The sequence below is a fragment of the Gammaproteobacteria bacterium genome (assembly GCA_029881255.1).
Taxonomy (GTDB): Bacteria; Pseudomonadota; Gammaproteobacteria; order S012-40; family S012-40; genus JAOUMY01.
In genome coordinates this window covers 1-44,062 of sequence record JAOUMY010000019.1, presented here as the reverse complement: position 1 = coordinate 44,062, position 44,062 = coordinate 1, and the positions used below count along the sequence as shown (strand labels likewise).

40 protein-coding genes are annotated in these 44,062 nt (G+C 46.6%); 22 read left to right on the top strand and 18 right to left on the bottom strand.

Annotated features, from left to right (window positions below; translation table 11 throughout):
- Nucleotides 1-200 (bottom strand): hypothetical protein (locus tag OEZ43_20910; GenBank protein MDH5548046.1); only part of this gene is annotated, 200 nt, incomplete at its 3' end.
- Nucleotides 201-401: 201 nt separating this feature from the next.
- On the opposite strand from OEZ43_20910, the gene OEZ43_20905 reads away from it, so the two are divergent.
- Entirely contained in the window at nt 402-1,082 is a 681-nt protein-coding gene (locus OEZ43_20905) for a hypothetical protein (GenBank protein ID MDH5548045.1), read from the top strand.
- 567 nt (nt 1,083-1,649) lie between these two features.
- On the opposite strand, the gene OEZ43_20900 is transcribed toward OEZ43_20905, so the two are convergent.
- Nucleotides 1,650-1,826: a hypothetical protein gene (locus tag OEZ43_20900; GenBank protein MDH5548044.1), complete on the bottom strand. Its 177-nt coding sequence runs from the start codon at nt 1,824-1,826 to the stop codon at nt 1,650-1,652.
- Nucleotides 1,827-2,400: 574 nt separating this feature from the next.
- Here OEZ43_20900 and OEZ43_20895 point away from each other — a divergent pair.
- Together OEZ43_20895 and OEZ43_20890 are read left to right on the top strand one after the other, a co-directional pair.
- Nucleotides 2,401-3,936 carry an alkaline phosphatase family protein gene (locus tag OEZ43_20895; protein MDH5548043.1) on the top strand — a complete coding sequence of 512 codons (1,536 nt, stop codon included), beginning with the start codon at nt 2,401-2,403 and terminating at the stop codon, nt 3,934-3,936.
- Between the two features lie 131 nt (nt 3,937-4,067).
- On the top strand, nt 4,068-4,985 hold the full coding sequence (locus OEZ43_20890; GenBank protein ID MDH5548042.1) for an endonuclease/exonuclease/phosphatase family protein: 918 nt from the start codon (nt 4,068-4,070) through the stop codon (nt 4,983-4,985).
- Between the two features lie 79 nt (nt 4,986-5,064).
- Here the strand turns inward: OEZ43_20890 and OEZ43_20885 are convergent, their stop codons facing one another.
- Nucleotides 5,065-5,376 carry a DUF3144 domain-containing protein gene (locus OEZ43_20885; GenBank protein MDH5548041.1) on the bottom strand — a complete coding sequence of 104 codons (312 nt, stop codon included), beginning with the start codon at nt 5,374-5,376 and terminating at the stop codon, nt 5,065-5,067.
- A gap of 71 nt (nt 5,377-5,447) precedes the next feature.
- Here OEZ43_20885 and corA point away from each other — a divergent pair, with 71 nt between their 5' ends.
- The 3 genes from corA (at nt 5,448) to OEZ43_20870 (ending at nt 8,637) form a co-directional block, all read left to right on the top strand.
- Nucleotides 5,448-6,524 (top strand): magnesium/cobalt transporter CorA, encoded by a 1,077-nt coding sequence (gene corA, locus OEZ43_20880; protein ID MDH5548040.1) that lies wholly within the window; start codon nt 5,448-5,450, stop codon nt 6,522-6,524.
- Nucleotides 6,525-6,936: 412 nt separating this feature from the next.
- Complete coding sequence (locus tag OEZ43_20875; GenBank protein ID MDH5548039.1) at nt 6,937-7,434, top strand: Hsp20/alpha crystallin family protein; 498 nt, start codon at nt 6,937-6,939, stop codon at nt 7,432-7,434.
- Between the two features lie 762 nt (nt 7,435-8,196).
- Nucleotides 8,197-8,637, top strand: a complete 441-nt coding sequence (locus tag OEZ43_20870; protein ID MDH5548038.1) for a host attachment protein — start codon at nt 8,197-8,199, stop codon at nt 8,635-8,637.
- A gap of 231 nt (nt 8,638-8,868) precedes the next feature.
- On the opposite strand, the gene OEZ43_20865 is transcribed toward OEZ43_20870, so the two are convergent.
- Complete coding sequence (locus tag OEZ43_20865) at nt 8,869-9,504, bottom strand: hypothetical protein (GenBank protein MDH5548037.1); 636 nt, start codon at nt 9,502-9,504, stop codon at nt 8,869-8,871.
- A gap of 425 nt (nt 9,505-9,929) precedes the next feature.
- On the bottom strand, nt 9,930-10,598 hold the full coding sequence (locus tag OEZ43_20860; GenBank protein ID MDH5548036.1) for a TVP38/TMEM64 family protein: 669 nt from the start codon (nt 10,596-10,598) through the stop codon (nt 9,930-9,932).
- A gap of 125 nt (nt 10,599-10,723) precedes the next feature.
- Between OEZ43_20860 and OEZ43_20855 the strand changes: the two genes are divergently transcribed.
- From OEZ43_20855 to OEZ43_20845, 3 genes are all read left to right on the top strand, one after another.
- Entirely contained in the window at nt 10,724-10,846 is a 123-nt protein-coding gene (locus tag OEZ43_20855) for a hypothetical protein (GenBank protein ID MDH5548035.1), read from the top strand.
- Nucleotides 10,847-11,293: 447 nt separating this feature from the next.
- Entirely contained in the window at nt 11,294-12,253 is a 960-nt protein-coding gene (locus tag OEZ43_20850; protein MDH5548034.1) for a hypothetical protein, read from the top strand.
- A gap of 50 nt (nt 12,254-12,303) precedes the next feature.
- A complete protein-coding gene (locus tag OEZ43_20845; GenBank protein MDH5548033.1) occupies nt 12,304-13,398 on the top strand; it encodes a hypothetical protein in 1,095 nt (364 codons plus the stop codon).
- Between the two features lie 144 nt (nt 13,399-13,542).
- On the opposite strand, the gene OEZ43_20840 is transcribed toward OEZ43_20845, so the two are convergent.
- Genes OEZ43_20840 through OEZ43_20820 form a run of 5 tightly spaced genes read right to left on the bottom strand, consistent with a single transcriptional unit; the run spans nt 13,543 to nt 18,165 of the window.
- Nucleotides 13,543-14,100 carry a hypothetical protein gene (locus OEZ43_20840; GenBank protein MDH5548032.1) on the bottom strand — a complete coding sequence of 186 codons (558 nt, stop codon included), beginning with the start codon at nt 14,098-14,100 and terminating at the stop codon, nt 13,543-13,545.
- On the bottom strand, nt 13,997-15,292 hold the full coding sequence (locus OEZ43_20835; protein MDH5548031.1) for a hypothetical protein: 1,296 nt from the start codon (nt 15,290-15,292) through the stop codon (nt 13,997-13,999). The genes OEZ43_20840 and OEZ43_20835 overlap by 104 nt, the downstream gene beginning before the upstream one ends.
- A 17-nt stretch (nt 15,293-15,309) precedes the next feature.
- Nucleotides 15,310-16,893, bottom strand: coding sequence for a caspase family protein (locus OEZ43_20830; protein ID MDH5548030.1), 1,584 nt, complete (start codon nt 16,891-16,893; stop codon nt 15,310-15,312).
- A complete protein-coding gene (locus tag OEZ43_20825; protein MDH5548029.1) occupies nt 16,890-17,675 on the bottom strand; it encodes a hypothetical protein in 786 nt (261 codons plus the stop codon). Before OEZ43_20825 ends, OEZ43_20830 begins: the two co-directional genes overlap by 4 nt.
- Nucleotides 17,668-18,165 (bottom strand): sigma-70 family RNA polymerase sigma factor, encoded by a 498-nt coding sequence (locus OEZ43_20820; GenBank protein ID MDH5548028.1) that lies wholly within the window; start codon nt 18,163-18,165, stop codon nt 17,668-17,670. Before OEZ43_20820 ends, OEZ43_20825 begins: the two co-directional genes overlap by 8 nt.
- Here OEZ43_20820 and OEZ43_20815 point away from each other — a divergent pair.
- From OEZ43_20815 to OEZ43_20805, 3 genes are all read left to right on the top strand, one after another.
- Nucleotides 18,165-18,557, top strand: a complete 393-nt coding sequence (locus OEZ43_20815; GenBank protein MDH5548027.1) for a hypothetical protein — start codon at nt 18,165-18,167, stop codon at nt 18,555-18,557. The two genes, OEZ43_20820 and OEZ43_20815, sit on opposite strands and share 1 nt — an antisense overlap.
- Nucleotides 18,558-18,610: 53 nt before the next feature.
- Nucleotides 18,611-20,797 carry an EAL domain-containing protein gene (locus tag OEZ43_20810; protein MDH5548026.1) on the top strand — a complete coding sequence of 729 codons (2,187 nt, stop codon included), beginning with the start codon at nt 18,611-18,613 and terminating at the stop codon, nt 20,795-20,797.
- A gap of 122 nt (nt 20,798-20,919) precedes the next feature.
- Nucleotides 20,920-21,357, top strand: coding sequence for a CBS domain-containing protein (locus tag OEZ43_20805; GenBank protein ID MDH5548025.1), 438 nt, complete (start codon nt 20,920-20,922; stop codon nt 21,355-21,357).
- A gap of 202 nt (nt 21,358-21,559) precedes the next feature.
- Here the strand turns inward: OEZ43_20805 and OEZ43_20800 are convergent, their stop codons facing one another.
- Nucleotides 21,560-22,435 (bottom strand): PDZ domain-containing protein, encoded by an 876-nt coding sequence (locus tag OEZ43_20800; GenBank protein MDH5548024.1) that lies wholly within the window; start codon nt 22,433-22,435, stop codon nt 21,560-21,562.
- 31 nt (nt 22,436-22,466) lie between these two features.
- Nucleotides 22,467-22,727 (bottom strand): hypothetical protein, encoded by a 261-nt coding sequence (locus OEZ43_20795; protein MDH5548023.1) that lies wholly within the window; start codon nt 22,725-22,727, stop codon nt 22,467-22,469.
- Between the two features lie 308 nt (nt 22,728-23,035).
- Between OEZ43_20795 and OEZ43_20790 the strand changes: the two genes are divergently transcribed.
- The 5 genes from OEZ43_20790 to OEZ43_20770 all read left to right on the top strand — a co-directional run bounded on the left by OEZ43_20790 (nt 23,036) and on the right by OEZ43_20770 (nt 30,518).
- The gene (locus tag OEZ43_20790) at nt 23,036-26,149 is read left to right on the top strand and encodes an efflux RND transporter permease subunit (protein ID MDH5548022.1); all 3,114 of its coding nucleotides are present in this window, start codon (nt 23,036-23,038) and stop codon (nt 26,147-26,149) included.
- 4 nt (nt 26,150-26,153) lie between these two features.
- Entirely contained in the window at nt 26,154-27,563 is a 1,410-nt protein-coding gene (locus OEZ43_20785) for a TolC family protein (protein MDH5548021.1), read from the top strand.
- Between the two features lie 5 nt (nt 27,564-27,568).
- Nucleotides 27,569-28,135 carry a hypothetical protein gene (locus tag OEZ43_20780; protein MDH5548020.1) on the top strand — a complete coding sequence of 189 codons (567 nt, stop codon included), beginning with the start codon at nt 27,569-27,571 and terminating at the stop codon, nt 28,133-28,135.
- A gap of 102 nt (nt 28,136-28,237) precedes the next feature.
- Nucleotides 28,238-29,059, top strand: coding sequence for a 23S rRNA pseudouridine(2604) synthase RluF (gene rluF, locus OEZ43_20775; GenBank protein ID MDH5548019.1), 822 nt, complete (start codon nt 28,238-28,240; stop codon nt 29,057-29,059).
- 124 nt (nt 29,060-29,183) lie between these two features.
- Nucleotides 29,184-30,518, top strand: coding sequence for a DEAD/DEAH box helicase (locus tag OEZ43_20770; GenBank protein ID MDH5548018.1), 1,335 nt, complete (start codon nt 29,184-29,186; stop codon nt 30,516-30,518).
- On the opposite strand, the gene OEZ43_20765 is transcribed toward OEZ43_20770, so the two are convergent.
- On the bottom strand, nt 30,515-32,107 hold the full coding sequence (locus OEZ43_20765; GenBank protein ID MDH5548017.1) for an ABC-F family ATPase: 1,593 nt from the start codon (nt 32,105-32,107) through the stop codon (nt 30,515-30,517). The two genes, OEZ43_20770 and OEZ43_20765, sit on opposite strands and share 4 nt — an antisense overlap.
- A gap of 137 nt (nt 32,108-32,244) precedes the next feature.
- Nucleotides 32,245-32,784 carry a DUF2058 domain-containing protein gene (locus tag OEZ43_20760; GenBank protein ID MDH5548016.1) on the bottom strand — a complete coding sequence of 180 codons (540 nt, stop codon included), beginning with the start codon at nt 32,782-32,784 and terminating at the stop codon, nt 32,245-32,247.
- Between the two features lie 373 nt (nt 32,785-33,157).
- Here OEZ43_20760 and OEZ43_20755 point away from each other — a divergent pair, with 373 nt between their 5' ends.
- Entirely contained in the window at nt 33,158-34,882 is a 1,725-nt protein-coding gene (locus tag OEZ43_20755; GenBank protein MDH5548015.1) for a hybrid sensor histidine kinase/response regulator, read from the top strand.
- On the opposite strand, the gene OEZ43_20750 is transcribed toward OEZ43_20755, so the two are convergent.
- The gene (locus OEZ43_20750; GenBank protein ID MDH5548014.1) at nt 34,879-35,574 is read right to left on the bottom strand and encodes a response regulator transcription factor; all 696 of its coding nucleotides are present in this window, start codon (nt 35,572-35,574) and stop codon (nt 34,879-34,881) included. The genes OEZ43_20755 and OEZ43_20750 overlap by 4 nt on opposite strands.
- Before the next feature lie 228 nt (nt 35,575-35,802).
- Here OEZ43_20750 and OEZ43_20745 point away from each other — a divergent pair, with 228 nt between their 5' ends.
- The 4 genes from OEZ43_20745 to OEZ43_20730 all read left to right on the top strand — a co-directional run bounded on the left by OEZ43_20745 (nt 35,803) and on the right by OEZ43_20730 (nt 41,699).
- Nucleotides 35,803-39,348, top strand: a complete 3,546-nt coding sequence (locus tag OEZ43_20745; protein MDH5548013.1) for a VCBS repeat-containing protein — start codon at nt 35,803-35,805, stop codon at nt 39,346-39,348.
- 244 nt (nt 39,349-39,592) lie between these two features.
- The gene (locus OEZ43_20740; GenBank protein ID MDH5548012.1) at nt 39,593-40,282 is read left to right on the top strand and encodes a hypothetical protein; all 690 of its coding nucleotides are present in this window, start codon (nt 39,593-39,595) and stop codon (nt 40,280-40,282) included.
- Nucleotides 40,282-40,719 (top strand): hypothetical protein, encoded by a 438-nt coding sequence (locus OEZ43_20735; GenBank protein ID MDH5548011.1) that lies wholly within the window; start codon nt 40,282-40,284, stop codon nt 40,717-40,719. Before OEZ43_20740 ends, OEZ43_20735 begins: the two co-directional genes overlap by 1 nt.
- Before the next feature lie 347 nt (nt 40,720-41,066).
- Nucleotides 41,067-41,699, top strand: coding sequence for an Ig-like domain-containing protein (locus tag OEZ43_20730; protein ID MDH5548010.1), 633 nt, complete (start codon nt 41,067-41,069; stop codon nt 41,697-41,699).
- Nucleotides 41,700-41,703: 4 nt separating this feature from the next.
- Here OEZ43_20730 and OEZ43_20725 read toward each other — a convergent pair whose 3' ends face one another.
- The 3 genes from OEZ43_20725 to OEZ43_20715 are packed head-to-tail and all read right to left on the bottom strand — an operon-like array spanning nt 41,704 to nt 43,975.
- Nucleotides 41,704-43,314, bottom strand: a complete 1,611-nt coding sequence (locus OEZ43_20725) for an IS66 family transposase (GenBank protein MDH5548009.1) — start codon at nt 43,312-43,314, stop codon at nt 41,704-41,706.
- Between the two features lie 26 nt (nt 43,315-43,340).
- The gene (tnpB, locus tag OEZ43_20720) at nt 43,341-43,688 is read right to left on the bottom strand and encodes an IS66 family insertion sequence element accessory protein TnpB (GenBank protein MDH5548008.1); all 348 of its coding nucleotides are present in this window, start codon (nt 43,686-43,688) and stop codon (nt 43,341-43,343) included.
- Nucleotides 43,688-43,975, bottom strand: coding sequence for an IS66 family insertion sequence element accessory protein TnpB (locus OEZ43_20715; protein ID MDH5548007.1), 288 nt, complete (start codon nt 43,973-43,975; stop codon nt 43,688-43,690). The genes tnpB and OEZ43_20715 overlap by 1 nt, the downstream gene beginning before the upstream one ends.
- Nucleotides 43,976-44,062 lie beyond the last annotated feature (87 nt).

Sequence of the window (44,062 nt, the reverse complement as noted above, 5' to 3'; positions counted from 1 at the left end):
CCCATGTAGGAGGCTTCATAACACAGCTTGAATTGACACTCTGGAAAGTGTTGAGAAAGTTTATTAAGTTGACCGACCAAGCCTTTCAATGTCGGACGGCATTTGAAAGCAACGACTTCTCCGGTCTGTTTGTTCATCGCCGATCCATGAAACTGTGTGTCATCGACATCAAGCCCAACGTGGATTATAGTGTTTTTCATAGACGTTTCCTTTCATTAACTTATTGATCTCAGTGGTCTAGATTACCACTTTGAGGTATCCATCTAGGATGGTAGCCCTCGTTTCGTTTGAAGGGGGGCGTCTATATCTTCTATTCCTTGTAATCCGATCAAGGTGAGATTATGTTAATTTCGTATAGTGTTGCCTTTTAATCTTATAACAATGAACAATAAGCGACCTATATGTGTTTTTCCGCAACAGCAAGCTTTACCACTGGCGCAGTACTTTTGCCGTTGGGTATTTATTGTGTCAGGGACACTTTTGTCTGGAATAGAAAATTAGTTCCTTTTAGTCTTATCCCCTTTTTTTTCGCCATTCAGCAAATTATTGAGGGTTTCGTATGGCAATCTTTCGAAATGAATGTGGACGTAAAGACAGCTGCATATGGATTTCTATTTTTTTCGCATTTATTCTGGCTATTCTGGGTTCCACTTTCAACCTGGGCAATAGAAATAGAAAACACTAAAAAACGATATCTGTTTTTCTATACCTTGGCTGGTTTATGTTTTGGTCTCTCTTTATATGTCCCGTTTCATATTCAGAGCAACTGGTTTTCTGTCTTCATTATTAACCATTCAATTCATTACGAAACCACTCTGATTTATGATAATTATATTTCCCGTCAAGTTGTGCAGATTCTGTATATGCTATTTTCTATTTTGCCATTTTTGTTTTCTTCACTAAAAATAGTTCAACTATTTGGTCTCTTAATATTTATGTCAGTATTTATTGCAGGATACTATTTTGATTATGCATTTATTTCTGTTTGGTGTTATTTTTCCGCAATACTTTCAATCTATATCTATTATATTTTAAACCAATGCAAAAAATCGGAGTTAAATAAAGCTATTATTTCACAATAAGAGTCGGTTTCTTAAAAACGCAACCTATGATTGAAATTAAAATCGGCATGCTTCTCTGTGTGAGTATCTGCAAAAATATTTACAAATTACCCAGTTGATGTTTTTTTAAAACCTAGCAAAAAGAAGATTAGCTACTAAAACCCCTGACTTGAAAGGATGTGAGAGATAATACCAGTTGCTGGTCATATCTAGAATACTGTGGTTGCGGTCTGTTTTTCAGAATAGCATATTATTTTATACGATAACTATCCTGCCATGGACAGGGTAATCGAAATTCCGGACAATTACTCGGTCCAGCATTGGCAACGACACTAACCAGTTTTGCACTGCTAACTGTGTTATTTGTTGTTCGGCAATTGGCGAATATGCGTTTATCATAATTATTACTAATATTCGGATGAAAAAATTGAAATAATCGACATCGTTTTGTTTTAGTGATTCATGATTCTTGCGCAGACTAATCAATTCCGTAGTATCTTTCAAGAGTACATTATACCCCGGCTATTATTGGCAATACCAGTTGCCTATATTAGTAATTTACTGGCGCCAGTCACCGTGATCCAGACCTTAACAATCGCCAAACTCTTCACCCGCAAGGGTCATAGGCATACCTACCGAGGCAAGTAGCAGGCGATTACTGCTACGTATCTGTTCACGGGTAGTACGGTGTGCCTGTCGATTTTCAGCACTATGAGAGCCGATGTAATCGTAGGCTCCACCTATTACACAGACATCTGAGCTCATTCGTCCTGTTAAGTGCAGAGTGTCTAAAGGACGAGTAACAGTTATTTCACAGTATGAGTTACGAGCTAAATTTTCCTCTGTTTTAAGTCTCATATGAAAAAAATCCATCCAGGATTTGCTTTAGTCGCTATATTACCAAGTCATAAAAACAATACATGAGGATTAGTCTCTAGGTAGAAATACGTTATAAGCTTTTATCCAGCCACGAAGTAAAAGTGGTTTTGACGTACTGCCTTCGACGTAGGATACTATTAACTATAATGTACAGTTTTTTTAAATCTCCTGATTTTTAAAAAAATGAATAAAATTTTTCTATTCCATCTTTAATCGCAGCGTTAAAAGTGGTTGTGCATCTAATACAAAGGTGATGACAATTTATATTTCAAACTGGACCCATTGCTATTTAAAGTTCGTTATTTTTGTTGCGTTTTTTCTCAATTCACTTTTTGCGTACGGGCAAGAAACCAACAAGAACACTGAAACGGACAGGAGTGATAGCACCCGCGCCATAAAGATAATTGGTACGACTCAGACTCCAGAAATAACAAACAATGGTCGTCGAGTATTATTGTTAATGATTGATGGACTGGCAGTGCAGGCATTTGAGTCAGCACTAAACGCTGGTAAATTGCCTAACATTCAAAACCTTATAAAAACACGACCGACAAGCTCCATGCGCGCCATTTCCACCTTTCCTTCCGCAACCTCCCCTTCGGTACCAGAATTTCTGTCGGGGCGTTTTTCGGAAATCGACAATTTACCGGTTCCCGCTGCTGTACATGCTTTTGATCGGGAGCAACACCGGGTGATTCGCTACGTGACCGATCCTGATTCATGGAACTGGCCGATTACATCTCTGTTCGATGCAACGCGTGGATTGTCGGCTATCACGGTATTTGAAGGCAGGTGGGATGGTCCAACGACAATACTGACACAATTCAATATTGCAAAGCAGGCCGTGCTGGAACTTTTTGGCGCCAAAGGACTTTCCGATGGAGATAGAGGACCGGTAGAGGGTTTTTTTAAAGCGGTACGCAGTACTACCCCTCCATCAGTTTCATTTGTCGTATTGAACGAGTTTGATATGGCGGCACACTTTTACGGGCCGAATTCAGTCGAAGCACGAGAAGCATTGGTTGCATCTGATAGATTAATTGGCGAAATTATTCAAACGCTTTCCGAGACTGTAGGTAACAATAAAAAGTCACAACTAGACGAGACTGTCATTGTTCTCTTCGGGGACCATGGGCTGACACCATCTGGCAGGTTTGTTGATCTCGTCAATTTTTTCAAAACCAGAGAGTTCAAGGCCGTTGATGTATCAACCGTACCTCATGTTATGTTTCGAGAGCGATTAGGAAAACTCTGGACGGAGTGGCCTGACGTAATTCTGGTGTCTGGCGGTTCTAACATCACGCAAGTGTATTTACGTCACGCCAAGGGAAACTGGCGTAAAAATACAATGACACCGATTATCAATAATTCGACGGAAAATAACGGCCTCTCAACTCTTGAGATTATGGCACGTGCAATTTCAACTATCGAAGGTGTCGACCAGGTTATCTGGATGAATGGTGATCAGGAGACTCGAGTGTTAACGCAAAACAATGTCACCGCACGTATTTTTTCAAAAAATGACGGCAGTAAACGCTTTGCCTATGTGCTGGAGGATGAAGCCCAGTATGATCCCTTTGCCTATCTGGACTTACCGGAAATACAGAATTTGATATGTCGATCAAGCAACATCTCAGATGCCTGTTTCTTTACCCGCACACAGTGGTTTGATACTACTATGCATTCCCGCTACCCCGGTGCAGTTGCTCTATTGTCGAAGGCCTTTCACCCAAACAGATTTACCGGCGACTTGATGGTGACACTCAAACCCGGTTACTCCTTCATTCGTAATCAAAGAGGTGACCATGGGAATCTATTGCATAGTGCAATCCTGACCCCGCTGATTCTCAATGGTCCTGGAATAACGCCATGTACAGAAAGTCACCAACCGAAACTGGTAGACCTGTACCCCACCGTATCTGTTTTACTTGGTGCAGAACCAGATGACCCGGCTTTTCATTCGTTAGACGGTCGAGTTCTTGACTGTGTAAAGTGAGCTTCCATGACGTAAAAACGCGGGGGGAACTAAATCTGACAGAGGTACTCAGAAAGTTTGTAATTCAATTAATCATATTCTGTCGACGCAAACAGATAACTGTTTGATTCTTCAAAGAGTACGCTGCTGTTTTGAAACTGCCCATTATCATAATTCCCATTATCACATTATTGCTGTTATTTGTGGCAAGCGCTGTCTATTTAACGGTTAATCCCAATATTGTAGAAAAGCAGTTATTCCCTCGACAAATGAATACCCACGTAACACTGCCTGTACCTCAGGACACCTTGCGGCTATTGACCTGGAATGTTGCGCATGGCCGGGGCACTGCATTTAACCAGATTTTTGTGCGGGAAAAAACATTTCACTCAAATTTGGACGCAATCAGCAAGGTATTAAGAAACAGCCAGGCTGACATTGTCGCATTGCAGGAACTGGATAGTGCCTCGCTGTGGAGCGGCGGGTTCGATCACTCTGATAAAATTGCACAGGATGCTGGTTATAACTGGAAAGCGCACGCGGAACACGCGAGTAGCTGGTTGTTCAACTTCGGTACAGCTGTCTTATCACGATTACCGATTATCTCGACCTTCTCACACCGTTTTGCACCTTCACCTCCAACCCTTCGAAAAGGATTTGTTGTGAGTCAGGTGTCGTGGCCACATACAGACCATCCTTCAAATACGTCTCTTATTGATATTGTGTCTGTACATCTCGATTTTTTGCAGGATGAGATACGCGCAAACCAGATTGCCGAATTGGCAGAGAACATGGCAAAGAGCAAAAATCCGATGATTATACTTGGCGACTTCAACAGCGAGTGGGATACGCCGGAATCCTCGGTTCAGGCAATTGCTGAACGTCTAAACCTGATCGTATACAAGCCTGATGCGGCACTTCTGGAAACACATCATTCACGACGCATAGACTGGATACTTCTGTCACCGGAAATGGAATTCGTAAATTATGCTGTTCTTCCTGATGTTGTATCAGATCACCTGGCCGTATTGGCCGAAATTCGGTTTAAGCCACGAGAATCTTCTATCTAAAAGATAAAACAAAATCCGCAACGCGATTCAAAGCTCGTCCCTTCAGCTTCTAACGAAGAAACCCCGGTTCGAGTTCTGGTCAGTTGAGTGTCTTACCTTTACTTGTTCGATTCAGATAAGCGTTAAAATGTTCTGCATAATCCGCAAAGTGCTCAGTTAGCATCTTCTGATATTCTGACTGTAAATAAATCATGGCGCGTGACTGGTAACTGGCGAATTCCTTTGCATCCGGAGCACTGCTCGCCACTACGTAGGTATTGAAACGCGCAGCGGCATAAAGAAAAGCCGCACTGACACGACCGAGGTCTTCTTCCGTGCAATGCTGATTGGCGAGTGCAATAAACGTATCCGCCAGATCCAGAAATGCCTTATCTTTTGTGTTGTCGTTCATCTTGATTTCCCGTTTGCAATATTTCAGTCCCGGACAAATAATAAAACAATTCGTCATCAGAGTAGCACTGAATGGAATATTTCGAAAAAACCTATCATCCCCCGGGTACCGCGCCCGGGACACTGATCAGTCACGATCAGGCAAAGGCCGGCGTAGCTCGAATCCATTTGATCGACTACACATCGGATCATTTTGAGGAAAAACTGCTGGAAGTTCCAGCGCAGTGTCACCCCTATCTGGAAAGTAATACGGTCACGTGGATTCATCTGCAGGGCGCCGTACATGCAGACACGATTCGAAATATAGGCAATGTATTCGAGCTGCATCCCCTGGCAATGGAAGATGTCCTCAACAGCGGACAACGTCCGAAGATTGAAGCCTATGAAGATCTGCTATTTGTCATCATGGCGATGCCATTGGTGATTATAGATAAAATAGCCATTCAGCAGGTTTCACTGTTTCTTGGTTCAAACTTTGTCATCAGTTTTCACGAAGGCGAAGATGATCCTTTTGAATTGCTGCGCCAGCGCATGCGAAAGCCAGGGAACAGGATTCAGCAACAGGGTGCGGATTTTTTGCTGTATTGCATTCTTGATTTGATTATTGATCATGGTTTTCCTTTACTCGAGAAATATGGCGAGGAAATTCAGGACGTCGAGGATACATTGCTGGCTGCCGCGGGAAAGCCCTCTACGCTCAATGAAATTCATCGGGTCAGGCGAGAACTGATGCTGTTGCGTCGCAGCCTGTGGCCACAGCGAGAAGTCATTAGTGGGCTGCTGCATGGTGAAAGCAAACTGATTCAAGCTGGCTCCTTCATATATCTGCGAGACTGTTATGACCATACTATTCAGATCATGGATTTAATCGAAAACTACCGGGACATGGCGTCCAGTATGATTGATGTCTATCTGTCATCCGTCAGCTACCGCCTGAACGAAATCATGCGTGTATTGACGGTAATTGCCACCATATTCATGCCACTGAGCTTTCTCGCCAGCCTGTATGGTATGAACTTCACTCATCCCACCAGCCCCTGGGCGATGCCCGAATTGCACTGGTACTACGGCTATCCGCTGATACTCGGAGGCATGATACTGGCCGTTGTTGGTATGCTCGTATATTTCAGGCGCAGGCATTGGCTATAGAAATGCTCGCATTACACAGGCATTCAGCCTGTTTACTGCCTTGCTTTATGGATTGTCTTTTACCGGAACCCAGAACGGAAAGCCGCCGATCGGATATTCTTTAGCAACTTCCGACATTGGTATCCAGATTACAAAAGGCATACAGAATTGGATAGACATTCGACAACGAGGAATCGACAAAAAGTCGATTGCATGCCGATTCCTATTGTCTCGCCATTTGTTTGGAATGCGCTCGAACACTAAATGGCCTATGTTGATGTATTGTCTTCATCGGATACTAAAAAGCACCGTATTGTTTTCCCTTCATATCCCTTCATACACGCTTGTTCCCGACGAATTCACTTCGTTTTTATTTTGCTGGAAATGAACTAGAATAAAAATATGGATAGGGAAATACTGAGGAGGACGACCCATGACGGAAACAACTGTTAAATCTGAAAACAGAGACATTACAGAAAGCAGAGCTGCCGGTGATGTTTCACCTTTTTACACATTTGAACGATATATGAAAAACCTATTTAATGGTGGAATAAGGCCTTTTTCTTTGGATTGGCCAACATTTGCCGAAATGGAAGATCTCTTCGATATTCGCGCGCCAAAGGTTGATATTATCGATCAAGAAAAGCAGATTGTGATAAAGGCTGAAATCCCCGGTGTCGATAGGAAGGACCTCGACATCAGCTTAAGTGAAAATTCAATCACCATTAAAGGGGCAACACGTAGCGAGACTAAGCAAGAAAAAGACAACTTTCTTCACCGTGAGATACGACAAGGCTCTTTTTCTCGTACACTGTCTCTACCCTGCGCTGTAGATGCAGAGGGAGCTACTGCACGGTTTGTAGACGGTTTGCTGGAATTAACCTTGCCCAAGGACAGTCAAACCAAAGCACGAAAAATTGTTGTCGACTGAAACTTGCCTGCCTGAACTATCCCCGATCTTGTAAATTGAACGGGGATAGTTCTGCGTAACACTGTAGTCCCCCCGAAAAATCAAATAGGCTATATCTATTCCAATAACGGAAAAGAGTTTTCTATAACAATATCTTCTATCCTGATGCTTTATGTTACTATTCACTCCAATCGAGATGGCCCCTAGTTACCTTTCTGCTTTTATAAAACTATTGTCTCGGCACTTCTGCCGTAGCTTCATCAGATGTACTCGGCGTGCAAAATTGCTGGGGGTGCCGCTACTTCAACTTACTCCCTGGTTTGAGTGGGGGGATTACACACACAAGATAGTGCATTAAAATTCTAAGCAGTCATAGCATGAAGACGAAAAACGCAATTAGATAAATCCTAACAGAAACCTTAACTCGACTTGTGTGAGAGTCATCGAAAAAATAAGACTTTTGAACCTCTATCAGAAAATTAAGCACGAGCATTCTATACACAATTTTGATGAATATTCGAATATCCACAGATTGTTTGATAGACATGCAGTAAAATGCCGTCAAAATGTGGAACGAAAATAGGCGGTATGCGCGATCTTCACCGAGTCGGTCTCTATTGGAAATCCTGAATGTCTATTTCCAGCAAAATGGAAGTGATATAGAATGACGTTGAGGGTATTTCAATATCATCCTTTGAGTATAGGGGAGACTCAGTAGCAGCAACAAGCTGCAGAGTTTCAAATTGTTTTAGTAGGTTATCTATGCACTAAAAGGAGTATAGAATGTCTTCTTTGATTGTTGTTGCTGACAGTACTCTGGCCAGGATATTTTCAAGCGAATCCGCCAGTTCTCCTTTACAAGAAATTGAAACCATGGCGCATCCGGAAGGTCGCTTACACGACCGTGATATCACCAGTGATTTGCCCGGCAAGGTAAAAGGTTCGGACGGATCAGGCGGACATGCCTTTCAGGCGGAGACCGATCCTAAGAAACATGAATTGTCTGAATTTGCACGTCGAGTCGCTGGTTATCTGAACAGTCTCACAAAGACGAATAAATTGGAGCATCTGCTAATTGTTGCAGCGCCGGCATTGTTGGGTGAGTTGCGCCCACAATTGACGAAAGAAACCACTAAAAAAATTGTTTTCGAACTTAATAAATCGCTGACGCATTCTACGCCAGAAGAAATTCGAGAACATTTACCGGAATACCTTACGCATTGAAGACTAGTTTTTCGAGAGTTATCTGCAATCAGTATCATAAAGTCGCCTTATTTTTTACACCCTACATGGCATGAAGGAAGCGCGTACTTTATATATGACATATCGTTAAATAAATCTGTTAAATTTAGGAGACACTAAATCCTCGCCTTGTCATTTTAAGCTTGAGATGGAAAGCAGACGACAGACCCCGTAGGGTCTGTCATAAGAAGAAAGGTGTTTACTATATCGTGCTTAGCTCAATTTTCGACCTCTTGAATAACCTAATCCAAGCAGTCCTATCCCCATGAGTAAAAATGTTGAAGAGATCGGAACGCTACCGTCTGCTACGGAAGTGGTGGCAAAGAAATCGTAGCGGTCGCCGGCACTGTCACGTCCCAGTATCCAGCTATAGGTGTTAAAGGTGTAAATTCCGCCACTGATTGGTGTGCTTAAATCAGATTCCAGAACTCTTTCCGTTTCGATTTGAAAACCACTTAGACTCGCACCGGGACCAATCAAATCAGGATCCGAATCCCAAACAAATGCGATCGTACCTACGCGTGGTGTCCATCCGCTCGGACTACTCATGCTGGCGAAATCGGAATAAATATCCGTATAGGGTGACTGTATACTAAAAACCTCCACTGTTAAGTCTGTCGACAAATTCTCCAATGAATACTCGTACAAGCCTGTTGTCAAACCGCGTTCGGCAGCGCTCGTATAGGTTTCAGTGACTCTGAACATTGGCGTTGCAGAGGTGCTTTCCGTTGACGATCCAGGTGCGGCGTAGGTGCTAAAATCACTCACGGTGATAACCACGGCGCTTGCGGCGACAGGAATAGCGAGGATTATGGCAAAGACAACACGAACAATGCTTTTTACAAACATAGATACTTCCTCCAAAGATAGTGACTTAAACACGTTAACTCAAAAGCTAAGTGCACTTTCATAGATAGAGCAATAAATTCGCCAATTGAGAAAAACACTATTTATCTGTTAGTTACATATGTTTGGTAAAATTGCAGTTTGGTATTCGTAAATAAAGTCGACAACGTAATCAGACGGCGCAGGTAGATTCAGTTTGCAGATCCTTCTATATTACGACTGTCCACTTCCGATCTAAATCTCCAATCAAAGAAGAGTTAATTTGCGGGCGTAACCGCAGCAAAGCAGTCAGAATTGATGTAGACATTGATTGTCCGTTTTTCACCGCTCCTCTTTCATCACACTCCAGCCACAAAGCCAAATCCTGATTAAAACACTCTCTATTTCAACGAAAACATTTTTGAATATTTTTTCTTTTACAATCGCGACTACGGTATTTCCTCCCTATTCACTTTCTTTCGCCTCACTCGCTGATAAAGCATCGGAATCAGAAAAAACACGCCAAGCCCTAAAAGCGCATAGAGCATCTTATCAAGATTAGTTGTCGATAACTCGGAACCGAAGTGTCCCAATAGAAAACTGGCGGGTGCGATCCCGGCTAGCGTTGCGAGGGCGAAGCGCCAGAAGTGGAGATGCGTCAGGCCTGCCATATAGCTGATGATGTCGAAAGATAGAAACGGCAGTAGTCTTGAGATAAATACCGTTCCCATGAGCATGTTTTGCGATCCTACCCAGGTTTCTTTTAACTTGCCGCCAAACCAACGTTGCAATACGTTGTATCCCAGTAATCGCGCAATAGAAAATGCGACGATGGCGCCGAGTTCTGAGCCAATCAAAATATAAATACTGCCCCAGGTATGTCCATATATCGCACCCGATGCAAGGGCAATAGGCGCGCTGGGCAAGGGGCTCATCACTATGGCCAATGCCATTAACCCAATAATGACAAAAGGCCCTGCCGTATCGAGCGAGCGCACATAGTCGCTCAGACCTTCAACACTGCTGAGAAAATCCCAATAGCTATGACGCTCAAGGTAGTAATACAGTACGAGCCCGAGGAGAATGATCGAAACAATGGTGTAGTGTCTGGTACTCACGGTATGGGTTTCTAATGGTGTTTGCTGAATTTACCGGACGCAGTTTTGTCGTCATTGTTACTACGCGTGTTGATACGTAGTATAGTAGCGTCTTTAACACTTTATTGCAGTAAAGGCGTAACACTATGATGCATGATACGGACGGCGGCTGGCACTGGGGTTTCGGTTTTGGGCATTGGAGCCTGGGCATTCTTTTCTGGGTGTTAGTCATTGTCGTTATTTTGATGGCCATTAATAAATTGCGATAACGGAAAATTGCTGGTATCTGAATCCACTTATTGTATGACGCGTTTCAGGGATAATTTTTAGGCCTCAAGTGTTGCGGCCGACTACGTTGCTCCCGCTACGACTCTTGTTCGAGTGAGAGGAAAGTATAGCTTTGTCATCAAAATTCAATGCCACATAGCCCATAACGTCAGAGTCATTCCCTACTCTTTTCCAAGAACCAGAATGTATGCCCGATACAGGTTTTGTATCAATCCCAAACGCTACCATAATTTCCACCGAGTTATTATCTATAGCCATGACACACGCAGCGCTCTGCTAACAAATCAGTGCACAAACGCACTAATAAAACGTCAACAATACACCTCTTAACTTTTCTATTAACGATATCTTTTCGTCAGTGCATCTGGTCGACAACACATGCCAGATACCGGGATTTTTCAATATGACTCTATAAAGGGACTTACACTATGCGAAATTTTTTCAATTCCCGAAGCCTGATGTTTGGAATGATGGCTTTGTCCAGCGCATCCGCGTTTGCGCACAGCGCTGCCGATAGCGAGGTTGATAGCCTGCAATCACTGGTGGCCAACTCTGATGCCATTGTCTATGGCTCGGTGGTAGACATTGCATACCGCAACTCTGAACCAACTGAAAACTCACCGCAGGGTCAGCCTCATACCTTTGTTACATACAAACTAAGCGGTGTATTGAGAGGACGTATCGATAGCCGCACGCTGACCTTGCGAATTCCTGGCGGTACAGATGGTCGAGGAGGTGTTTCCATCGTCAGTGACGCGCCTATGTTTGCCTATGGTCAGTCAGACGTGTTGTTTGTTTCTGCTAAAAATGTTGATGGTTGTCCGCTGGTGAATTGTGTTGATGGTCGTTTTCGCGTCGCCGATGGTTTTGTCTATAACGGTTGGGGAGTGCCCCTGGTTTCAGCCGACAAGACACTGGAATTCGGCGGCAAGCCACGCTTCGATCTTAACGTAATGGACATTCCTGGCCAGTCATTCGACGCCTTGTTACAGAACCCGGATGTACAACGACTGCTGAAAGAAAAAAACATTTCCACGGAAGAGCAGATGATGGCGTTACGTGAGCAATATGAGAAAGAGGCCCCTGCAAGTTACCAGGTCAAGCTGATGGTGGAAGGCGCGCATGTCAATGATGACTACACCGGTTATGACAAAGCATCGCCCATGATGAAATATGGCGATCCACTTTTCATCGACAACTTCCTCGCCCTGATACAGGAACAGAATAGTGTTTTACCTGCGCCAACAGCGCTTGTTTACTCTGCTGATCCAAAGGTGCGTTTCAAGATAGCGGATCCACGCGTAACGGCAATCGGCAGTTCCGAGGAAGAAGTAAAAAACATCTTGAATGACGAGGAACTGCGAGATCAATTGCAAACATTTAACTAGGCCTACTCGCCCATCGAAACGCATACAGACATTTAATAAGGAAAGACATCATGAAACGACCTTTAATATTTAGCGCACTGCTCGCGTTAATGGTTCCCGCCACGGCATTCTCGGCTTCGTGGTTGGAGTGTAACGGCGACAGTAATAAGAAGCTTCGCTGGAGCGGTACCTCGAAGACCGCTCGAGTCAATACCATTAGTTTTTCGGGCGCGAACTTAACCGCCGCCTTCAGAGGACTTGATGCGGTAAATCGCAATCCATCGCCATTTTCGATTAGCAAGTCAACGGAAACCGGAACCGTAGGTTTCAAGAATGGACAAAACGAAGTGTATGCCACCAGCATCTCGCCGCCTGCACGCGCCAGAATGGACAATCATTGCTACTGGTTCTTAGGCTGGCACTATGGAATCGACGAAGTCGATATTGAGCTCGACAGTACTGGCCGTAACTGGACGTCATCAACTGCCAAGTCCAGCAATTTTACCTACACCGGTAATGCACGCCCGATTGATGCGGTCATCACTCACGAGGCAGGACACTTTATTGGTTTGATGCATGTCAACTGGGAGTACAACGTCATGGGTGACAACTGGCGTCATCATCACACCAATGGCGGTACTGCTAGAACCTATTTGGGTGAAGATGCATCTCATGGCGCGCGCGTACTTTACGGTACACAGGGATCAAGTTTTAACGATGTGTCCGTAGCGCACTGGCGTCGTACTGGTGCCGATGGTGAATACTCCACCCACGGCCGAGTACGAGTACGCAACAACGCAAATACCGCGACGCTTACCGGTATCACGATCAACGGCGAGCCAGGTTATCGCGTCACACGCGGCACAACCGTACGCCCCGAGTTCACGATTGAAAACAACGGTAAGTCAACACAAAACAATGTGACCTTCGGTATTTACGTCTCCAGCAACGACTTTATCAGCTATTCGGATAGACGTATTGGTGGCGGAACATTCGGATCGATACACCCCGCCGATGTTGCGACCCTCACCATACCGGTCAATATTCCGAATGATCTGAACGCTGGGCAGAACTACTGGTTAGGCATAATCATTGACGAAGATAATGATATTGCGGAAGTCGATGGCGACAACAACCGCGCCTATATTCCGATTCGCATACAGTGATTCGTGTTTACCCTTGTAACAAAACGCGGCTAATAGCCGCGTTTTGTTTTGCCCGTTCTCGGGCGGCAACTTGGAACTGTCTTTACCACCACCGACCCAAAAGTGTTGACGCCGAATTTTTCGCTTATAGCATTGAGGCCAGGCTTACCTTTGTCCAAATTCCCAGCCGTAGCCGAAGCTAAATATCATCCAATTGGGAGACACCGCGAGCCTGGTGGTAAATAGGCTGTTGCTATACATAGGCTTGACCATTTTCATTTCCAGCCCGGGCGAAAACTCAAATCTATAGTCCTCAATAAAATCTCCGGCAGACACCAGTTTTTCAAGCAGACCTGCTGACATCCCTAAATACGTGTGGGCATGGTCGGAACGGTGTACGTTATACCACAGTGTCCCTCTAAGCGCCGTGTTCCCATAGACCTCCCATGATGTTTGCTCTAGGTAATATGGAAAGCCCAAAGTCTCCTTATTACCATCCTGGCCTGTCCAAACGTACGCTGCCCCTTCGACACTCCAGTTTTTGCTAACATTGAGCGCCGCGTTTACACCAAATGCCTGCTCAGGAAAATCAAAATTTTCGACACCTGCTACACCTGTCTCAATGCCAATGCTCGCCGAGTGAGCGGGTTGGATAATAAGTGCTGCGACTATTGACCAAATAGTTGAATAGATCAGCTTTCTTTTCTTCAATGGTTTTCTCACCGCCATCTCCTCGAGTAATAATTCTATAATGCGCGTCTTGTTTTTCGTCATCTTCAGTAAACCAGATACCGTCTCTTCCCGGTGAACGTACTGTTTTGGTCGTCTGTTCCTCACCATGAGACATCGACTGATAAGTCGTCTCTTCATATCCATTGATTGATAATTCGTCCGTTACGGCCACAGTATCCAGCTCTGTATAGTCAGGAAAATAGTACGTGACACTGGTGACGGTATAACTCATATCTTCATGCGTCTGTTTGCTCTGCGTTTCCAGGGATTCTACAAAGCGTTTGTCGTCGATGTCTCGCGTAATTTGAAACCTTATCAACTCTCCTTCTTCATCAAAGATGGCCTCGCTATTATTCACCGAGTCATTCTCGTAAAACTTTCTTCCGATTGAAAAACCACCGGTCTCCGTATCGGCAAGTATGGCGGACATTCGATATCGAATGATATCGTCAGTCGTAAAATTGATGTCGTCGTCCCCAGCATCGCCATATTCGATAATCTCATACGCATATCCATCGCGTTCTTCACTCCAATGTGTGGCATTGGAAAAAACCATCTTGTCTTTGACCAGGCTATCATCAGCAGTAAACCAGGTTTTGTCGGCACCGCTGGAGTTATATGCTTCATATTGTTTCAAGTTGGGATTGCTCTCACTCGTTCGCGATACTGCAATTTCCCGTATTGACTCTGTTCCGAGAACGAGTGTTTTCCCACCATAATAGCTGTGCGCAAAGTCTTCTATCGCTACAAAATGTGTGACTCGGTATTCCACATCATTTATCACTGTCGTAATCAACAGTAATACCTGCGCTTGACCCAGTAACGAACCGGGATATTCAATGTAATCATCTTCGGTAAACCAGCGTTTGTCCGGCCCAATGTAATTAAACATTATGTCACCACTCGCCGAAACGTGGTCACCATAACTGGTGGTAATATTCGAGAAATTACTACTTTTAATACGATAGTTCATCGTTCTATCGTCTTCTGTTAAAAATGTATTGTCTTTTCCAGAGGCCCTGGACGCATCGTAGTATGTCGCTTCCAAAACCGTATTGTTTTTAGCGGAAGTATCTATAAAATAAAGAGTCCCATGAGTTGTAAAGTCGATGGTTTGTTGCAAGTTTCCACAGGCCATTATCAAGGTGCTTGCAACTGCGAAGTACACTATTCGACGAAACATATCAGTTCTATCCTCTACTATTGGAATTGATAGAGAAGTCGCGCGACTACCGGCATTCCTTCCGCATTCGAGTCGAGATTGTCGCTCGTATAATCCGGCTTGAAATGCGTTGTCAGTTCAAAGCCAAATCGCTTATCTTGAAAACGAATACCCAGGGGTATCTTCAAATTGAAATTCGAGTTGTATTTTTGGTATGAGGCCTGTGCACTCGGCACTTCCCATTCGTCATCCCAGAATTTATAAAGCACGTCATAGTAGGTACCAACGCCAAAATAAATTCGAAATTTGTTCTGGTAAAAGCTGACAAAGTCGTATTGAAAATCCAGCGATGCACCAAGAAACATACCTTTGCTCGCCAGGCCATATAAATCGAGTACAAGACGCGCATCGGGATGATATTGCCAGTGCACTGCGGCGTTGAATCCAAGATATAGCAGTTTATAGTGGTAATTCTGCCGGTCGACCTCCGACCACATAGACATAGGACGGCTATGTGAGCCAAAGGCAACGTAGACCTTGCCTGGGTATTCGTCTTTCGACAAGATTCCACCTTTGGCGACAACGTTAGCGCGTTCGAATTCCTGCATGTCTTCTTTCGCCAGATGTCGCGTCTGCCGCAAGCCAAGCGAGACTTTTGTGCCGAACAATTCCTCTTGATCCGCCACCAGTATTCGATAAACCGCCGGCTCGAGACCGATACTCAATGCCTTTCCTGCTTGTTTGCTCAATTCAACCACCAACCTGTCCTCGGCGTCTCTTATAAAGACCCGGCCGCGTACATCATCCCCTAAATTCAATACCGACATTGACTCTCTAAGATCGGTTAACACAAGATCCCCCGCGCCAGCCAACTGCATGTCATAGGCAGCATGTTGGGCACCGGCTCTTGACGACTCCGTCCGTGCCAGTGTTTCCTGATAGGCAAATTGGTATGCTTCATTTAGCGTGACTTTTTTATCTTCACTGACATCTCCTGCACCACGCATGGCAGAAACGAGATAGTGTGTGAAGAACGATCCCTGTATTTTCTCAGATTCCTGGGCAGCTTCATTTTCTGAGCTGGAGGCGAGAAATACCTGGCCTTTGACATTATTCGAGGTGTCAAACATAAAGGGTGCTGCACGATCGCCGCCTTTGGTTCGCATAAAGGCATCGGCTTCACAGGAATCGAGTATCGCGATTTTCACGTCGGATGATATGGCCGCGATTTTTTCTCTGAGTGCTTTAAACGTATATTGTCCGTCTTTTATCAGCAGTCCCTGGTCGTCGGAATGGCCGGAGTAATAGAAGATGACCTCTTTTCGCCTGGCCTGAGATTCACTCAGGCGACTGGAAAGGACATTAAACGCATGATCAAGCGATTGCACATCAGGATTTGGTAGAAGAATACGATTGGCCTCCCCCAGCGCGCCCAGTTCCTTAAACACATTACTCACTGAGCGTGCATCATCGACGGCATATTTCAACTTAACACGTTTCTCACCACCGTCATTGGCGCCAACAAATAGTCCGAAACGTTGCAGTTCCGCCACCTCGTTTGTCGCCAGCGTGGCGGTCGAAAACATACCCAGCACTATTCCAAGGATGAATTTTATTTTCATGGTTGCACTTTCTTGCGTATCGTTATTGTCTGAAGATGAATGTCATCGTCGAGTTCAAGGCTAAGCTGCTCAGCGTTTCCACTTTGTGCCTGATGTTGGCCTTGTTGCCATATCCTCTCCCACGCCACTGGCGATCGAGAACTGACAAAATAAAAGCGTTCGAATTCCGGTGCGTCGTCCAGGCGATAGGCATGATCCAGATGGACTTCTCCCTGTGGCTTGAGCTCACCTGTGTCTCCAATGTGTTCCGGGAAGTGCAACGTCATGCCGCCATTACCATCTACCGAAAATATCGCGCCATATCGATCTCCGGCTGCCACGTATGAGAGTTGAATCAAATCTCTTTGGAATGCGCTGTCGTTTGGAAGGAGTTCTTCTATTTCAGTTCCGCGTTTCCGATAGACGTGTAGTTGCTGGCTAACTCCCTTTAGGCGAATTATGTCATCCAGATCACCAAAATCTCCGACTTCTACCCGGTTTTCCTTTGGAAACGCGATCAGTAGGCTGACAACAACAATACAAATCGTTGCGAAGCTTGCCAGGGAAGCCAACTTCTGCCGTTGCTGTATTTTTGATTCATGTTCCAATACATTGGAAAACTGTTCGTATGGAAACCGTGTAGCGAATTCAAGCTGTTCCTTTTTTAAAGACTCGAGCTGGCTGCGCACTTCCGCATTTTCTGAAATAAGCGTCTCAACATAATGTTTTTTTTCCGCAGGAAGTTCTCCTAATAAAAACTGCTGCAGTAGCAGTTTCGGAATCATTTTATCGGTTTCAGACATCGTCACTACCTTTGAAATGTTTTAACTGTTGTCGCAATGTATGCAGACGTTTCTTGACCGCAGGAACAGAAAGCCTAACCTCGGCAGAAATTTCCTCAAGACTAAATCCCTCAACCCAATACATGATGGCCATTACCCGCGTCGACTCCTGTTTATCGCGAAACAAGAAACGGATAACGCTGGAGTTATTGACCTCATTGGCGGGATCATCCGCCAGGGCGATTTGCTCTACCAGGTTGTCAGCTTCGTAGTCGAACCCATACTCCAGATGTTTGCCATCGCGTAATTTGTTCAGACTGATATTTGTCGCAATCCGGTATAACAGCGATGATGGCGCCGCTAAGTCCAATCTGTCTCTATTCTTTAATACCCGCACGAATACATCCTGCATGGCATCCTTGGCCATCACCTCATTTTTGAGTATGTCCAAACAACATCGGTACACCATGGCGCCGTAGCGTTCATAAATTTCTTGTATTCTGGTGTTCAATGAATTCCCCCCTCGCCTATGTAACCCAGCAGACCTGCCAGCGGGATACCGATAAAACAAAATTTTTTGGTATATATATCAGGGAAATTATATTTTTTCCTCTCTTGCTGCTTGCTTTAAACCACCCATGCCGGAAGCGGGTTCCGTTTACGCGCGTCAACTGGAAAGAAAACGCGCTTGACCGTCGCGTCCACAGGACGCCATTTGAACACCTGCTGGAAATACCAGTACAGCCGTTCTGGCATAGTCTATTTGGGAAGAAATTCAGAGAGATAGAATCGGGATTCCATAAAGGCGTGTGGATTTTTGGATGCATTTTAGAAATACTGAAGAAAATATTGGCTTTTAGAAGAGGTCGATATACTAAGGTTTTTTGTGTATTTGTCGAATAATCTACAGCGCAATCTTGTTATATAAGAACCGGCACCTTTAGGCCTAATCCCGTATGCAGAAGTTAACCCACATAAACGAGCGTGGTTATTCGCTGAATAGTATTCCGGCGGATATCAAAAATGCTCCATTTGTAGACAAAGAATATAGCAGCAAGTACTTCGGTATTCGGCCGCGAGTAGCCTTGTTGACATTGATTTTGTTGGTAACCATTGGCTTGGTGACCTGGGAAGTGGTCAGTCGCAGCCAGCAACTGGTGATCGAATACCAGGCTGTAGAACTGGTAGAAGTTGTCGCGCAATTGGCAACGACAGCACGTTCGGTATATAACGCGAAAGTCATTAATAAACTAAAACAAGACGGCTTTGGCGCCCATCAAGACTATAAAGATCACAAAGGGTTTGTTCCCCTACCCGCGCAATTCCTGAAAGAAGTCGGTCTGGCCAGCAGCCAAAATATCGAGGGGCTATACCGCTATCGGCCGGTAAGTAAATGGAATCTGGAAGAGACTCAGGGCCTGGACAATGACTTCCTGCGTTGGGCATGGCCCCAATTGGAAGCGCAAGATCAGGCCAATCCCGCTGGACCAATCACCTGGAAACCGGTATGGCGCGTTGAGGAGTTGAACGGTGTTACTACTCTACGTTATTTGCGAGCAGACCCCGCCTCCAGTTCGTCTTGCGTCGGTTGCCACAACGCAATAGAAATGCGTGAAGATATGATCGCGCGACGTAAGGAGAACGGTGTTGCTACCGGAAAGCAATGGCGTTTACACCAATTATTGGGCGCAATCGAGGTTGACGTACCGCTGAACAAGGTTGAAGCCCTGGCACAGGATCAACGCTATATCACGTCTGCAATGATTATCGGTGTCATCCTGTTGGGGTCATTTGTTATCGCCTTTTTCGTACTCATCGATGTGACAAAAGCGCGCAGTATGGCCAAGCAACTTTCCTGGCAAGCCTTTCACGACGTGTTAACCGGTCTGGTGAATCGGCCGGCGTTTGAATATCGTCTCAATGAAGCGATTAAACGTGCGAAGGTCGATCAAAGCCATCATGGTTTGTTATTGATCGATTTGGATCAGTTCAAGATAGTCAATGACACCTGCGGTCATATGGCCGGTGATCAGTTGTTAAAAGAAGTCGCCGCGTTGATAAAACCTTTGGTACGCGATCATGATACTTTGGCCAGGTTTGGGGGCGATGAGTTCGGTGTGCTGTTAGACAATTGCCCTGAAGACAAGGCGCACGAGATCGCAGAGAAAATTCTCGATGCGCTGCGAGATTATCGCTTTACCTGGCAGAATAAAATTTTTGAAATCGGTGCCAGTATTGGACTGGTTTGTGTCACTCAGACGTCGCAGGATTCCGCATCTCTGTTGAGCGCGGCGGATTTAGCCTGTTATGCAGCAAAAGATGAAGGCAGAAATCAAATTTACGCCCTCAGTTTGACTGACCTGGAGCTTTCCAAACGTCGCGCTGAAATGGAATGGCCCTCAAAAATCAACCGTGCCCTGGAACAAAAACGGATTAGCCTGGTTGTACAGGATGCGATTTCTGAATGTGACGGCATAAAACCGAAGTACTACAAAGAAATATTGCTACGCATGGTGGATGAATCCGGCTTACCCGTACCAACCGGCTTCGTGATTAGCGTTGCTGAGCGATTCAATGTGATCGGGAATCTGGATCGTTGGGTGGTCACGTCAGTTTTCCAGGCCATCGTTGCCGGCAATTTAGAGGCCGATCAGGACCACGTTATTGCGATTAATTTATCGGGTCAGTCCTTTAACGATAGAGGTTTTCTTGAGTTTGTGAAGTCTCAGTTTGAAACCTATCCGGACATTAACCCGCAGCATATTTGTTTCGAAATTACCGAAACTGCGGTAGTACAGAATCTAAGCAAAACAATTGAATTTATCGATTCACTCAAAACTCTGGGTTGCCAATTCGCCCTCGACGATTTCGGTTCCGGCTCCAGTTCGTTTGAATATTTGAAAACCCTGCCGGTGGACTATCTCAAAATCGATGGCAGTTTTGTTCGCGACATACTTACAGATAAGTTCGATAATGCCATGGTCGAGTCTATTGCCAAGATCGGCAATGTCACGGGCCTGTTAACCATTGCCGAGTGGGTCGAGAACGATGCTATTGCCGAACATGTCAAAGCGCTAGGAATTCACTATTTACAAGGGTTTGGGGTTCATAAGCCTGAGCCATTTGATATCCCCTCCGAGTAAATTCGTTGCCTCCCAGTATTGCCTCACACGCACAACCTGTGTAATTTAGTCTGAAAGCCTGTCTGTGCGTGGCCGGTATCCTGCCATAGGCGCAACAAGTATTCCAATCAGCGGAGGGGACTATGAGCACGGTAAAAGACATACTAAAAGAAAAGCGCAGTTTGTGGCATTTACAACCCGATCAAACCGTTATGGACGCGGTCGAGTTGTTAATAGGTAAGAATGTCGGCGCTTTGGTCGTGATCGAAGACAACAAGCTTGCAGGCATTATCTCGGAACGGGATTTTACGCGAAAAATTATCGTAAAACGTCTCGACCCTGAAACCACACTGATTAAAGACATAATGACCCGTGATGTGCGCTATGTGACACCGGATCAGAGTGTCGACACCTGTCTCGCATTGATAAACAAACACAGAGTTCGTCACTTACCTGTTATCGAGAATGACAAGGTCATCGGCATGATATCTATCGGTGACGTGGTCAAACACGTTGTCGAAGATAAACAAACGGAAATAAACCACCTTGAACAAGTCATATCCTGGGGTGAAAATTATTAGCGGCGAATAATCTGGGGAGCGACGCATTGCGTGACACCTGTTTTAGCCTGCCGTTGTTACAGGTGTTCCCTCACCAGACAAATACATTATAACGGCACTAGCATAATAGCTGTGGTTAGTTTGCTTTCGATTTGTGCGCAACACTCATACCCCGAAAAAGACTGTGCAAACCTCGTAACAAACCATAACGCTTCAAATTCTGTTAATAGATCTGAAATTTAAGTTCCTGTTTTACGCCGTTGCGATCAATGTGTATCTTGAGCCCCTCATCTTGCGTCAGTGCCTGATAGGCATAGGCGATATCCCATAGACCTGTCACTTTTTTGTCCTGTATAGAGAGGATGCGATCGCCAGGCTGAAGTCCACACTTATCATACAGACTGCCGGGCACGACGCTGTTTATGGTCATGACATTTTGTTTGAAATCGTAAGCAATATGTCGAAATGGTTTTTCCGAGGACACCTGGTCCTGAATTGCTGCCAGACTCATCACATAATGGCTCTCGTCTATGGTGTCTATGCCATAGGAGCTGACGCCCAAGGGAAACTCGACTGCCGCCAACTGTCGTCCGGCGATATAGTCGAGGAGTTTGTTGATGTACTCCGGCGATTGGCGATCAGGATATTTGGCGAGTTTTCTGGTGATGAACGCCAGATTTTGATCCAGCACTTGTTCTTGTGCATCGCTCGCATCGGCAGAGAGATGGTATTCGAATTCCCTTCCCATTGCCGTAACCAGGATACTTTTTGATCTAATTTTTGCGAGACGCACGCCAGGCAATATTTCCTGGGCCTCGGTATAGACCCGTTCATTTAAACCGTCGATGGAAACATAGGCGAGGCGTCGTTGGGACTCAAGCAACAAACCCTTGAGTCTCAGGTTCGGAATAGCATTGCTGGCCAGGTTTTCGTTTACTGTCGTCGCGTCGCTTAGTATGGCCTTCGCCGGCATAGTAGACGCGTGCGCCGTAACATCACTTTCTGACGAGTGATCACTACCGGTGTTTAGCGCGCCGACAGCGACAACAATCGCAACCACGCCAAGCACTCCAGCAAGCGTAAAAACAAGCGTTTTCACATACCAGCCCTACCCTATTCGCAGACAAGCATTATGGCCAGGGATTAGAACCTTCCGAAAGGCCGCGGTCTTCACATGATTGACCACTGTGAAAATACCACTTAGCGCCGTTGACTTGTTGACTATTGTTGGCCTCGCATTCCGCTTTATCCCAGCCGCTATAACAATACACTCTCAAGCCAAACGAATACTCCACGGGCTCACTTTGGCATGCGCCGACGCCACTTTCACAACCCATGATAGAAAAAAACAAGAGGGAAATTGCTAACACAGAACGAGTGTGCCATTTCATAGTAAAGCCTCCACTCAGAGATAGAACTACACTTAGAGTGTAATACAAGCCGTAGGAGAAAGCGACCATAAGGAGGTGCGGAAAATGCGGCTATTTTTAAGCACCTACAACAGCACGCTCATCAAAATTTCGGTGCTATTCTGACAAGATAAACCGTCGTATCGAATTTGATGTTGGTAAAAAACACAAGCGTATCGCGCACAAAAATCATAGCCGTAAAGCGACGAACGGCATAATATATGAACCCGTTTCACCCTACCGCTGTCCATGGTGTAGACGGGTCCACGCGCTCGGGATTTTAGAAGTTTATGATGACACGCTTTATCGAATTTTTTGTTGATCGCCATTTGCTGACCAATATGGCATTTATCGCGGCCATAGTCGGCGGTCTGCTCGCCTGGCAGGAGATCAAGAAAGAAGAACGACCGGACTACACCTCGGATTTTGTCCGTATCTCTGCCAGCTATCCCGGCGCTACCGCAGAAGAAGTCGAACACTTTGTCACCCGTGAACTCGAAGACGAACTCAAGGGCGTCGATGGGGTTGCGCAGATCACCAGTTCGGTCAGTCGCGGCGCGACCACGGTGAGCGTGGAACTGGAGCGTGATCTCTCCAATAAGGACGAGGTCATTACCGAAATCCGCAACGCCGCCCTCAATACGCAATTGCCTCCCGAGGTGCGGGACAAGCCCCAGGTTCGCGTCTGGAAAAGCTCAAAGAAGGCGATCATCGACATTGCCCTGATCGATACCGGCACGCATCTGCTCAACAACGAGCAACGGGAGAACCTGCAGAAACTGGCGACAGCGTTAGAGCTGCAGCTAATCAATCTGCGCGAGATCAATAGCGTCTCCCGTTCCGGCTATCTGCAACAGGAACTGCAAATCAATGTAGACCCGCAGAAACTGGTGCGTTACCAAATCCCTTTGAGTCAGGTGAGTAATGAGATTTCGCGCAATCACATCCGTCAACCGGCGGGTAGTATCGATATCAAAGATGAACCCAATGTCACCATCAATTCCCAACTGGATACGGTGGACAAACTCAACCAGCTTTATGTACAGGCCGGCTTTCAGGGCAAGGCGATAGCGCTATCAGACATCGCCCAGGTGCGTTCGGATTTCAAACGTGAGAAGGAATTGATCAAGGTCAATGGTCACGAGGCCATTATGTTTAACGTGGTCAAGAACGGCACCTACGGCATACTGGAGTCACTGGATGCGGTACAGAGAGTCGTTGCTGAATTCACCGCCAACAATTTGCGTAATAGCTCAGTTCAACTGGTGATACTCGACGACGAGTCTTACGATGTGCGCAACCGTCTTTCCATCATCGCCACCAATGGCGCGATCGGGTTTCTGCTGATTCTCTTTACGCTGTTTATATTTCTCAACATACGCGCCGGTATCTGGGTGGCAGTGGGCATTCCGTTTACCGTGTGTCTTACCCTGATCTGGGCCTGGGCGATGGGATACACCATTAACAATATCACGCTTGCGGCAGTGATCATTGTGATGGGGATAGTCGTCGACGACGCAATCGTGGTGGCAGAAAATGTGTCACGTTATCGCGCTATGGGGCTCAGCCCGAGAGAGGCGTCGATACGCGGCACCGGTCAGGTGTTTATGCCGGTACTCGCCAGCATCGTCACCACCTGCGTCGCCTTTGTACCGCTATTCTATTTTTCGGGTCACTTTGGCAGCTTCGTCAGTTTTATACCGCCCATCGTTTTTCTGATGCTGTTTGCCAGCCTGCTGGAGGCGCTGGTGATTCTACCCGGCCATCTTTACCTGCGCTTTCCCGGCAGCCGTCATCACGAACAACACACACCTAAGAAGCACTGGTTCGATAGCGTGGAACAGCTCTATGGAACCTTATTGATACCGATGTTGCGTTTTCGTTACGTCATCATCATCTTGTTCGGGGTGTTATTGTTTTTTATCTGGAAACTGGCAGAAGAAAATCTGAAATTCGTGATGTTCCCCAACACCGAAACCCGTGAAATTGTGTTGCAGGGTACGGCGGGCAAAAACGCGGATCGCTATGAGACCGCAGATATCAGCAAAAAAATTGAAGAGTTAATCGTTCCCTACGTTGGCAAGGAAGTGGTCGGACTACGTACAGAAATCGCGCGCAGTCGACGCGGCGGCGCGGCGGTGGAAAACAAGTTTCGCATGATCGTCGAAATCGTTCCCAAAGAAGAACGTACGCGTTCTGCCGATGATCTGGTTGCGTTATGGCAACCGGAAGCGGAAAAAGTCCCTGGCCTGAAAAAACTCGTGGTACAGAAGAGCCGCTATGGGCAGTCTTCCGGTAGTGCCGTCGAAGTGCTGATTCTTGAAAGCAACGATGAGTTGCGTAATACCGCTGCAAAACACATGCTCGCCGCCATGCAAGCCCATCCGGATCTGGCCAATGCCGAGATTGATGAGCCACTGACCTTGCCTGAGTACAAAATCGATATCCAACGCAACAAGGTTAAACGTCTGGGAATTAACCCATCAGACATCGCCTCGACGTTTCGCGCCTCGCTGGAAGGCAATATCCTCTATGAATTACCCAAGGGCACGGAACACATTGATGTGCGTCTGTCGGTCATGCAAGAGCACAAGCGCGATATTGACAGCATACTCGACATCCCGGTGGAAAATCGTAGCAATTATCTCGCGCCACTGCGTGATCTCGTCGAAATTAATCAGACGAAATCCCCTACGACGATTTCACGCCGGGATTCGCGTCGCGTGGTGACAGTACTCGCAGATCTAAAACCCGACACTACGCGTACCCCGCTGGAAATCGCCAAAGATCTGGAGAATGGCGTGTTTAAGGAAATCATCAGCGCGCAACCAACGACCACGCTCACCTTCGATGGCGAAGTCAAAGACACCCGTGAATCGCGCAATGATTTTCGCAACGCCATTATCATGGTGGTCTTTCTGATCTTTGCCATACTGGCGATACTGTTTAACTCGGTCAGTCGTCCCTTGCTGATTATGCTGGCGATTCCTTTCGGCATGGTCGGCGTGGTAGTCGCCTTTATTGCGCATGGACAGACACTGTTCGGTTTCTTCGCCGCAGTCGGTTCACTCGGCATGATAGGCGTGGTTATCAACGATGCGATTATCATGTTGTCCAAGCTCGAACAGGAGTTCGATAAACACCCGGCGTCCACGCTTTATGAGCGAGTAGCGCGCATCGCGCAAACCCGTCTCAAGGCGGTTATTTTGACGACGCTGACCACGGTCGCCGGGGTACTGCCTACGGCCTACGGTTTCGCCGGTTACGATGCGATGCTCGCTGAAATGATGTTGGCGCTGGCATGGGGTCTGGTGTTCGGCACCGTGATTACATTAATACTGGTGCCCTGCCTGTACGCGGCAATCCTGCGCTTTACCCGCCCGGTCAATCTGGGGACACGATAAGAAAATGAAAAAGCGAAACACGACAATATTACTGACTTCACTTTGCTGTATGTTTGGCATGTCTGCTTTTGCGGCGGCTGAAGAAAATACACCGGTGCTCACGCTTGCTACATTTATCAGTGAGGCAACCAAAAACGATACCCGCTTTGAAGAAATCCTGATCGACAAGTTGCCGCTGCAATATCGTCGCGATGCGCTGCTGCCGACAAAAGATCTCCTAGTTTCACTCAAACAGGAGTTTCACCTGTTTCTGAATCCGCTCGACGTGGGCGGACGTACGACAGTTTCGCTGGCGCAATTATTCCCTGACTCGGGCACACAGCTTTCCACTGCGTATAACAAACCGGCGACCACTTCCGGTAATCACAACGCCAGTCTGCAGTTTCTTATCTCCCAGCCAATTGCGGAAAATGCCTATGGCCGCAACTACAAATTACAGGACCAACTTATTGGCGTTGCCAATGACATTGTTCGCTACCAAATCGTCGAGGCCTACGAAGACTACCTCGCCTCACTGACCACAGTCTGGTACAACTGGTTTTCCGCCTGGGAGAATCTCAAGGTCAGTCGTACGTCTTATCAGTCCAATGAAAAACTGCTGGAAAATATCCTCGAACGTAAGCGCCAGAAAATTGCTTTGCCCATCGATGTCAACAAGATGAAACTTTCCCTGATACGCAAGCAGGAAAACATCGTGGTATTGCAGGAGATCTTCGACAATCTATCGAATCTGATATTCAGCGCCATGCGTTTACCGCCTGGACAGCGTTTCATTCCAGCAACAATGGAAATCAATAACCAGACTATCGTCTTTGAAGAGGCCTATCAACGCTTCGTCAACGACAGTCGTACCTATCACGCCCTGGAGCTACTGGAAAAGAAAAGCTCTCTCGCGGTCGACAAGGCCGCCGATGACCTTTTACCCTCTACCAATCTATTATTGGGTTACCAGATGGATGCAGAATATTGGGGAATTAAGCCACAACAGAACAGTTTCTTTGCCGGAATATCGCTAGACTGGCCAGTCAAAAACAGCGTCGATAAGGCCAAGCTTTCTATTGCGCGTGCAGAAAAGAAAAAGACAGTGCTTTCCAAACAAAACAAATATGAGGAACTGCACACCAACCTGAAGAATATTCATCTACAGATTCAGCGGGAACAGGAATTGATGACTATCGCCGAACAAAAAATCAAACTGGCCGAGTCCATACTCAAAGACGAAACTGAAAACTATTCTTTCGGCAAGGTCAGTCTCAACGACTATATCGACGCGGTGAATGACGTAGACGAAAACCGTTTCAGCCGTACCGACCACAGTGTAAAACTCAATAAATTATTGATCGAGTGGCACCGCCTGACAGATACCTTGCTGGACAAGACCGAAGGGCTGGACAGTAAGACGCTTCTCGAATAGCCACCGTGTGTGAAAATAAACTACCGGGCAATCGACTTCAACGTATGCAAAGTCGACTACAGAATGCCAGCGCGCAAAAAATCACGCCCTATGGTAAAGGCGTGGCCTATATCGAAGCCGCACGGGCACCTGACTCCAGACGCATCGATTTAAACGACTGGTATCAATCCGAGTTAAGAACGGTTGTCGTTAGCGAATACACAGAGCAACAATACCAAAAAGGTGAAAGCCGATACTTGAACGGCATCGGTGCAGGCCAGGGTAAAGACCGCGCCTGCGTGAGTTGTCATGTCTATCAATCCAATGCAGCCGGTACCGCACCGTCTCATCAAATCGGACGTATTACCGGACTTTCTGACGAAGACGCGTTAAAGTGGATAACCACAGGAAGTGTTGGAGAAGGTGTTGCCGGTGCTCGTATTGCGGATGATGAAACCCTGTTTAGACATGCCTGGAATTTTAGTGACGAAGTAGAAAGAATCGGCACCGTTGCCTATCTGCGCTCCCTGCAAACCAAAGACGTCGCTGAGTTGACTCGAATCAAATTTGAAGAGTCTATGGCGGCTGAATAAAGTCCAGTTACGACAATCTCTCCCCCGGGTTGAGCAACTTTCAACCCGGGGATTCTAAGGCTTTACACCACTGTGAATTGGCGAAAGTGGGCCTTCCATGCGATACTCCCGCCTATGCGACTGAACAAATACATTAGCGAAACCGGCATCTGCTCACGCCGCGAGGCCGACAGCTGGATCTCCAGCGGTCGTGTATTTGTGAACGGTAAACGCGCCGAGCTCGGGACTCAGGTCGAGGACGGTGACGAGGTACGCGTCTATAATCGTGTGATCAAGCCGCGCGAACAAAAACATGTCTACATCTGTTTGAACAAGCCGGTTGGTATCACCTGTACCACCGAGCGACACATCAAGGGCAATATCATTGACTTTGTTGGCCATGAGGCACGCATTTTTCCCATCGGTCGTTTGGATAAAGACTCCGATGGTTTGATTCTACTCACCAGTGACGGTGATATCGTTAATGTGATTTTACGCTCTGAAAACAACCATGAAAAAGAATATATCGTCGGCGTTGATAAGCCGATCACCGATAAATTTTTGAGCGGCATGGCTGGTGGTGTGCAGATTCTCGGCGAGCGCACCAAGCCGTGTAAGGTAAACAAAATAGATAAATTTACCTTCCGCATCATACTCACCCAGGGTTTGAATCGGCAGATACGTCGCATGTGCGAAGTGTTTGGCTATGATGTTAAACGCCTGCAACGCATACGCATCATGAACGTCAAACTGGGCAATCTTAAACTCGGTCACTGGCGCAATCTCACACCTAAGGAACTCAGTGAACTTTTACCCACGGGTAAACCTAAGACCACAGCCAAGCCCACGGCTAGACCCACGGCTAAGCCCGCGACACGCGCAAAAAAAGAAGGGAAACCGAAGCCACGTGCGACGGGTGGCAAGAGTCGCAAACGATTTGTCTGAGCGTAAATAGACATGTCATTGTCTATCTGCCAATTCCCGGACAAGGAATGAATGAAAGACGCTAGCCGTCACATGTTACAATCCCTCGCATCCGAACTTACTCAGCGCGATAAACGATACCCTGATGACAACTTTCTCCGAACTCAAACTCGCCAAGCCAATCATCGACGCCTTGCACGATAAGGGCTACAACATTCCGACACCGATACAGGTGCAGGCGATACCGGCCATCATCAAGGGTCGTGATGTAATGGCCGCAGCACAAACCGGCAGCGGAAAGACCGCAGGTTTCACGCTACCCGTACTGCATCGATTAACACAGGGTAAGGCTGTAGACAGCAATTGCGTGCGCGTGTTGATACTCGTACCCACCCGAGAACTGGCAGCTCAGGTCGAGGAAAGCGTGCAACAATATGGAAAGAATCTGGCACTTCGGTATGCAGTGGTTTTTGGTGGCGTAAAGATTAATCCGCAGATGAAGCGTCTACGCGCGGGTGTCGATATTCTCGTCGCAACACCTGGGCGCTTAATGGATTTGCACAATCAGAACGCGGTTCGCTTCAATCAGGTCGAAACCCTGATACTGGATGAAGCCGATCGCATGCTGGACATGGGCTTTATCAACGACATTCGCAAGATACTCGCGCTGCTGCCCAAGACACGTCAAAACCTGATGTTCTCAGCAACGTTTTCCGATGAGATTCGACAACTTGCCAGAGGCATATTGAGCAACCCCGTTGAAATCGATGTCAGTCCGCGCAACTCCACCACTCACAGCGTCAAGCAGTTAATGCATCCGGTGGACAAGAAGAAAAAGACCGCATTGCTTAAACACCTCATATCGGAAAACAAATGGCAGCAGGTACTGGTGTTTACACGCACCAAACGTGGTGCAAATCAACTTTGTACGCAGCTTGAGCGTAGTGATATCAAGGCCGCAGCAATACATGGCGACAAAAGCCAGGGTTCACGCACGCGCGCGCTGGATGAATTCAAGAAGGGTATCGCCAGCGTACTGATCGCAACAGATCTCGCCGCACGCGGTATCGACATCACCGACTTGCCACACGTTGTGAATTTTGATCTCCCCGATAGCGCAGAAAACTACGTACACCGTATTGGACGTACCGGACGCGCCGGTAAAAAAGGTGAAGCGATTTCGCTGGTGTGTGCCGACGAAATCGATCAGCTTAGCGATATCGAAAGCCTGATCGGCAAGAAAATCCCACGGGAATATGTCGGCGGTTTCGAACCGGTACACGAAGTACCGGTACGTGAACTAAAGGCCTTGAAAAAGAAACGTCCAAAGAAACCAAAAAATAAAGACGGGAGTCAGGCGACTAAGGGCGCGCCCAAACAGACACCTAAAAGCGCGCCTAAAAAAGCACCTAAAGGTGCGCCACACAAATCACGAACACAGAAAAAACCGAGACCGAATAGAAAAAAAGGTCAGTCTTAGTTGACTCCCTGCTCCCGCAGATACTCTTCATAACTTCCACTGAAGTTTTTAATACCTGTTGGCGACAATTCAATAATACGTGTCGCCAGAGACGAAACAAATTCTCTATCATGGCTGACAAAAATCAAAGTGCCGGGATAGTTCTCCAGGGCAAGGTTTAGCGACTCGATGGATTCCATATCGAGGTGATTGGTGGGTTCGTCCATGACCAGGATATTGGGCAATTGCAGCATGAGCTTACCGAAGATCATACGGCCCTGTTCACCACCGGAGATCTTAGTGACTGACTTTTTGATTTCGTCCTGCGAGAACAACATGCGCCCGAGTATGGCGCGGATGGCTTGTTCATCATCGTTGGGCTTCTTCCACTGACTCATCCAGTCGAAGAGCGTCATGTCTTTGCTAAAGTCTGCGGAATGATCCTGGGCGTAATAGCCGATTTTTGCATTCTCGGACCATTTTATGGTGCCTTTGTCCGGCTCGAAGTCATTAACCAGTGTGCGCAACAAAGTGGTTTTACCGATACCGTTTGGCCCGATCACGGCAATACGCTCGCCGACTTCGGCCAAAAGATTCAAACCCTGGAATAAAGGCTTGTCACCATATCCCTTGGCCAGGTCCTGCACCTCAAGTGCAATACGATAGAGTTTTTTGTCCTGATCAAAACGGATAAACGGGTTTTGGCGACTCGAAGGCTTGACCTCTTCGAGTTGAATCTTGTCGATTTGTTTGGCGCGCGAGGTCGCCTGCTTGGCCTTGGATGCGTTGGCCGAAAAACGGCTAACGAAACTTTGCAACTCGGCAATCTGTGCCTTTTTCTTCGCGTTTTCAGACAACAGTTGTTCACGTGCCTGAGTCGAGGCAGTCATGTAATCGTCGTAGTTACCTGGATAGACGCGCAGTTCACCGAAATCGAGATCCGCCATGTGGGTGCAAACACTGTTTAGGAAGTGACGATCGTGGGAGATGATAATCATGGTGCTATTGCGTTCGTTAAGCACTTTTTCCAACCAGCGGATGGTGTTGATGTCCAGGTTGTTGGTCGGTTCGTCGAGCAACATGATGTCTGGGTCTGCAAACAAGGCCTGCGCCAGCAATACGCGTAACTTCCAACCAGGGGCGACCGCGCTCATCAAACCGTAGTGTTGCTCCAATGGAATTTCCAAACCGAGTAGGAGTTCACCCGCACGCGCCTCAGCGGTGTAACCATCCATCTCCGCAAACGCGACCTCCAGGTCGGCCACCTTCATCCCGTCCTCTTCGCTCATCTCTGGTAAGGAATAGATGCGGTCGCGTTCTTTCTTGATTTCCCACAATTGGGCGTGACCCATGATTACCGTATCGACGACGGAATAGTTCTCAAAGGCGAACTGATCCTGACGTAATTTACCCACGCGCTCATTCATGTCTACCGACACATTGCCCGCGCTCGGGTCGAGGTCACCCCCCAGAATCTTCATAAACGTGGACTTACCACAACCGTTGGCGCCGATCAGTCCGTAACGATTACCGTTACCGAACTTGACAGAAATGTTTTCAAACAAGGGCTTAGCCCCAAACTGCATGGTGATGTTGGCTGTGGTGATCACGGGTATTTCCGGGGTGTTGAGTCAAAAGGGCGCGCATTATGCCACATCGCGGCCTGGGACTCACGCAACAAAGTTTGAATTTGCTGGGGCTGGACGTGTTTATATACAGGACAAGAAGCGAGAACCTATCCGCTGTTTTACCACATCAGATCATCTGGAATCTTATAGTCCGCGTAAGCATCGTCTTCGTCCATCGTCGCGGTCTTTTCAGTGGTAACAACATAGCTCTCGTCGCGCTGTTTGATCTTGTCCGCAACCGGTGTTGGTACGAGCTCATATTTTTCGTCCAGGCGCACGATGGCCAGACGACCGGATGACAGATTCTTGTGTACTTGCTCAGACACATACAGGCGCTTGACCAGATTGGCATCGCTGAAGTTATAGACGATGTCGCCATCCCGGTCTTTGACGCAATTGGTTTCGATCAGCTGCCTGATCTGGGCGACGATGGCCTTACGCTCGGCCTCTTCCTTGCGCTGTTGATTGAGCAGACGATCACGTTCGACTTTTTCGGCATGGGCCTTTTGCGCCAGCAGCTTGGCTTCGTCGAGTTCCGGGGCAGCACCCTTTTTCGTTTTTTGCTTCTTGCTTTTATATTGATTTTGTTTGGCTTTTTGCGCCTTCTTTTTATCGACCAGGCCGCTCTTTTGGAGTTGATCAAACAGTGAATTAGACATGGGTTTGCTCCCGTACAAATAGATTCCAAACGCTCTGGGGACGATAGGATACCGGGTTTTTGGTAGATGTCACGTGTTCATACTATGTTGATATCGGGTGTTAATAAGTCGTTGAGGAGCAAGAGGCGGAGTATGTGCGCTCCCTATGAATTCCCGCATTCCCTGAGAATTCAGCGTTTTTCTATTTAGACACTCGTTTTATCGACCACGAAATGAATGTTAAACAGACGCCACAAACCGGTGGCTAATGGACACTATTAAAAAATAATCTTTATTACCGATAAAGATAGGTTTGAGCTTATATTCACGAAGAAAATCCGGTATTTTATGTGCACTCTGTATTTTGCGACCCGCCCCGCATCAAGCACAAGCGATGAACGAACAGACGATCAAAGACGTATATCTTAAAGACCGATTGGATCTTGCCTTCCGCAATATGCGACAGGGGCACTTTGCCCTGTTGTTTCTTTGGATAATATTTACCCTGGGATACTTTGAAGATGTTAATCGTTTAGAGTTTCTTGTTTGGTCAGCGTGTTTCATTTTCTATATATTCTTTAGCTGGTTTGTAGTCTTAAACGCTCGTCGGCACACAAGCGCCAGCGAAGTCCAGCTCCGCAGACGCTATATCCTGCACAACCTCCTGCTTGGTATAGGTTGGAGCAGCTCTGCGCTCATCGCACGTGACGCTGCAAATGATTATCTCGTGATGTTAATCACGCTAGGACCTATATTTGGTTCCGTGGTTGCAGTAGGCGTGTTACGTGAGTTGATGTATGCCTGGTGCATACCTCAAATTGTTGTTCTGGTGATATCTATCTATATATCCGAAGAGTTGGGGCTCTTGTTAATATTCGCGCTATTTGCCTCGGTGCTTGGCGCAGTGCTGTTTTTTGCTGCCAACATGGACAGAATGTTTGGACAGATCATCAGATATCGCCGCGAAAATGAATTGCTACTTCAAGCCCTCGAGAAAGAATATACCCAGACTGAACGATTAAGCGAGGAAAAATCACGCTTTATTGCTACTGCCAGTCACGACCTGCGACAACCACTACATGCCATGGCCTTGCTACTCGAAAGTGCCGACCCCAAACAGTCGCCAGACATGTTGAAAGAACTGATATCCAAGCTCAAACGCGCTATAAATAATGTGAACCAACTCGTTAGTAGCCTGCTGGATTTGTCTCGACTGGACGCGGGGACAATAGAGCCAACGACGAGAGTATTTGCCTTGCAGGACTTGTTTGACGAACTATACGACGAGTTTCGCGTTCAGGTAAGCGAAAAAGACCTGTTTCTACGTTTTGTAAAAACCCGATTTTATGTAGATACGGACTACTTGTTACTTCAACGGATTTTACGCAATCTGATAAGTAACGCCGTCCGTTATACAAAACAAGGCGGCATACTCGTCGGATGCCGCCGTCGAGGAGAGCAGGTTGTTGTTCACGTTATTGACAGCGGACCTGGCATAGAAAACGGCGATATGATAAAGATTTTCAAGGAGTACCACCGCAATCCCCAGGAACAGCAGACCACGCCTGAAGGACTTGGATTGGGACTGTCCATTGTAAAACGTCTCGCAAACCTCTTGGCGCTAAGATTAGAGATAGAATCACAACCTGGTAGAGGCAGCGATTTTTCGATATACCTGCAAAAGGCAACGGCGCAAGACAAAGCCACAATCCCCCACACAGCGCGCCATGGCATCTTTGAGTCACGCACCGTATTGGTAATTGATGACGATAACGATGTAATTGAAGCAATGATAGATATCTTGCATAAGTGGGGATGCGAGCCAATTGCCGTCACTACTGTGGAAGAGGCAGAAAGTGCTTACGCGGCTAACAACCGCGTACCCGAAATTATTCTGGCTGATTACTATCTCGCAAACAACATAAACGGCCTGCAGGCAATCGAAAGACTGGAAAAGCTATACCAACAACATATTCCGGCGGTTCTAATCACCGCCGATCCCCTCGCAGCATCGGCGCAAATGGGGAGCGAACGACGCATACCACTTCTAAGCAAACCCGTTAATCCTGGAAAATTACGCGTGGTTATTCAGCATCTGTTTCGTAACAAACAGATCTAGGTCTCACGTCGGATGAGACCGAGACGTTCCGCCGCTTTGACGCAATCGGTCCTATTGCTCGCATCCATTGCCTTGTAGGCTGCCGAAAGATGTGCCTTGACCGTGTGAACGGTAAGTTTCATGCGCGTGGCAATTTCTTTATTGGAAAGTCCGTTTGAAGCAAGTTGTAAGACCTCAATCTGTTTTGGCGTTAAGTCATAACGTATTCTATCTTGCTCAAATGTCGTTTTTTTATCCTGGTGCTCAAGTTCTTCTAACTGTACACGCACCGATGGCTGCAAATACTCCTCACCGTTGAGTGCTGCCTGCATGGCTTGAATAAATTGCTCACTCGAAGCAGATTTTGAAATAAACCCGGAAGCCCCCAAATTTAATGCGCGCTGTATCCGTCTTGGGTGTTCGACTGCGGATACAATGATGACCGGTGTCCAGACTTCCTGGCGGCGTAACTCGCGCAGAAAAGACTCCCCTGTCATTGTACCCGGCATCTCAAGATCCAGAAGGACAATATCACAGTCCGTATTCGCTGTTATCCATGCCAATGCACTTTCGCCATCCTGACAATGCGTAATACGATGGTTAGGAGACTGATGTTCGATTGTAAATTTCAGCCCGTTTGCAAATAATTGATGGTCATCAACAATGAGGATGAGTAAGGTTTCAAAGTTGTTAGAAGAAAAGAATTTCGACATAGTCTTATAAAGTTACGATCTTTTTATACGATCGTATATTAGCCATATGGCTAATATACCGCTCCTCCCTGCACCGCTACTATATGCTCAGATTGGTATTGTCACAATAATTTTAGCCCGAATATGCAGGAGGTTTCCCCCATGAAATCAAGTTATCGGCCGCTTCTACTCTGGATCATATTGTCTGTTGCTGGGTGCAGTTCAACAGAGATTGGGACACAGTTTCACGTGAGCGGTACCCTTGTAGGAATGAGTGACGATCAGTCGATGACATTGTCCTTGAATGACAATAACCAAATTACCTTGACCCAAAATGGATTGTTTGAATTTAGTCTCAATCTGTCGGACAACGCCGATTATTCCGTAGCTGTTCTCACACCTCCGCAAGGACAAAGTTGCACGGTCAACAATGCGAAGGGGAAAATTTCCAAAGCGCACATAGACAACATTCAAGTTGTATGTCTGAACGAGGGTGAATATAGCATCAGCGTAGACATCATGGGACTTGACGGACAACTTGGAATTGCACTCTCAGCGCACCCGAGTGGCGAGGAAACCGACCCAGGCGCAACCATCACTGACAATTTAACCCTGGATATCGATGGTATCTACAGCTTTAGCAGATCTGTACCGACTTCTTACGACTATCGTGTCGACATAAGTACTGCTCCTGAAAAACTGGTTTGTAGTGTGTCTGCTCCCAGCGGTGTAATCGCGGGGGAAAACATCCTCGTACCGATACAGTGCGCGCCAAAAGATGACCTGGATGGCGACGGTCTATCCAATGACGAAGAATTGAACGTCTACCACACCTCACCAAAAATTGCCGACACTGATGGCGATGGTTATAGCGATTACGAGGAGGTCATCACACGCGGCTTTAACACTGCACAAAACTTCAAATTCAATCCGCGTATTGCGGATCTACCCAAATTGAAGCTGGCGATTACATCCGAACCGATAGTGACGTTAAGCGTAACGAAAAGTGGAAGCAGCGAAACACACAACCTGAAAAACACCACTACGGGTACAGTAGAATCAAGTGAACGCTCTTACACTGGCGGTTTCGCCGTAGAACTGACGGGGAGTACTAAAGAAGGTTTTAGTACGACTGTCAGCACAGATCATCACTGGACGAAGAGTAATACAAAGGAAACATATGATACCGTTGAACAAACAACAGGCAGTGTAACACTAGAGGGTTGGGAAAAAACCGGAGGCAGTCTGAGCAGTACCGTAAAAGTCAGCAATGAAGGCAATAGAGCCTTCACTCTAACCTACTTGTTGTTGAATGCATCCATGACAAACGCATCGGGTCAACGAGTACCTATCGGATCTCTGAGCCTGGAAGGTGTATCGAGTTTTCCAAACGACTCATTGGAACCACTCGCCTCTACCGGCGACCTGATTTTTTCGAATAGTGCACTGTTTCCCAATGTAGCGGAAGAACTTCTACTAAAGTCCAAATCTATTTCTCTAGAGATATCTTCTTATGACATTGCTGACAAAGAAGGCGTTTCTATGGCGTATATACAGGAGCAGGCTCAGGCACAAGGTGCGCAGATTATCATTGACTACGCCAATCACAAACTACCTCTCGATCTGATTGTCGCGACCAACTTTAACCCTGACGTTCCTGGAGCAACATTGGCCACACTACTTAGTGATATCCTGAAGCTAGATGTGATCTTATCTAACTACGGCTCGGTAAAATCGCTAAATGGTGTAAGCGACGGAGACAAAGCCAATGCTAAATGGGTAATCATTCACGATGCCTATGACGGCGTATCGAGCAGCGCCAAACTCTACGACGCGACTCAGAGTGCGTACAAGCTAGAAGACATTATGGTAAGAGCCGGTGACAAAATAGCACTTGTGTATCTCGAAGATGACGACGGTGATGGCCTAGGAATTCGTCAGGAGCTCGCGCTCGGCACCGACCCGACTTTGTCAGATACCGATGGTGACGGTCTTAGTGACTATGATGAAATATACAAGCCATGGGTGGTAACGGCTATCAATGCACTCTATCCTCAACGCTATCCGGCCCAAATTTACTCTGACCCAACAATCGCGGATATTGACGGTGACGGAGACAATGACAGCTTGGAAAAGAGCAAGGGTAATGATCCTTACAACAATGACACCGATGGCGATGGCACCAATGATCATATTGATACTAATGCGGGTGGCGGAAATAGTTATGCTTTTTTCCTAAATGAGATCTCTCAAAAAGGAGCAAGCGAATTTAGCGTGAGTGGATTCGTGGTACCCGATCCAGGCGCGGGAATCTGTACTATTAGCATGGATTGGGGAGACAGTTCACCCATATCACAAAAGGTCGTGGTATGTACGGATCAATTGGATCAAGGGCAGTCATTTGATTTCTCGCACACCTATAACAATGCGACGACATCGTACACTGCAACACTTACCTCGACCGATTCTAATAGTGCAACATTGGGTAGAACCTTTGTTACCACAACAACCCAACAATTTAGTTTTGACGAGTACGACTTTAACAAAGGTTGGCGAGAAGCCACCTATTTTAGAGAGGTTCAGGATATCGACCGGGACGGAAGAGCCGATATTGTAGGTATAGGCGCCAGTGGCGTTTGGGTATCCAAGGGGACCGAAAACGGGTTTTCTGCGCCAGAGAAGTGGTCAACGGAATGGGTTTTACCATCGGGGAATACCAACGACACCATACCTAAACATCTTATCGACATAGATGCCGATGGTGATCTCGATCTTGTTGGTTTTTATCCGGCAAATGTTTATGTTTCAATCAACGATGGAACACAATTCCGCAAAGCTACAAACTGGTATGACGGGCTTGGCAAGAATAGTGGCTGGGATATTAACAAACACCTACGTATGTTTGGCGATGTCGATGGTAACGGATATATTGACATCGTGGCATTTGGTAGTGATTCAGTCATTGTAGTGCTGAGCAATGGTGCAAAAGACGACAACGGAGACATGCTAAAAATTAGCGATACCAGTCAGACGAAAACACGCATGTTTGACGCAAAACAATTTGCCTATAACGGCGGCTGGAAAGTTTATCGTCATCCGCGCTGGGTGACTGATTTGAACCGTGACGGAAAAGCTGACATCCTGGCCATAGGCGAAACAGAGGCCTGGGCACTATTGGGACTTGGTGACGGTAATTTCGGCGAGCCAGTGTCGATTATGAGCGGTGAAGATTTCCAGATCATGGCAGGAAATGGCAGTTGGACCGATGATCGCAACTATCCGCGTATGCTCGCAGATATAGACAGTGATGGAGACCAGGACATCGTTGGATTTGGCGTAAACGCAGTATATACCATCAAGAATACATCAACTGTCAACGGCCCTATTAGTTTTGCTAACCAAACGTCAGTCGTGAATGACTTTAGCTATAATCCCGGTTGGCGCGATACATTTAAGCTCGATGGCTGGAACAATCACCATAAGCACGTCAGGACGTTTGCCGATGTCAATGGCGACGGTCGACTGGATATCGTGGGCTTCGGAAACAAAGGTGTTTATGCGTCATTGAATACTGGCGACGGACAATTTGCTAAAGCAACAACTTGGAATAGTGGTGATTTCGATCTTAGTGGTTCTACAGGTTGCAATTATGAGTGGTACCATAACGATACTTCGAATTATCAACGTTATTTTTTCACCCGTCGCGCCGCTGATGTCAACGGTGACGGAGCTGCCGATCTGGTAGGTTTTGGTCGCTGCGCCACGAAAGTAGTATTCACATCAACAATGAATTAGCCAATAATCATTTCGTCTTAGATACTCAACCGCCTTACCTGTCCCAAGCGGCCAGTTAAGGCGGTTGAGTTACTGTTGAGGTTAGACGATTCAACATTTGACTGTAGTGCGCAGATGACACTATTGAAACTCACAGAAATATGAATTATCCTGCAAAATAATTCCTGACGTTCGACGAAATCTAAAATATTCGTCCCGGTTTTTGATCATCGGCCTACGATATTTTTCGATTAAAATGAAAATAATGCCAAAGAAAACAGTGGCCGCTATTTTTTTGTGCATACTGCATATTCCTGTTGCCTCTGCCAGAGACTGGACCCGATACATATCGGTGGGACAGAGTCTGTGGGGGAAAGATGATCTATTCTATGGTGTTCATGAAAATGTCGAAATTGTTACCGATCCATTGACCGGGTTAGAAGTGCCGATAGTTAAGCCTGGCCAACTCATTTTGCCCTCCACCAGCACAACTAAATATCAGAGTGTCAATATTGGCACGATCGTCTATTTTGATTCCTTGCCACAAATCTCGATTGATTTTGGCGTCGCCAGCAATTTCTGGCATGAGAAATATACTCCCTATACCCAAACGTCGACCGGCGATTACGTTGCCAAAGGCTATACTTGGCAGGAAATGCAAATAAGAGTTTCACCCCAACTAAATATTTTGGGTGATCGTTTTTCTATCAGCGCCGGAGTAGCAAGAAATTTGTATCTAAATCATTCGGCATCGGATTACCAATTTCCAGAAAACGGATACGCCTATCTATTTAATACCCGCGGCAAAGTCTATCGTCGTTTCTTTGTAGAACTTTCCTATACGCTAGCTCGTTACTACGACACCGATTCAAATTCAAGGTTCAGCAGAACTTTACCGTATAAACACAAGAGCATCAAACTCAGCATTCTGTATCAAAGCAAAAGGAAGAACTGATGAAACGTTTGCTCTTTATAATAGTATTTTTCGCCTGCCACTCACTCGCCATAGCGGAAGATAAGATCGGGTTTGCCATTGGTAGCGGGAATGACGGATTAATCATGTTGTCCGTCAGATATTATCACGACGATAAGTACTATTTCGGGGTCAACACTAACAATTATTTAATGAATTCAGATCTTACACTTACCATACCCTACGTCGGATACCGTCAACATATTGCAAGGGGGTTTTCGCTTTATAGCGAAGTTGGAGGTATTTTTCTTCGTCACCCCAGTTTTGCGGCAGGTGCTTCCTACTATTTCAATGAAACCTTCAATATCGCATTGGGCTATAGCAACTATTTTGGTTACACGCAGGGCTCGTATACCGAAATACCCGGTTATGCGTTTCCTAAGCATCAGCTTTATTATAGCCTGGAGCTTAGGTGGTAGCGGGTGTATCTTGCTATCAAAATGATTATCTTCCCCATCTTTGTTCCATAGACGTGTTGAAAAATAGTCGTGCGTATACCGTAACTCGATTCACGTTTCTCTCGCGATCGTTCTAAATTTTCCTGCGTATCGAAATAGAATGAATCTTCCGAAATATTTCTATTTTCCGACTGTAAGAGTATGACTTCTATCGATAGAGAAAATTGACGATGATGGCGCAAAGTGAAATACTGAAAACATAAAGCGACGGATTCTAAATGTGGAATAACGTAGATGAAAGATATACGCCGCTTTCCTTCTCTGAGTAAATTACGCTAATTAGAAAGTACGCTACCAGAGGTGCCACGATGAGAATTTCTTTTCACACAAATTCAAAGATTGCTCACTCTGAAAAAAGCCAACTAATACGGTACACTATTCTGATCTTTCTTCTTGTCATAGTGACAAGTTTGGCTGCGTGCGGCAAAGGAGATCCGATAAAGGATACGACACCACCTGACGCGCCAGTTTTTACGACGAGTAATGGTCAGGCCTTCAATACTGCAACGCCTGTAATAACCGGTTCGGCGGAGGCCAGTAGCACAGTCGAATTATTTGATACGAATGGAACCACCTCACTCGGAACAGCCAGTGCCAATGCAAGCGGAAACTGGAGCATTACTACCGCTACGTTAAGCGAAGGTGAGCATACGTTGACAGCAAAGGCCACGGATGCGGCGGGAAATACCAGCGAGGCATCGGAAAGCATAACCATCTCTATCGCGACTGCTGACACCACCGCTCCTGAAGCTCCAGCTATTACAACCGTCAATGGTCAGGCCTTCAATACTGCAACGCCAGTAATAACCGGTTCGGCAGAGGCCGGTAGCACAGTCGAATTATTTGATACGAATGGAACCATCTCACTCGGTACAGCCAGTGCCAATGCAAGCGGAAACTGGAGCATTACTACCGCTACGTTAAGCGAAGGTGAGCAGTAACCGTTCATTCCTCGACGTAGTTGATTCCCTTGTAGACTTCTGATCGCATCGGGTTGTTGGCAAACTTTTCCTTCCATAAACGCGGTGTAAGTTCATAGACTTTACTTACCGGATGGGTGTTGACGCGCTGCAGGACATCGACCAGGTAAGTATATGGGTTAACGTCGTGGAGTTTGCACGTACTGATCAGGCTCTGGATAATGCCTACATGTTCGGCTCCCAGTTCTGTCCAGCAAAAAAGCCAGTTCTTCCGGCCCAGCGGTATCGGTCTGATCTCGCGCTCCAGGTGGTTGGTGTCCATGGGCACGTCTGGGTCTTCAAGAAACACGCGCAACTGTGTTTCGCGTGTACGCAGATAGTTCAGCGCCTTGCGTAGTGAATGTTTTGGCGTTAAGTCATTTCGCTGGCATTGCGTATCGATCCACTCGAAGATCGCATCTACCAACGGCTTGCTGTGCGTGAGTCGGTAGTCACGTTTCTTTTCACCCTGGAGTTTGTTTTCGGTGATGTGTTTTTCGCCCTGGTACAACTGCCCGATCAGGTCCAGTACGGCATCAATCTCCCTGGGACTGCTGTCTCTGGCTTCGATCAGATAACGACGACTGTGCACCCAGCACTGCGCATGGGTTACTCCTTCACTTTGTTCGGCGTAACGGGCATAGGCCGCATAGCCGTCAGTGACAAGGGTTCCTTTGTACTGGTGCTTGAGCATATTGATGATGTGCTGCTTGCCCCGGCTTTGGCTAAAGGTAAAGACCACTTCGTGATCTTCTCCATAGATCGGCCAGAAGTAGGCTTGTTTGAGTTTCCCTTTTTGTTTTCTTCCGGCCTTGATCGGGGTTTCGTCCATCGCCAGTACCCGACTGAGCAAGACATTGTTGAGCATACTCTCCACAATGGGCCGCAGCAATTCGATGCTACGTCGTGTCCAGTTGGTCAGGCTTGATCGCGCCACGGTGATACCCGCGTGGGCCATTTGTTGGTGCTGGCGATGCAAGGGAAGATGATAAAGAAACTTATCGGCCAACATCCCGGCCAATAAACTCACATCCGCAATACTGCCTTCCAATACCTGTGCCGGCATAGCCGTGGTCTTGAGGGTGTTCGTATCAACACCACTGCCTTTTTTCTTAATCACCGGCAGGCGGTATTCCAGTACCACGTAACTGGCTGGACGCTTGGCCAGCTTGTGGCTGATTTTAGTATCAATGATGGCATACTGATCAGCGTCGGGGCCCTTCAATTCATCCGGCACCACATCGATTTTTTCTACCGGCACCTCGTCACTAAAGCGCAAACCACTATCCGTCAGGCAATCATCGTTACGGTTTTTCTTGGCCTTGCCACGCGAGTAGCTGTTGACGGTTTGTTTGTCGCTATCCTCGGGAGGCGTTTCGGTGGGCTCACCGAGCAGACTTTGTTGATGCGGGTTTTCAATCAGGCGTTTTTCTGACTTCTGGCCGAAGACTTGTTTCTCGAACCAGGCAATGCGATTTTTAAGCGAAAGATTTTCTTCTTTTAACTGCTCATATTTATCTTTCAACGAGGGTGATTCAGTCGCGCTATCGAGCGATGGTTTGCGATCAATGTTTTCGGCTGAAGAGGTGTTGTTCATAGCGCCGTATTATACCAAACCCCGCGCTACGACGGGTGTGTATATCGTTTGTATTGACGTGATTTTTCAACCTTCAAACCATCGAGCAAGAGCTTGAGTTGCATCCAGTCTAGCAAACGTTTTGTGTCATGATCACGGCGATAGTTGAACTGCCCTTGTTCCAACCGTTTAAACCAGATGCAATAACCTGAACCATCAAAGTACAGTATCTTGATGTGGGTCTTACGCCGATTGATGAAGACAAACAACTGACCACTCGTTGGGTTGTCCTCAAGCTGACCTGAAACCAGGGCACATAAGCCATTAAACGATTTACGCATATCTGTCGGTTGCGTATACAACCAGATGCGCACATGGGGTTCGGGTATAAACACTATTTCTGACTCAAGACCAACTCAACCCCATTGCCCAGTTTGAAGGTGATGTGCCAGGATGATGAATGGCTATCACCCAGCGTTGCCAGGTCCAAAAAAGGGGCCGCGTTATTCAATGGCACTTTTTTAGGCTCGGACAAAAGACGTTGGCGCCATTTACAAAAGCTGGCGTATTTAATATGGTTTTGCTGACAGAATGCTTGGCCGGATAAACCGGAGGCGACAAAATTATCGACAATGGTTTGCCACTGCGCTGGGGTTCGACGTTGATAGGCGGTGTTGCTCATAATATCCTCATGGCCGTTGTGAAACGATGAGGGAATTCTAAATGGGGAGTACTATTTAAAGAAGGACGTCACGAAATGAACGGTTAC

What these genes read in the sequence shown, in the direction of transcription:
- OEZ43_20905 (MDH5548045.1), top strand. Translation starts at nt 402, where the DNA reads ATGTGTTTTTCCGCAACAGCAAGCTTTACCACTGGCGCAGTACTTTTG.
- OEZ43_20900 (MDH5548044.1), bottom strand. Translation starts at nt 1,826, where the DNA reads ATGAGCTCAGATGTCTGTGTAATAGGTGGAGCCTACGATTACATCGGC.
- OEZ43_20895 (MDH5548043.1), top strand. Translation starts at nt 2,401, where the DNA reads ATGATTGATGGACTGGCAGTGCAGGCATTTGAGTCAGCACTAAACGCT.
- OEZ43_20885 (MDH5548041.1), bottom strand. Translation starts at nt 5,376, where the DNA reads ATGAACGACAACACAAAAGATAAGGCATTTCTGGATCTGGCGGATACG.
- corA (MDH5548040.1), top strand. Translation starts at nt 5,448, where the DNA reads ATGGAATATTTCGAAAAAACCTATCATCCCCCGGGTACCGCGCCCGGG.
- OEZ43_20875 (MDH5548039.1), top strand. Translation starts at nt 6,937, where the DNA reads ATGACGGAAACAACTGTTAAATCTGAAAACAGAGACATTACAGAAAGC.
- OEZ43_20870 (MDH5548038.1), top strand. Translation starts at nt 8,197, where the DNA reads ATGTCTTCTTTGATTGTTGTTGCTGACAGTACTCTGGCCAGGATATTT.
- OEZ43_20865 (MDH5548037.1), bottom strand. Translation starts at nt 9,504, where the DNA reads ATGTTTGTAAAAAGCATTGTTCGTGTTGTCTTTGCCATAATCCTCGCT.
- OEZ43_20855 (MDH5548035.1), top strand. Translation starts at nt 10,724, where the DNA reads ATGATGCATGATACGGACGGCGGCTGGCACTGGGGTTTCGGTTTTGGG.
- OEZ43_20850 (MDH5548034.1), top strand. Translation starts at nt 11,294, where the DNA reads ATGCGAAATTTTTTCAATTCCCGAAGCCTGATGTTTGGAATGATGGCT.
- OEZ43_20845 (MDH5548033.1), top strand. Translation starts at nt 12,304, where the DNA reads ATGAAACGACCTTTAATATTTAGCGCACTGCTCGCGTTAATGGTTCCC.
- OEZ43_20835 (MDH5548031.1), bottom strand. Translation starts at nt 15,292, where the DNA reads ATGTTTCGTCGAATAGTGTACTTCGCAGTTGCAAGCACCTTGATAATG.
- OEZ43_20830 (MDH5548030.1), bottom strand. Translation starts at nt 16,893, where the DNA reads ATGAAAATAAAATTCATCCTTGGAATAGTGCTGGGTATGTTTTCGACC.
- OEZ43_20825 (MDH5548029.1), bottom strand. Translation starts at nt 17,675, where the DNA reads ATGTCTGAAACCGATAAAATGATTCCGAAACTGCTACTGCAGCAGTTT.
- OEZ43_20815 (MDH5548027.1), top strand. Translation starts at nt 18,165, where the DNA reads ATGAATTCCCCCCTCGCCTATGTAACCCAGCAGACCTGCCAGCGGGAT.
- OEZ43_20810 (MDH5548026.1), top strand. Translation starts at nt 18,611, where the DNA reads ATGCAGAAGTTAACCCACATAAACGAGCGTGGTTATTCGCTGAATAGT.
- OEZ43_20805 (MDH5548025.1), top strand. Translation starts at nt 20,920, where the DNA reads ATGAGCACGGTAAAAGACATACTAAAAGAAAAGCGCAGTTTGTGGCAT.
- OEZ43_20795 (MDH5548023.1), bottom strand. Translation starts at nt 22,727, where the DNA reads ATGAAATGGCACACTCGTTCTGTGTTAGCAATTTCCCTCTTGTTTTTT.
- OEZ43_20790 (MDH5548022.1), top strand. Translation starts at nt 23,036, where the DNA reads ATGATGACACGCTTTATCGAATTTTTTGTTGATCGCCATTTGCTGACC.
- OEZ43_20785 (MDH5548021.1), top strand. Translation starts at nt 26,154, where the DNA reads ATGAAAAAGCGAAACACGACAATATTACTGACTTCACTTTGCTGTATG.
- OEZ43_20770 (MDH5548018.1), top strand. Translation starts at nt 29,184, where the DNA reads ATGACAACTTTCTCCGAACTCAAACTCGCCAAGCCAATCATCGACGCC.
- OEZ43_20760 (MDH5548016.1), bottom strand. Translation starts at nt 32,784, where the DNA reads ATGTCTAATTCACTGTTTGATCAACTCCAAAAGAGCGGCCTGGTCGAT.
- OEZ43_20755 (MDH5548015.1), top strand. Translation starts at nt 33,158, where the DNA reads ATGAACGAACAGACGATCAAAGACGTATATCTTAAAGACCGATTGGAT.
- OEZ43_20750 (MDH5548014.1), bottom strand. Translation starts at nt 35,574, where the DNA reads ATGTCGAAATTCTTTTCTTCTAACAACTTTGAAACCTTACTCATCCTC.
- OEZ43_20740 (MDH5548012.1), top strand. Translation starts at nt 39,593, where the DNA reads ATGCCAAAGAAAACAGTGGCCGCTATTTTTTTGTGCATACTGCATATT.
- OEZ43_20735 (MDH5548011.1), top strand. Translation starts at nt 40,282, where the DNA reads ATGAAACGTTTGCTCTTTATAATAGTATTTTTCGCCTGCCACTCACTC.
- OEZ43_20730 (MDH5548010.1), top strand. Translation starts at nt 41,067, where the DNA reads ATGAGAATTTCTTTTCACACAAATTCAAAGATTGCTCACTCTGAAAAA.
- OEZ43_20725 (MDH5548009.1), bottom strand. Translation starts at nt 43,314, where the DNA reads ATGAACAACACCTCTTCAGCCGAAAACATTGATCGCAAACCATCGCTC.
- OEZ43_20715 (MDH5548007.1), bottom strand. Translation starts at nt 43,975, where the DNA reads ATGAGCAACACCGCCTATCAACGTCGAACCCCAGCGCAGTGGCAAACC.